54 protein-coding genes and 2 pseudogenes (1 of these 56 running past the window's edge) are annotated in these 55,281 nt (G+C 71.3%); 23 read left to right on the top strand and 33 right to left on the bottom strand.

Going from position 1 to position 55,281, the window contains the following annotated elements; translation table 11 throughout:
• The 5 genes from SSQG_RS24575 to SSQG_RS24555 all read right to left on the bottom strand — a co-directional run.
• Positions 1–748, bottom strand: the 5' portion of a protein-coding gene (locus tag SSQG_RS24575; protein WP_003992543.1) for an ABC transporter permease. It extends 380 nt beyond the left edge of the window; only the first 748 of its 1,128 coding nucleotides appear in the window; it begins with the start codon at positions 746–748; its stop codon lies off the left edge, out of view.
• Positions 748–2,319 carry an ABC transporter ATP-binding protein gene (locus SSQG_RS24570; RefSeq protein WP_003992542.1) on the bottom strand — a complete coding sequence of 524 codons (1,572 nt, stop codon included), beginning with the start codon at positions 2,317–2,319 and terminating at the stop codon, positions 748–750. The genes SSQG_RS24575 and SSQG_RS24570 overlap by 1 nt, the downstream gene beginning before the upstream one ends.
• A 209-nt stretch (positions 2,320–2,528) precedes the next feature.
• On the bottom strand, positions 2,529–3,575 hold the full coding sequence (locus SSQG_RS24565) for a BMP family lipoprotein (protein WP_003992541.1): 1,047 nt from the start codon (positions 3,573–3,575) through the stop codon (positions 2,529–2,531).
• Positions 3,576–3,842: 267 nt separating this feature from the next.
• Positions 3,843–4,889, bottom strand: coding sequence for a BMP family lipoprotein (locus SSQG_RS24560; RefSeq protein WP_039933538.1), 1,047 nt, complete (start codon positions 4,887–4,889; stop codon positions 3,843–3,845).
• 285 nt (positions 4,890–5,174) lie between these two features.
• Positions 5,175–6,407: a M20 family metallopeptidase gene (locus tag SSQG_RS24555; protein ID WP_039933537.1), complete on the bottom strand. Its 1,233-nt coding sequence runs from the start codon at positions 6,405–6,407 to the stop codon at positions 5,175–5,177.
• Positions 6,408–6,705: 298 nt separating this feature from the next.
• On the opposite strand from SSQG_RS24555, the gene SSQG_RS24550 reads away from it, so the two are divergent.
• Positions 6,706–7,392: a class I SAM-dependent DNA methyltransferase gene (locus SSQG_RS24550; protein ID WP_003992538.1), complete on the top strand. Its 687-nt coding sequence runs from the start codon at positions 6,706–6,708 to the stop codon at positions 7,390–7,392.
• A 513-nt stretch (positions 7,393–7,905) separates the two neighbouring features.
• On the opposite strand, the pseudogene SSQG_RS24545 reads toward SSQG_RS24550, so the two are convergent.
• The 4 genes and pseudogenes from SSQG_RS24545 to SSQG_RS24530 form a co-directional block, all read right to left on the bottom strand.
• Positions 7,906–8,964 (bottom strand): annotated as a pseudogene (locus SSQG_RS24545) (hypothetical protein); the annotation flags it as partial.
• A gap of 48 nt (positions 8,965–9,012) precedes the next feature.
• Complete coding sequence (locus tag SSQG_RS24540) at positions 9,013–9,951, bottom strand: N-acetylneuraminate synthase family protein (RefSeq protein WP_039933536.1); 939 nt, start codon at positions 9,949–9,951, stop codon at positions 9,013–9,015.
• Positions 9,952–9,964: 13 nt separating this feature from the next.
• A complete protein-coding gene (locus tag SSQG_RS24535) occupies positions 9,965–11,230 on the bottom strand; it encodes an N-acylneuraminate cytidylyltransferase (protein ID WP_003992535.1) in 1,266 nt (421 codons plus the stop codon).
• Positions 11,231–11,265: 35 nt separating this feature from the next.
• Positions 11,266–12,612, bottom strand: coding sequence for a DUF6716 putative glycosyltransferase (locus SSQG_RS24530; RefSeq protein ID WP_003992534.1), 1,347 nt, complete (start codon positions 12,610–12,612; stop codon positions 11,266–11,268).
• Between the two features lie 198 nt (positions 12,613–12,810).
• Between SSQG_RS24530 and SSQG_RS24525 the strand changes: the two genes are divergently transcribed.
• The 4 genes from SSQG_RS24525 (at position 12,811) to SSQG_RS24510 (ending at position 17,467) form a co-directional block, all read left to right on the top strand.
• Complete coding sequence (locus SSQG_RS24525; protein WP_003992533.1) at positions 12,811–13,797, top strand: glycosyltransferase family 2 protein; 987 nt, start codon at positions 12,811–12,813, stop codon at positions 13,795–13,797.
• Positions 13,797–15,128: an alpha-2,8-polysialyltransferase family protein gene (locus tag SSQG_RS24520; protein ID WP_039933534.1), complete on the top strand. Its 1,332-nt coding sequence runs from the start codon at positions 13,797–13,799 to the stop codon at positions 15,126–15,128. The genes SSQG_RS24525 and SSQG_RS24520 overlap by 1 nt, the downstream gene beginning before the upstream one ends.
• A gap of 199 nt (positions 15,129–15,327) precedes the next feature.
• The gene (locus SSQG_RS24515; protein ID WP_003992531.1) at positions 15,328–16,482 is read left to right on the top strand and encodes an acyltransferase family protein; all 1,155 of its coding nucleotides are present in this window, start codon (positions 15,328–15,330) and stop codon (positions 16,480–16,482) included.
• A 64-nt stretch (positions 16,483–16,546) separates the two neighbouring features.
• Entirely contained in the window at positions 16,547–17,467 is a 921-nt protein-coding gene (locus SSQG_RS24510) for a class I SAM-dependent methyltransferase (protein ID WP_003992530.1), read from the top strand.
• 10 nt (positions 17,468–17,477) lie between these two features.
• On the opposite strand, the gene SSQG_RS24505 is transcribed toward SSQG_RS24510, so the two are convergent.
• Positions 17,478–18,128: a TetR/AcrR family transcriptional regulator gene (locus SSQG_RS24505; RefSeq protein WP_039933533.1), complete on the bottom strand. Its 651-nt coding sequence runs from the start codon at positions 18,126–18,128 to the stop codon at positions 17,478–17,480.
• A 74-nt stretch (positions 18,129–18,202) separates the two neighbouring features.
• Here SSQG_RS24505 and SSQG_RS24500 point away from each other — a divergent pair, with 74 nt between their 5' ends.
• Positions 18,203–19,609 carry an FAD-dependent oxidoreductase gene (locus SSQG_RS24500; RefSeq protein WP_003992528.1) on the top strand — a complete coding sequence of 469 codons (1,407 nt, stop codon included), beginning with the start codon at positions 18,203–18,205 and terminating at the stop codon, positions 19,607–19,609.
• A 173-nt stretch (positions 19,610–19,782) separates the two neighbouring features.
• On the opposite strand, the gene leuE is transcribed toward SSQG_RS24500, so the two are convergent.
• Together leuE and SSQG_RS24490 are read right to left on the bottom strand one after the other, a co-directional pair.
• Positions 19,783–20,433 (bottom strand): leucine efflux protein LeuE, encoded by a 651-nt coding sequence (gene leuE / locus SSQG_RS24495; RefSeq protein WP_003992527.1) that lies wholly within the window; start codon positions 20,431–20,433, stop codon positions 19,783–19,785.
• A gap of 51 nt (positions 20,434–20,484) precedes the next feature.
• Entirely contained in the window at positions 20,485–22,065 is a 1,581-nt protein-coding gene (locus SSQG_RS24490) for an acyl-CoA mutase large subunit family protein (RefSeq protein ID WP_003992526.1), read from the bottom strand.
• Between the two features lie 138 nt (positions 22,066–22,203).
• Here SSQG_RS24490 and SSQG_RS24485 point away from each other — a divergent pair, with 138 nt between their 5' ends.
• Positions 22,204–23,055, top strand: a complete 852-nt coding sequence (locus SSQG_RS24485; protein ID WP_003992525.1) for a L,D-transpeptidase family protein — start codon at positions 22,204–22,206, stop codon at positions 23,053–23,055.
• A 203-nt stretch (positions 23,056–23,258) separates the two neighbouring features.
• On the opposite strand, the gene SSQG_RS38315 is transcribed toward SSQG_RS24485, so the two are convergent.
• The 5 genes from SSQG_RS38315 to SSQG_RS24465 all read right to left on the bottom strand — a co-directional run bounded on the left by SSQG_RS38315 (position 23,259) and on the right by SSQG_RS24465 (position 26,886).
• On the bottom strand, positions 23,259–23,930 hold the full coding sequence (locus SSQG_RS38315) for a hypothetical protein (RefSeq protein WP_052310341.1): 672 nt from the start codon (positions 23,928–23,930) through the stop codon (positions 23,259–23,261).
• Positions 23,869–24,318, bottom strand: coding sequence for a hypothetical protein (locus SSQG_RS38310; protein WP_052310340.1), 450 nt, complete (start codon positions 24,316–24,318; stop codon positions 23,869–23,871). Before SSQG_RS38310 ends, SSQG_RS38315 begins: the two co-directional genes overlap by 62 nt.
• Positions 24,318–24,992: an RNA polymerase sigma factor gene (locus tag SSQG_RS24475; RefSeq protein WP_003992523.1), complete on the bottom strand. Its 675-nt coding sequence runs from the start codon at positions 24,990–24,992 to the stop codon at positions 24,318–24,320. Before SSQG_RS24475 ends, SSQG_RS38310 begins: the two co-directional genes overlap by 1 nt.
• 352 nt (positions 24,993–25,344) lie before the next feature.
• Positions 25,345–26,130 carry a hypothetical protein gene (locus SSQG_RS24470; RefSeq protein ID WP_003992522.1) on the bottom strand — a complete coding sequence of 262 codons (786 nt, stop codon included), beginning with the start codon at positions 26,128–26,130 and terminating at the stop codon, positions 25,345–25,347.
• Between the two features lie 138 nt (positions 26,131–26,268).
• Complete coding sequence (locus tag SSQG_RS24465; protein WP_003992521.1) at positions 26,269–26,886, bottom strand: RNA polymerase sigma factor; 618 nt, start codon at positions 26,884–26,886, stop codon at positions 26,269–26,271.
• Between the two features lie 231 nt (positions 26,887–27,117).
• Here SSQG_RS24465 and SSQG_RS24460 point away from each other — a divergent pair, with 231 nt between their 5' ends.
• Positions 27,118–28,353 (top strand): N-acetylmuramoyl-L-alanine amidase, encoded by a 1,236-nt coding sequence (locus SSQG_RS24460; RefSeq protein ID WP_003992520.1) that lies wholly within the window; start codon positions 27,118–27,120, stop codon positions 28,351–28,353.
• A 2-nt stretch (positions 28,354–28,355) separates the two neighbouring features.
• Here the strand turns inward: SSQG_RS24460 and SSQG_RS24455 are convergent, their stop codons facing one another.
• The 4 genes from SSQG_RS24455 to SSQG_RS24440 form a co-directional block, all read right to left on the bottom strand.
• On the bottom strand, positions 28,356–28,751 hold the full coding sequence (locus SSQG_RS24455; RefSeq protein WP_086025111.1) for a hypothetical protein: 396 nt from the start codon (positions 28,749–28,751) through the stop codon (positions 28,356–28,358).
• Between the two features lie 156 nt (positions 28,752–28,907).
• Entirely contained in the window at positions 28,908–29,462 is a 555-nt protein-coding gene (locus SSQG_RS24450) for a hypothetical protein (RefSeq protein ID WP_003992518.1), read from the bottom strand.
• 108 nt (positions 29,463–29,570) lie between these two features.
• On the bottom strand, positions 29,571–30,077 hold the full coding sequence (locus tag SSQG_RS24445; protein WP_003992517.1) for a hypothetical protein: 507 nt from the start codon (positions 30,075–30,077) through the stop codon (positions 29,571–29,573).
• Between the two features lie 96 nt (positions 30,078–30,173).
• Entirely contained in the window at positions 30,174–31,769 is a 1,596-nt protein-coding gene (locus SSQG_RS24440) for a beta-N-acetylhexosaminidase (RefSeq protein ID WP_039935395.1), read from the bottom strand.
• Between the two features lie 301 nt (positions 31,770–32,070).
• Between SSQG_RS24440 and SSQG_RS24435 the strand changes: the two genes are divergently transcribed.
• From SSQG_RS24435 to SSQG_RS24395, 9 genes are all read left to right on the top strand, one after another.
• Positions 32,071–32,592 carry a 2-oxo-4-hydroxy-4-carboxy-5-ureidoimidazoline decarboxylase gene (locus SSQG_RS24435; RefSeq protein ID WP_003992515.1) on the top strand — a complete coding sequence of 174 codons (522 nt, stop codon included), beginning with the start codon at positions 32,071–32,073 and terminating at the stop codon, positions 32,590–32,592.
• Positions 32,593–32,784: 192 nt separating this feature from the next.
• Entirely contained in the window at positions 32,785–33,165 is a 381-nt protein-coding gene (sdhC, locus tag SSQG_RS24430) for a succinate dehydrogenase, cytochrome b556 subunit (RefSeq protein WP_003992514.1), read from the top strand.
• Positions 33,166–33,170: 5 nt separating this feature from the next.
• Entirely contained in the window at positions 33,171–33,653 is a 483-nt protein-coding gene (locus SSQG_RS24425; RefSeq protein ID WP_003992513.1) for a succinate dehydrogenase hydrophobic membrane anchor subunit, read from the top strand.
• Positions 33,654–33,672: 19 nt separating this feature from the next.
• Positions 33,673–35,427, top strand: a complete 1,755-nt coding sequence (sdhA, locus tag SSQG_RS24420; protein WP_003992512.1) for a succinate dehydrogenase flavoprotein subunit — start codon at positions 33,673–33,675, stop codon at positions 35,425–35,427.
• Complete coding sequence (locus SSQG_RS24415; RefSeq protein WP_003992511.1) at positions 35,427–36,206, top strand: succinate dehydrogenase iron-sulfur subunit; 780 nt, start codon at positions 35,427–35,429, stop codon at positions 36,204–36,206. Before sdhA ends, SSQG_RS24415 begins: the two co-directional genes overlap by 1 nt.
• A 159-nt stretch (positions 36,207–36,365) precedes the next feature.
• On the top strand, positions 36,366–36,953 hold the full coding sequence (locus SSQG_RS24410) for a Uma2 family endonuclease (protein ID WP_039933530.1): 588 nt from the start codon (positions 36,366–36,368) through the stop codon (positions 36,951–36,953).
• 210 nt (positions 36,954–37,163) lie between these two features.
• Entirely contained in the window at positions 37,164–37,571 is a 408-nt protein-coding gene (locus SSQG_RS24405) for a hypothetical protein (RefSeq protein ID WP_003992509.1), read from the top strand.
• Between the two features lie 12 nt (positions 37,572–37,583).
• Positions 37,584–38,078, top strand: a complete 495-nt coding sequence (locus SSQG_RS24400) for a thiol-disulfide oxidoreductase DCC family protein (protein WP_003992508.1) — start codon at positions 37,584–37,586, stop codon at positions 38,076–38,078.
• Between the two features lie 32 nt (positions 38,079–38,110).
• The gene (locus tag SSQG_RS24395) at positions 38,111–38,854 is read left to right on the top strand and encodes a TetR/AcrR family transcriptional regulator (RefSeq protein WP_003992507.1); all 744 of its coding nucleotides are present in this window, start codon (positions 38,111–38,113) and stop codon (positions 38,852–38,854) included.
• A gap of 9 nt (positions 38,855–38,863) precedes the next feature.
• Here SSQG_RS24395 and SSQG_RS24390 read toward each other — a convergent pair.
• The 3 genes and pseudogenes from SSQG_RS24390 to SSQG_RS24380 all read right to left on the bottom strand — a co-directional run.
• Positions 38,864–39,187 (bottom strand): annotated as a pseudogene (locus SSQG_RS24390) (ABC transporter substrate-binding protein); the annotation flags it as partial.
• An 11-nt stretch (positions 39,188–39,198) separates the two neighbouring features.
• Positions 39,199–40,884, bottom strand: coding sequence for a metallophosphoesterase (locus SSQG_RS24385; RefSeq protein WP_039933529.1), 1,686 nt, complete (start codon positions 40,882–40,884; stop codon positions 39,199–39,201).
• Between the two features lie 23 nt (positions 40,885–40,907).
• Positions 40,908–41,147, bottom strand: coding sequence for an SCO4848 family membrane protein (locus SSQG_RS24380; protein ID WP_003992504.1), 240 nt, complete (start codon positions 41,145–41,147; stop codon positions 40,908–40,910).
• Positions 41,148–41,238: 91 nt separating this feature from the next.
• Here SSQG_RS24380 and SSQG_RS24375 point away from each other — a divergent pair, with 91 nt between their 5' ends.
• Positions 41,239–42,549 (top strand): D-alanyl-D-alanine carboxypeptidase family protein, encoded by a 1,311-nt coding sequence (locus SSQG_RS24375; RefSeq protein ID WP_003992503.1) that lies wholly within the window; start codon positions 41,239–41,241, stop codon positions 42,547–42,549.
• On the opposite strand, the gene SSQG_RS24370 is transcribed toward SSQG_RS24375, so the two are convergent.
• The 4 genes from SSQG_RS24370 to SSQG_RS24355 form a co-directional block, all read right to left on the bottom strand.
• The gene (locus SSQG_RS24370) at positions 42,497–43,417 is read right to left on the bottom strand and encodes a YihY/virulence factor BrkB family protein (protein WP_039933528.1); all 921 of its coding nucleotides are present in this window, start codon (positions 43,415–43,417) and stop codon (positions 42,497–42,499) included. The two genes, SSQG_RS24375 and SSQG_RS24370, sit on opposite strands and share 53 nt — an antisense overlap.
• On the bottom strand, positions 43,405–43,809 hold the full coding sequence (locus SSQG_RS24365; protein WP_039935393.1) for a GtrA family protein: 405 nt from the start codon (positions 43,807–43,809) through the stop codon (positions 43,405–43,407). The genes SSQG_RS24370 and SSQG_RS24365 overlap by 13 nt, the downstream gene beginning before the upstream one ends.
• Positions 43,810–43,946: 137 nt before the next feature.
• Complete coding sequence (locus SSQG_RS24360) at positions 43,947–44,891, bottom strand: decaprenyl-phosphate phosphoribosyltransferase (RefSeq protein ID WP_003992500.1); 945 nt, start codon at positions 44,889–44,891, stop codon at positions 43,947–43,949.
• Positions 44,884–45,405: a phosphatase PAP2 family protein gene (locus SSQG_RS24355; RefSeq protein WP_039933527.1), complete on the bottom strand. Its 522-nt coding sequence runs from the start codon at positions 45,403–45,405 to the stop codon at positions 44,884–44,886. The genes SSQG_RS24360 and SSQG_RS24355 overlap by 8 nt, the downstream gene beginning before the upstream one ends.
• A gap of 133 nt (positions 45,406–45,538) precedes the next feature.
• Between SSQG_RS24355 and SSQG_RS24350 the strand changes: the two genes are divergently transcribed.
• Together SSQG_RS24350 and SSQG_RS24345 are read left to right on the top strand one after the other, a co-directional pair.
• The gene (locus tag SSQG_RS24350; RefSeq protein ID WP_003992498.1) at positions 45,539–46,921 is read left to right on the top strand and encodes an FAD-binding oxidoreductase; all 1,383 of its coding nucleotides are present in this window, start codon (positions 45,539–45,541) and stop codon (positions 46,919–46,921) included.
• Positions 46,922–46,940: 19 nt separating this feature from the next.
• Positions 46,941–47,696, top strand: a complete 756-nt coding sequence (locus tag SSQG_RS24345; RefSeq protein WP_003992497.1) for a decaprenylphospho-beta-D-erythro-pentofuranosid-2-ulose 2-reductase — start codon at positions 46,941–46,943, stop codon at positions 47,694–47,696.
• Positions 47,697–47,964: 268 nt separating this feature from the next.
• Here the strand turns inward: SSQG_RS24345 and SSQG_RS24340 are convergent, their stop codons facing one another.
• Positions 47,965–48,543: a 2'-5' RNA ligase family protein gene (locus SSQG_RS24340; RefSeq protein ID WP_003992496.1), complete on the bottom strand. Its 579-nt coding sequence runs from the start codon at positions 48,541–48,543 to the stop codon at positions 47,965–47,967.
• Positions 48,544–48,685: 142 nt separating this feature from the next.
• On the bottom strand, positions 48,686–49,699 hold the full coding sequence (gene trpS / locus SSQG_RS24335; protein WP_003992495.1) for a tryptophan--tRNA ligase: 1,014 nt from the start codon (positions 49,697–49,699) through the stop codon (positions 48,686–48,688).
• Between the two features lie 166 nt (positions 49,700–49,865).
• Here trpS and SSQG_RS24330 point away from each other — a divergent pair, with 166 nt between their 5' ends.
• On the top strand, positions 49,866–50,525 hold the full coding sequence (locus tag SSQG_RS24330; RefSeq protein ID WP_003992494.1) for a hypothetical protein: 660 nt from the start codon (positions 49,866–49,868) through the stop codon (positions 50,523–50,525).
• A gap of 13 nt (positions 50,526–50,538) precedes the next feature.
• Here SSQG_RS24330 and SSQG_RS24325 read toward each other — a convergent pair whose 3' ends face one another.
• The 3 genes from SSQG_RS24325 to SSQG_RS24315 form a co-directional block, all read right to left on the bottom strand.
• Positions 50,539–51,987 carry a glycine hydroxymethyltransferase gene (locus tag SSQG_RS24325; protein WP_003992493.1) on the bottom strand — a complete coding sequence of 483 codons (1,449 nt, stop codon included), beginning with the start codon at positions 51,985–51,987 and terminating at the stop codon, positions 50,539–50,541.
• 268 nt (positions 51,988–52,255) lie between these two features.
• Complete coding sequence (locus SSQG_RS24320) at positions 52,256–53,437, bottom strand: glutathionylspermidine synthase family protein (RefSeq protein WP_003992492.1); 1,182 nt, start codon at positions 53,435–53,437, stop codon at positions 52,256–52,258.
• A 15-nt stretch (positions 53,438–53,452) separates the two neighbouring features.
• Complete coding sequence (locus tag SSQG_RS24315) at positions 53,453–53,806, bottom strand: hypothetical protein (protein ID WP_003992491.1); 354 nt, start codon at positions 53,804–53,806, stop codon at positions 53,453–53,455.
• 341 nt (positions 53,807–54,147) lie between these two features.
• Between SSQG_RS24315 and SSQG_RS24310 the strand changes: the two genes are divergently transcribed.
• Both SSQG_RS24310 and SSQG_RS24305 read left to right on the top strand, forming a co-directional pair.
• Positions 54,148–54,726, top strand: a complete 579-nt coding sequence (locus SSQG_RS24310) for a hypothetical protein (RefSeq protein WP_003992490.1) — start codon at positions 54,148–54,150, stop codon at positions 54,724–54,726.
• 30 nt (positions 54,727–54,756) lie between these two features.
• A partial coding sequence (locus tag SSQG_RS24305) for an anthranilate synthase component II (protein ID WP_003992489.1) occupies positions 54,757–55,281 on the top strand: 525 nt, incomplete at its 3' end.

Below are 55,281 nucleotides of genomic sequence, written 5' to 3'. Positions count from 1 at the left end.
CGGAGAGCAGCATGGCGGTGAGCACCATGCGCTTGGGGTCGACGCCGCTGGCCGCCGCGGCGGTCGTGGAGGCGCCGGAGGCGCGCAGGTCGAAACCGAACCGGGTGCGGTTGAGGACGACCCAGTAGCCGATGCCGAGCAGGACGGCGAGCAGCACCAGGCCGTAGATCTCGCCGGCCGCGCCCATGCTGATGCCGGGGATCCAGCCGGATTCGTGCATCTCGCCGGTGGTGTTGTTGTTGCCGACCTTCACGCCGAAGACGTCCGGCAGCCACAGGTAGGCGATCACGGAGGTGGCGATCGCGTTGAGCATGATCGTGGCGACGACCTCGCTGACGCCGCGGGTGACCTTGAGGACACCGGCGATGCCGGACCAGAAGGCGCCGGTCAGGACGGCGGTCACGAGCAGCAGCGGGATCTGGAGGACGGCCGGCAGGTTCGCGTGGGCGCCGACGACGGCGGCCATCATGGCGGCGAGCTGGTACTGGCCGTCGACACCGATGTTGAACAGGTTCATCCGGAAGCCGATGGCCACCGCGAGTGCCGCGATGTAGTACATCGAGGCCTGGTTGATGACCAGCACCTGGATGTCCGAGAAGCCGATCTGCTCGAACATCACGGTGAACGGCTCGACCGGGTTCTTGCCCGACGCGACCAGCACGATCGCGCTCAGCACGAAGGCCACGGCCAGCGCGATGACCGGTCCGGCCACCGCGAGGAGCACGCGCTCCTTGTCGAACTTCTTCATCAGCGGGCCTCGTCTTCCGGAGACTCGGGGGCGTCGGCCTTCGAGATCTCGGGGGTCTCGTCGTGCTCGAGGTGCCCGGTGGCGGCGCCGGTCATGGCCGAGCCGAGCTCCTCGGGGGTGATGGTGGCCGGGTCGGCGTCCGCGACCAGCCTGCCGTTGTAGATGACGCGCAGGGTGTCGGACAGGCCGATCAGCTCGTCCAGGTCGGCGGAGATCAGCAGCACGGCCAGGCCCTCGCGGCGGGCCTCGCGGATGAGGTCCCAGATGGCGGACTGGGCGCCGACGTCCACGCCCCGGGTGGGGTGGGCGGCGATCAGGAAGCGCGGCTTGTGGCTCATCTCGCGGCCGACGATCAGCTTCTGCTGGTTGCCGCCGGAGAGGGAGGCGGCGGTGACGTCGATGCCGGGGGTGCGCACGTCGTAGGCCTCGACGATGCGGCGGGTGTCCTCCTGGGCCGCCTTCGGGTCCAGCCAGACGCCCTTGGCGAGGGGCTTCTCGGTGACGTGGCCGAGGATGCGGTTCTCCCAGAGGGGGGCCTCCAGGAGGAGGCCGTGGCGGTGCCGGTCCTCGGGGATGTAGCCGATGCCCTGCTCGCGGCGCCTGCGGGTGGGCCAGGCGGTGATCTCCTCGCCGGCGAGGGCGATGGTGCCGGAGTCGGCGTGCTTGAGGCCGATGAGCGCGTCGACCAGTTCGGTCTGGCCGTTGCCCTCGACGCCGGCGATGCCGAGGACCTCGCCCGCGTGGATGGTGAAGCTGATGTCGTCGAGGAGGGCCTTGCCGCCGGGGGCCGCGAGGCGGAGCTTGTCGACGGTGATGACCGGGCGGTCGGTGACCGTGGACTCGGCCGTCTCGGGGGTGGGGAGTTCGCTGCCGACCATCATCTCGGCGAGCTGGCGCGGGGTGGTCTCGGCGGGGACGGCCGTGCCGACGGTGGTGCCGCGGCGGATGACGGTGATCTCGTCGGCGACGGAGAGCACTTCGCCGAGCTTGTGCGAGATGAAGATGACCGACAGGCCCTCGGACTTCAGTTCGCGCAGGTTGGCGAAGAGGGCGTCGACCTCCTGCGGCACGAGCACGGCGGTCGGCTCGTCGAGGATGAGGGTGGTGGCGCCGCGGTAGAGGACCTTGAGGATCTCCACGCGCTGGCGGGCGGCGACGCCGAGCTCCTCGACCAGGAGGTCGGGCTCGACACCGAGGCCGTAGCGGTCGGAGAGCTCCTTTATCTTGCGGCGGGCCTTGGCGCCGATGCCGTACAGCTTCTCGCTGCCGAGCACCACGTTCTCCAGGACCGTGAGGTTGTCGGCGAGCATGAAGTGCTGGTGGACCATGCCGATGCCGCGGACGATGGCGTCGGCCGGCGAGGAGAAGCTCACCTGCTCGCCGTTGACCGCGATGGTGCCCTCGTCCGGCTTCTGCATGCCGTAGAGGATCTTCATCAGGGTCGACTTGCCGGCGCCGTTCTCGCCGACGAGGGCGTGGACGGTGCCCTTGCGGACGCTGAGGTGGATGTCGTGGTTGGCCACGACGCCGGGGAAGCGCTTGGTGATCCCGGCGAGTTCGACGGCGGTCACCGATGTGTCGACCGCCGCTCCGGCCGGAGGGCTGCTGGACGCGTTGATAACGCACTCTCCTGGGGACGGGGGTCGTCTACGCGCGTAGCGCCCCTACGGCATACAAAGGGGTCGGCGCCCCGCGAGAACGGGGCACGAGGAGCGACCTCCCCGTACCCCGCCCCGCGGGCGTAACCCCGGGGTTACCACCTGCTTCAGGCAGTAGCTCGTCAGCTGCTCTTGACCTTGATCTCGCCGCTGATGATCTTCTCCTTGGCCGTCTTGATGGCTTCCTGGAGCTCGGCGTTGTCCGCGAACTTCGGGTTGGAGTTCGACAGGCTCACCTCGCCGGTCTTCAGATCGCCACGAACGATACCGGTCTCCGGCTTACCGTCCTTCACGGACTTCGCCAGGCTGTACACCGCCTTGGCGACGTCCTTCATCGCCGAGGTGAGGATGGAGTCCTTGTACTTGGCGAGGGCTTCCTGCTCGTACTGGTCGGAGTCGACGCCGATCGCCCACACCTTCTTGGCGGCGGCGGCCTCGATCACGCCCTGACCGGACAGACCGGCGGCCGCGTAGACCACGTCGGCCTTCTTCTCGATCTGACCCTCGGCGGCCGTCTTGCCCTTGTCGGGGCTGGCGAAGCCGCCTTCCTCGGCGGTCTGCGTCAGGTACTGGGAGAGGACCTTGACCTTCGGGTCGGTGTCCTTGACGCCCTGCGCGAAGCCCGCCTGGAACTTGTGGATCAGCGGGATGTCCACACCGCCGACGAAGCCGACGACCTTCGACTTGGTGCTCTTGGCGGCGGCGACACCGGCCAGGTAGGAGGCCTGCTCCTCGTTGAAGACCAGGTCGGCCACGTTCTTGGTGTTGATCGTGGCGTCGTCGACGATGCCGAAGGTGGTCTTCGGGAACTTCTCCGCGGCGCCCTTCACTGCGGCGGCGTAGGCGTAGCCGACACCGACGACCGGGTTGTAGCCCTGCTTGGCCAGCGAGACCAGGCGCTGCTCCTTGTCGGCGTCCGTCTCGCCCTCGGTGGGCTCCAGGTCGGCGGTCTTGTAGCCGAACTCCTTCTGCGCCTTCTCCAGACCCGCGTAGGCGGCGTCGTTGAAGGACTGGTCGCCCTTGCCGCCGACGTCGTACGCGATGGCGAGGCCCTTGTTCCCCTTCGATTCGGACGACCCGGAGGTCGAGGTGTTGCCACAGGCGGAGAGGGCGAGGGCCAGGGAAGCGGTCGCTGCGCCTGCGACCGTGATCCGGGAAATCCGGCGCATGTGTGAGTGCTCCTGTCGTACAAGCGCCGGATGGACAGCTGGACAGCTTCGGCGCTGGTTTCGCCGCAGATTAACGCGCGTAGACCTGCCTGAAAACCCCTTCTGTCCACCTTGTTATGCGCCCGTGCCCAAGCCAGTACCGCGTCCCGGCCGGGGCGTTGCCGACCGCGAACGGAGGGTGGCGCTGGGTGATCCGGGCCCGGGAAGCGCGAGACGGGCGGGCACCGTGGGTGCCCGCCCGCCTCACCTGCTGTGCGACCGCTGCCGCTACTCGGTCTTGACCTTGATGGTGCCGTCGGTGATGCCTTCCTTGGCCTTCTTCACGGCGTCCGCGAGGCCCGGAACCTTGGCGTACTCCGGGTTCGACTCGGAGAGGCCGACGCCGTTGACCTTGAGGTCGAAGGTCTGGGTGCCGGTCAGCGGCTTGCCGTCGTGGACCGACTTGGAGAGCGCGTAGACCGCGCCGCCGACGTCCTTGAGGGCGCTGGTGAGGATGGAGTTCTTGTACTTCGCGAGGGCGGCCTGCTTGTACTGGTCGGAGTCGACGCCGATCGCCCAGACCTTCGCCTTGGCGGCGGCCTCGATGACGCCCTGCCCGGACAGGCCGGCGGCCGCGTAGACCACGTCGGCCTTCTTCTCGATCTGGCCCTCGGCAGCGGCCTTGCCCTTGTCGGGGCTGGCGAAGCCGCCCTCCTCGGCCGTCTGCGTCAGGTACTGCGACACGACCTTGACCTTGGGGTCGGTGTCCTGGACGCCCTGCTTGTAGCCGGCCTCGAACTTGTGGATCAGCGGGATGTCCACACCGCCCACGAAGCCGACGACCTTCGACTTGGTGCTCTTGGCGGCGGCGACACCGGCCAGGTACGAAGCCTGCTCCTCGGCGAAGACGAGGGAGGCGACGTTCTTGCTGTCGACCACGAAGTCCACGATGCCGAAGCTGGTCTTCGGGTACTTGGCGGCGACGGCCTTCATCGCCGGGCCGTAGGCGTAGCCGATGCCTATGACAGGGTTGTAACCCTGCTTGGCCAGGGAGGCCAGGCGCTGCTCCTTGTCGGCGTCGGTCTCGCCCTCGGTGGGCTCGATGTCGGCCGTCTTGTAGCCGTACTCGCCCTTGGCCTTCGTCAGCCCGGCGTAGGCGGCGTCGTTGAAGGACTGGTCGCCCTTGCCGCCGACGTCGTACGCGATGGCGACGCCACGGTCGTTCTTGTCGCCGCTGTCGCCACTCTCACCGCTGGTGCTGCCACAGGCCGTGGCGACGAGCCCCAGCGACGCGACCCCCACCGCGACACGGGTCAGTTTGGAAATCCGACGCATCTGAAGTTCCCCATTCTCCAAAGACCCGCAGTGGGTGCTCGGTGCGGCGCACATTAACGCGCGTAGAAACCCCTTGGGAACGGGTCACAGGAGTGCGTTATCCATTCGTGCCGATGGCCGGTTACGCCGGTGTGAACGGCGGGCTCGAACGGGGCCGAAAGGGTGCGGTCGGGGCGCACCGCGCCCCGCTCTCTCGGGGACGGGAGCGGGGCGGGGAAACGAAGTCTTTTCCGGGGGCCGGGGGCCGGGCCTGGCACGCAGTTGGAGCCTGGGCTGGGGGCTGGGCTAGCGGAGGCCGTTGACCAGGGCTGCGGCTGTGAAGAGTTCCACTCCTACCGAGATCGCGGACTCGTCCACGTCGAAGTCGCCCTGGTGGAGGTCGCGGACGTGGAGTTCGCCCGGGGTGCGCACGCCCAGGCGGGCCATGGCGCCGGGGACGTGTTCCAGGTACCAGGAGAAGTCCTCGCCGCCGAGGCTCTGCTCGGTGCCCACCACGGAGTCGACGCCGCGCCGGGCGATCATGGCGTCCCGCAGGAGCTCGGTCACGCCGGGCTCGTTGACGACGGGCGGGACCCCCCGCACGTAGTTGATCTCCGACTTGGCGCGGTAGAGGTTGGCGATCTCGTCGATCGCGCCGACCACGACGTCGGGCGCCTGCCGCCACGCGTCGATGTCGAGGCACCGCACGGTGCCGGAGAGTTCGGCGTGCTGCGGGATCACGTTGGGCGCGTGCCCCGACTCGACGCGGCCCCAGGTGATGGCGAGTCCGCTCCGGCTGTCGAAGCGGCGGCCGACCAGGGCGGGTACGTCGGTGACGACACGGGCGGCCGCGGTGACCAGGTCGGTCGTCAGGTGGGGGCGTGCCGTGTGGCCGCCCGGGCCGTTCAGGGCGATCTCCAGCCGGTCGCAGGCGGAGGTGATGGGCCCCTCGCGGAGTCCGATCTGCCCCGCGTCCACCCGGGGGTCGCAGTGCACGGCGATGATCGCGCCGACCCCTTCCAGCGCCCCGCCCTTGATGGCGTCGGCGGCGCCGCCCGGCAGCACCTCCTCGGCAGGCTGGAAGATCAGCCGGACGGGGCGGGGCAGCAGGCCCTGCTTGTGCAGTTCGGCGAGGACGAGGCCGGCGCCGAGGACGACCGTGGTGTGCACGTCGTGGCCGCAGGCGTGCGCACGGTCGGGCACGGTCGAGCGGTACGGGCAGTCGGCCTTGGTGTCGGGGATGGGCAGGCCGTCGATGTCGGCCCGCAGCGCGAGCATGCTGGGCCCCCCGTCCCACTGCTCACCCGCTACGCCGATGTCACAGACGAGTCCGGTCCCGACGGGGAGGACGCGCGGCTTGAGCCCCACCCTCTCCAGCCGCTCCTTGATCGCGGCTGTGGTGCGGAACTCCTGGTTGCCCAGCTCCGGGTGCATGTGCATGTCGCGTCGGAACGCGATGAGCTCGGCCCGCAGAACGTCGGGCAGCGCACCGGGAAGCACGGCTCCCCCGGGAAGATCGACCTCGGACTCCAGTGACATCAATTGCTTCACCCTCTGAAGGGTAGGGCGCCAGGGCGGCCGGCTGACCCTCGATCAACAAAACTTCAACCCGTTAGGGGAAGAAAATATGGCCGCCGGGCGCATAGCTATCAAATGAGATGGGTAAGCTGCCTGCCTTTTAGGCCGCGCTGGTCACCACACCCCCCAGAGTGTGACATCGGCCACACCTCCGTCATCGCTCCGGTATCCAACCATCCTCCTCCACGGATACCACGCCCCGCGCGGGGAACGCTGGCCCGTTCGCCTGCCGGACGCGCGCCACCGATAGTGTGCGCGGGTGCGCGCAGACTCCCCCGAGTTCCTTCACGCAACCCAGGCCTCGTACGACGCCATCGCCGAGGCCTACGCCGCCGAGTTCCCCGACAGCCTGGCGGGCAGACCTCTGGAGCGGGCCCTCCTCACGGCCTTCGTGGACATGGTCCGGGCCGCCGGGGCGCCGAAGCAGCCCCCGGTCGCCGACCTCGGCAGCGGCCCCGGACACGTGGCGGCGCGGCTGCACGCGTTCGGGCTGCCGGTCTTCGGGGTGGACGTCTCTCCCCGCATGGTGGCCCTGGCCCGCCGGGAGCACCCGGAGCTGCGGTTCCACGTCGGTTCGATGACGGCCCTGGACCTGCCGGACGAGACGCTCGGCGGCATCGTCGCGCTCTACTCGATCATTCATGTGCCGGACGACCAGCTGCCCGCGGTCTTCGCCGAGTTCCACCGTGTGCTGGTGCCGGGCGCGCCCGTGCTGCTGGGCTTCCAGTCCGGTGACGTGGACGGTCATGAACGGCTCACGGAGCGCTTCGGGCAGGAGATCTCTCTCGACTACTACTGGCGCACCCCGGACACCGTCGCGTCCCACTTCACGCGGGCCGGACTGGAGCTGCACGCCTGTGTGCTGCGCGAGGCCGTGGACGGGGAGAAGCGTCCTCGCACCTTCTTGCTGGCCCGCAGGCCGGCGGTGGTCGCCGGACCTGAGTGACATCGAGGGGGCTTCTGCGAGCGTGCGTGCCGGGCGTCGCGGAGCAGGCGGGGAGCTGCTGGACGGGCTCCAGGACCTGAGCCGGAGATTTTCGGGTAGTTCTCGCGAGCTGCCCGGCGTGCCGGAGGCCGGACTCCAGCAGGCCCGGCCGGACCCGGCGGCCGCACGGCATCCGGCTGACGGCCGCCGATCCGACGACAGGGTCTCTGACTCAGGTCACTACCCCGCGGCCACCACGCCCGCGGCACCCGCCGGGCCGGCCATGCTCGCCGAACCGGTCGAACCGGCTGAACCGGTCGACCCTGGCGAACCAGCCGACCTTGGCGAACCAGCCGGTCGTGGCGAACCAGCCGGTCGTGGCGAGCCCGCCGTCCCGGTCGCGCCTGTCGCGCTTGTCGCGCCCGTCGTGCCCGTGATCTTCCCCGGACCCGCCGGGCCATCCGGACCCGCCGGGTCCGCCGGATCCGCCGAAGGGGCCGGATCCGGCGAAGAGGCCGGAGCCACAGGAGGCGCCGAGTCCACCGTCGACAACCGGTGCACGTCCCGCGCCGTCCCCGTGACCCCCGAGAGGAATCCCTGGGCCCGGGGTGAAGCGTGTTCGGTCAGCCATGCCGGGTCGATGTCGCAGACCGCGACGCGGACCTCCGTGCCGGACAGGGCCAGCGGCAGGGTGTGCACGACCGTGGACGGAAAGCTGAGGATCATCCGGCCGATGGGGCCTCGGCGGGCGATCAGTTCGAGGGGGAGTTCGGGGCGGACGATCTCCAGGCCCGTCTCGACCGCGAGGCGGTGCAGCTTCGTCGGGCTCTCGCGGCGGTGTGCGAAGTAGCGGGTGGCGCCGTGGGTCGCGGCCAGGGCGCGGACGGCCTCGAGGTAGCGGTCGTCGTCCACGACACCCGTCTCCACCAGGGACGTACCGACCATGTCGGCGCCTTTGGTGATGCGGGGCGGGCCGAAGCGGGACCGGGTCCAGGCGAAGTCGTTGGCGGTGACGGTGACACCCGCCGGGGTGTCCTGCACCGGCATGGACGAGAAGACCTCGACTCGGCGCTTGCCTCCGGGGGTCAGCCGGCGGCGGGCCGAGGAGGACACGGGCGCGAAGATCAGGTCCCGCGGGCCGGGGCGGCCGCCCTTGCGGTGCCAGCGCACCAGCCGCTCGCCCCGGGCCAGCTGGCCGACGAACTCCATCGTGGCCGTGCCGTCGTCGACGACGACGAGGTCACGGGCGCGTGTGATCGTCAGCAGCAGTTGCACGTAACGGGAGAAGGGGTCCCCCAGCACCACCCGGTGCGCCCTGCGGAGCAGGCCCGTGAGGCCGCCGATGGTCTGGAAGGGCGCCATCGGGCCGCCGCGCGCCTCCTCCCAGCGCACCACGTGCCCCTCGTCGCGGGCCAGGTCGGACATCCGCCGCAGCTGGCCACGCGTCATCGGGTCGACGGGTGACAGCACCACGAGGGTGAGCCCCACGCCGGGCGCTTGCGTGTGCGCCCACTCCAGCACGTTCAGCAGCTGTACCGGACTCTCGACGAACGCGAGAGTGTGGGGGCCGGCGTTCCCGGCGCGGGGGCTCATCGACGTACGACCGTCCCGTCGTAAGGGGGGGTGTGGGGAGGGGTGCTCTCAGACGCCGACCGGCTCGCCCGCCGCGTCGGCGATCTCCGCCTCGGCGACCACACCGGTGACGCGGCGCAGCTTCTTCATCGGGGCCAGCTCGGACTCGTAGACCTTCTTCACGCCGTCGCCGAGGGAGGCCTCGATCGTGCGGATGTCACGGACGAGGCGGGTGAGGCCCTGCGGCTCGACGGAGGCGGCCTGGTCCGAGCCCCACATGGCGCGGTCGAGGGTGATGTGACGCTCGACGAAGGTGGCGCCCAGGGCGACCGCGGCGAGGGTGGTCTGCAGACCCGTCTCGTGACCGGAGTAGCCGATCGGGACGTTCGGGTACTCCTGCTGCAGGGTGTTGATGACGCGCAGGTTGAGCTCCTCGGCCTTGGCCGGGTAGGTCGACGTGGCGTGGCACATCAGGATGTTGTCCGAGCCGAGGACCTCGACCGCGTGGCGGATCTGCTTCGGGGTCGACATGCCGGTGGAGAGGATCACCGCGCGGCCGGTGGAGCGCAGGGAGCGCAGCAGCTCGTCGTCGGTGAGGGAGGCGGAGGCGACCTTGTGGGCGGGGACGTCGAACTTCTCCAGGAAGGCGACGGCCTCGGTGTCCCACGGGGAGGCGAACCAGTCGATGTTCTTCGACTTGCAGTAGTCGTCGATCGCGCGGTACTCGTCCTCACCGAACTCCACGCGGTGGCGGTAGTCGATGTAGGTCATCCGGCCCCAGGGGGTGTCGCGCTCGATGTCCCACTGGTCGCGCGGGGTGCAGATCTCCGGGGTGCGCTTCTGGAACTTGACGGCGTCGCAGCCGGCCTCGGCGGCGGCGTCGATCAGCTTGAAGGCGTTCTCGAGCTCGCCGTTGTGGTTGATGCCGATCTCACCGCAGACGTAGACCGGACGGCCCGGGCCGACCTCGCGCGAACCGAAGGTGCGGATACGGGAGTTGGTGCTCATGGCAGAGATGTCCTTACTTGGTGAGGGAATCGAGAGAGGGGCCGAGGATCCAGCTGGCGATCTCTCGGATCGCGCCGTCGCCACCGGGGACGGTGGTGACCGCGCGTGCGGCGCCGCGCACGACGTCGTGGGCGCTCGCGACCGCCACGGGCCAGCCGACGAGGGCGAAGCACGGGAGGTCATTGACGTCGTTGCCGACGTAGAGCACGCGCTCCGGCGCGATGCCCTGCTCCTCGCACCACTGCTTCAGCGCGAGGTCCTTGCGGTCGATGCCGTGCAGCACCGGGAGCTTGAGCTTCCGGGCCCGGGCGGCGACCACAGGGTTCTGTTCCGTGGACAGGATCAGCATGTTGAGGCCGCTCCTGCGGAGGGCCGCGATGCCGAGTCCGTCCCCGCGGTGCACGGAGACGAACTCCCGTCCGTCGGAGTCGACGAGCACCCGGTCGTCGGTCTGGGTGCCGTCGAAGTCGAGGACGACCGCGTCGATGTCGTCGGCGGTCGGGAGGGCGCCGGGGCGCTCCGCGTCGAAGAGCGGGGCGAGGGCCCGGGCGCGGGCCAGGTCGTGCGGATCGTCGATCTCCAGGACCCGGGCGGGGTCGGTGCGCACGAGTTCCGTGCGGCCGAAGAAGCGGTGCTGGTGCTTGCGGAAGCCGAGCGCGTCCATGCCGTAGACGGCGCCGGTCTCCAGGAAGTCCTGGGGGCGGTCCTGGCGGCGCGGGCGGAAGGACTTGTCGTGGTTGATGCCGTAGCCGCCGCCGACGGCCGCGTCGGACTCCGCGACGCTCCCGGCCGTGACCTCGTCGTCCGCGTCGCGCCACACGAAGCCGTGGAACGGGGCCACGGTCAGCGCGGTGTCGGCGCCGTTCTCCGCGATGGACTCGACGACCCCGTCCACGTCCTCGCGGATGATGAACGGGCTGGTGCACTGCACCAGCAGCACCACGTCCACCTGCGCCCCGTGCAGGGCCTCGTGGGCGTCCATGGCGTGCAGCACCGCGGCCTCGGAGGTCGCCGTGTCCCCGGCGATGGCGGCGGGGCGCAGCACGATCTCCGCGCCGGCCTCGCGGGCGGCGGCGGCGATGGCCTGGTCGTCGGTGGAGACGACGACGTCGGTGACCAGCCGGGAGGCGAGGCACTCACGCACCGCGCGGGACACCAGCGGGACGCCGCCGACGGGCAGGAGGTTCTTCGCGGGCACGCCCTTGGAGCCGCCGCGCGCGGGGATCACCGCGAGCACGCGGCGCACCGAGGCGCCTCGGCCCGCTTCCGGTTGGGACATGGGGACTACTCCTTGAGCAGGGGTCTCGGGGCGGCTCACAGCTCGCCCATCCGCCGGATGACGGGCGCCACGCGCTGCACGCCGTGCCGGTAGGCGCCGCGCGCCGCCCGGCGCACGATCTGCCGGACCGGTCCGGGGTCCTTGTCGGCGGCGGGCGCGCCGGGCAGCGGGGTGCCGTCCGGGCCGAGGTGGTGGCGGGCGAGGATCCCGGGCAGATAGCCGGGGGCGGTGACGGGTGTGTAGTACGGGGCCAGCGGCGGCAGTCCGCCGGGCCGGCCGAGCAGCTTGGCGATGCGCTCGCGCGCCACGTCGAAGGCGGACTCGTACGATCCGTCGGCCACGACGCCCTGTCGCGCGACCCACTCCGTGTCGGGCACGGGCCGGTGTCCGGCGTCGAGCTGGTCCCAGGAGGCGAGGCAGCCGGAGCCGACGAAGTGGTGGTTGCCGAGCGCCTCACGCACGCCGAGGTCGGTCAGGACGACGGTCGGGACGCGGCGGTGCAGCGACTCCAGGGCGGCCGTGGAGCTGACCGTCACCAGCAGGTCGGTGCGGTCGAGGACCTCGCCCATGTTTCCGTACACCAGGCGGAAGTTGGCCGGTGGGTCGAGGCGCTGCACCAGCTTCTGGTACGGCAGTTCCTCGATGTGGGTGGTGTGTTCGCCCGGCTTGGAGCGCAGCTTCAGCAGCACCTCGCGCTCGGGGTGCCGGCGGGCGTGCTGGACCAGCCGGTTCAGCAGGTACGTACGGTCCTTGCGGTTCTCCGGCACGGAGGGCTGGGCGGCGAAGACGACCGTATAAGGGGTGTGTTCGCCTTCGTAGGCCGCGCCGCCGAGGAAGGGCAGGGCCACTTCGGTGACTGACGAGGCGTCGGCGCCCACCCCGTCGTAGACGGCCCGGAAACGGTCCGCGTCCTGGCGGGAGTTGGCGAGGACCAGGTCCGCGCCGTGCCGCAGCAGCAGGCCGTCGGCGAGCTTCTCGTAGACGACACCGACGTAGCCGGTGACCACGACCGGGCGCGAAGTCCGGTTCTCCCAGACCCGCTTCAGGCCGTGCAGCATCGCCTGCACACCGCCGCCGACCAGGGCGAGGACGAGGATGTCGTACGACTCCTCTTCCATGGCGCGCAGGAACTCGACGGCGGTGACCTCCCGCAGCGAGTCGGCGCGCACCCCGACCTCCTCCAGCTGGCGCGGGGTGGGCGTCGCCCGGCCGCGCAGCAGGAATCCGTCGAGGGCAGGTCCCACTTGCGCGTCGTCGCGCGGTCCGGCTTCCATGGACGGACCCGGGGCGATGCGGTGCGCGGTGAGCGCACCCCATTTCCATCGGGTGTCGGAGTCCGCGAGGACGGCGATTCGCGGGCGCTTCGGTGTACTTGCTGGCACGTCGAAGACGCTAGGAAGCAATTCCTAGGTATGGCGGAACCGCGACTCAACGAAAAGTTAACAACACCCCACCGAGAGCCGAACTGGCCAGCCGGAAGGCGGGAAGTACACGGGGTGCACCGTTCTGACACATTGAGTTCACCCAGTGTATGTTCACCAGAAAGTTCCGGAGCCGGACGGGCTCCTAACGTTTTGCGGGTGCCTAAGCTTTCCGTGATCGTGCCGTTCTACAACGTGCAGCAATACGCCCCGGACACCCTCAGAAGCCTTCGGTTGAACGCCGACCGCGATTTCGAGTTCATCCTGGTCGACGACCATTCGAAGGACGAAACCCCGGCCATTCTCGAACGAGCGGCCGAGGACCTTTCGGATGTCGCGCGCGTGCGATACATCCGACACGAGCAGAACGGCGGGCTGGCCACGGCCCGCAACACCGGCCTGGACGCGGCGCAGGGCGAGTACCTGACGTTCCTGGACGGTGACGACTGGCTGGCCCCCGGCTATCTCGCCGAACTGGTGTCCGCCATGGACGAGTTGGGCTGCGACTTCGTCCGCACCGACCATGTGCAGGCGACCGCCCGGGCCCGTTCCGTGAGCCGGGTCCCGGTCGGCCGGCGCTGGGAGGCGTTCAGCCCGCGGGACGCGATCCTGCCCGCCCACCGCTCGACGTCCGTCGACTACGCCTACGCGTGGGCCGGCGCCTACCACCGCCGCCTGCTCGACCAGGGCGTGCTGCACTTCACCGACGGGTTGCGCACGGCCGAGGACCGGCCGTGGATCTGGAAGCTGCACCGCGAGGCGGAGTCGTTCGCCGTGGTGAGCCTGCTGGGTGTGTTCTACCGGCGCGGGGTGGCCTCGTCCCTGACCCAGATCGGCGACGTCCGCCAGCTCGACTTCATTCGCGCTTTCGACCAGGTGATCGAGGAGACGGCCGCGGACCGCGAGGCGGACCGGCTGCTCCCCAAGGCGGTGCGGACGTACTGCGCGATCATCGCCCACCACCTTTCCAACGAAGACAGGTTCGAACCGGCCGTGGCCAGGCAGCTGCGGTCGATGAGCGCGGCGGCCATCAGGCGCATGCCGCAGGACGCGCTCGGAGACGCACTGGAGGCCATGGACATGGACCGCTCGGCCAAGCTGCGGCGGCTGCGGCGCAGGGTCACCACGGCGGGGGCGGCCGCCTGATGCCCGGGACCACACAGATCTTCTGCGCCTCGACGCTGTACGGCGTCGCCACCCTGGCCGCCGCGATCGACTCGGACCTCTTCGAGGAGCCGGACCGCCGGGTGCTGCTGGTGTTCAACAACTCCGCGAACCCGGAGACGACCCCGGCCCTCGACGAGATGCCGGGCTTCGCGCCGCTGCGCGAGCACTTCGACGAGGTGCTGTCCTGGAACGAGGCGATCCGCCCCTTCCACCCCGGTGCCTGGACGCCGCGCTCCGACGACATCCCGCTCTTCGAGCGCTATCTGCGGATGCTGTGGGGCCTCGGCGAGGACCGGGTGAGCCTGGTGCTGGAGTCCATCCAGGTCGCGCCCGCGCTCACGGTGGCCCAGCTGTTCACCGACGCCCCCGTCGACGTCTACGCCGACGGGCTGATGAGCTACGGCCCCACGCGCAACAAGCTCGACCCGCTCGTCGGCACGCGCGTGCGGCGGCTGCTGCACCTCGATCTGGTGCCGGGGCTCACGCCGATGCTGCTGACCGAGTTCGACGTGCCGGCGCACCTGGTGCCGTCGCCCGCGTTCCTGAAGGTGCTGGGCGAGGTCACCGAGACCGTCCCGGAGCTGCCCGACCTGCCCGGTGACGCGGCGCTGCTGCTCGGCCAGTACCTGTCGGCGCTGAACATCCTCTCCCCCGAGGAGGAAGAGGACCTGCACGTGCGGATGATGCGGGGCGCCGTCGCCCGCGGCCACCGCACGGTCGTCTTCAAACCGCACCCGACCGCACCGGCCCGCTACAGCCGCGCCCTGGAGTCCGAGGCCGAGAAGCTCGGCGTGGACCTCACCGTGCTGGACACGCCGGTGCTCGCCGAGGTGCTGTTCGACCGGGCCCGGCCGGCGCTGGTCGTGGGCTGCTTCTCGACCGCGCTGTTCACGGCCTCGGCCTTCTACGACCTGCCCGTGGCGCGCATCGGCACCGACCTGCTGCTGGAGCGGCTGACGCCCTACCAGAACAGCAACCGGATCCCCACCACCCTGGCGGACGCGCTGCTGCCCGACCTGGAAGGCGACGGGGACGGTGACGTCCTGCCGTCCGAACGGCTGTCCGACCTGGTCATCGCCGTCGGGTTCACCATGCAGCCGCAGATCTACCCGGACCTGCGTCCGCGGGCGGAGCGGTTCCTCTCCCGGCACCTCGGTGCGCGCACCCGGCGCTACTTCAAGAAGCGCCGTCTCACCGCGCTCGGACTGCCCGGTGGTATTCCGCAGCGGCTGGCGTTCCTGCCCCGCAACTCCACGGCACGCCGGGTGGTGCGCCGGGCGCGGGCGCTGCGCAAGGCGGTACGGCGCTGAAGCGGGCCCGCCCCGGCGGCGGGCTTCGGCGACATCCGGTGGGCTTCGGCGACATCCAGATGAACCCATGGGGACCGGCAGGCGAAGCCTGTTCCCGTCGAACGTTTTAGCGTCAATCTCCGTCCTAGGGTGACTGCCGGCGCCCTGCCCGCCCACAGGCGGCTCAGGTAGAGGACATACGAGCTACAGAGGTTTCAGCGTGACCGAGACGGTCGTCAGCACCCGCAAGCCCCAGCCCGGTGCCGCCGTGCTGGTCGAACCACCGGGCGCCACGACCGTCCCACGGCGCCGGCAGAGCTCCGGCGGCCGGCTGCGTGCCCTGGACGGGCTGCGGCTGGTGGCCGCGCTGATGGTGGCGGCGTACCACTACGGCGGCCGGGACGGCGAGGTCGCCGAGGCCTGGGGCACCTCGCCCAAGGAGCAGTTCCCGACGCTGCACGAGTACTTCGCCTACGGCTGTCTCGGCGTCCAGGTCTTCTTCGTGATCAGCGGGTTCGTGATCTGCATGAGCGGCTGGGGCCGGCCGCTGAAGTCGTTCTTCGCCTCCCGCGCCTCCCGGCTGCTGCCCGCCTACTGGGCGGCGGTCGTGCTCGTGACGGCCGTGTTCGCGCTGCCGGTGGTCGCCTACGAGGCGGTGTCGCCGAGCGACGCGCTGGTGAACCTGACCATGCTTCAGATGCCGCTGGGCGTGGACCGGGTGCTCGGGGTGTGCTGGACGCTGTGGGCGGAGATCCGCTTCTACGCGCTGTTCGCGCTGTGCGTGGTGCTCCCCGGGGCGAACCGCCGCCGGGTGATCATGTTCTGCGGGATCTGGATGCTGGCCGCGGTGATGGCCGAGAACGCGAACATGCCGCTGCTCGACATCGTGGTGATGCCCGAGTACGCCCCGTTCTTCATCGGCGGCGTCGGCCTCTACCTCGTCCACCTGGACCGGCGGGACGCCTACGGCTGGGGCATCGTCGCCGTGAGCTGGCTGACAGGGCAGCACTTCGCGGTGCAGAGCCTGTGGCACGCGCCCAGCGCGGACGGTTTCTCCTACCGTTCCTCGCTCGGCATCCTCGCCGTCGTGACCTTCGGGTTCGTGGCGGTCGCGGCGATCGCGCTGGGCTGGCTGCGGTGGGCGAACTGGCGCTGGCTGACGGTGGCGGGGGCGCTGACGTATCCGTTCTACCTCGTCCACGAGCACCTCGGCTGGGTGGTGATCCACGCCCTGCACCGGGGTCTGGACCTGCCGTCCGGGGTGACATTCGCCCTGACCGCGGCCTCAATGCTGATGCTTGCGTGGTTGCTGAACCACTATGTGGAGAAGCCGCTGACCCCACGGCTGCGGGCGATGCTGACGAAAGCCCGCTGAGGCTGTTCACGCGACGTTCAACCAACCGTCGGTTCCGGCAACGCTGAGGGAGAAGGCTCGTCCCATGACCAACGCACAAGCCACCGACAAGCACCCCGGCGAGCTCACGGACGTCCCCGGCTGGTTCCCCGCGCTGGACCAGATGCTCTTCACCTGGTTCCTGGAGCGGCAGCGGAGCCAGGGCATCCAGGGCGACCTGCTGGAACTCGGCGTCTACATGGGCAAGAGCGCGATCCTGCTCGGCCACCACCTCCAGACCGGCGAGAAGTTCACGGTCTGCGACCTGTTCGAGGGCGACGCCCCGGACGGCGCCAACCAGGCGGAGTCGCAGAAGTCCTACGCCTCGCTGACCCGCCAGACCTTCGAGCGGAACTACCTCTCCTTCCACGACACCCTGCCGACGGTGATCGCGGCCCCCAGCTCCGTGGTCCCCGAGAAGGTGGCCCCGAACACCTGCCGCTTCATCCACGTGGACGCCTCGCACCTGTACGAGCACGTGCACGGCGACATCGGCGCGGCCCACGACATCCTGCTGCCCGAGGGCATCGTGGTCCTCGACGACTTCCGTTCCGAGCACACGCCGGGTGTCTCGGTCGCCACCTGGGAGGCGGTCCTCAACCGCGGGCTGCGGCCGATCTGCCTCAGCACGCAGAAGCTCTACGGCACCTGGGGCGACCCCGAGCCGCTCCAGGAGGAACTGCTCGACATGCTCCGGCAGCGCTCGGACTGCGGACTGAGCGTGCAGGAGGCGGCGGGGCACCGGCTGGTCCGCGCCCGGTCCAGGGGCATGAAGCCGCCGCCCTTCCCGACCTCCCGGCACTACCTGGCGCCGGCACCGGCGAGCGTCCCGCCCGCCCGTGTCACCGAGTCCCGCGCGGCGCGCCCGGCCCGGCCCGCCCCGTCCCGGGCCCGCCGCCTCGCCAAGGACCTGCTGCCGCCCGTGGTCACCCGGGCCGTACGGCGGGCGCGCACGAAGCACTCCTGACCAAGGGGTGTCATGAGACCCCGTACCGCGCCCCGATCCCCTCGACGACGAGGGCCAGCCCCTCCTCGAAGTGCCGTTCGTAGTCCTCGAAGATCTCCGCGCCCGCCTGGGCCGACAGCGGGAAGTCGGCCATCAGGCGGGCGCGTTCGTGTACGTCGTAGCCCTCGCGGCGCTCGCCGGGCAGGGGCCGCACGCCCTGTTCCTCGGTGACGAAGCCGAGCGTGTACAGGTAGGTCGTGGTGAGCGCGCGGACGGCCTGGGGCAGGGTGAAGCCGGCTGCCGTGAACAGCCGCAGGTTCTCCTCCATCTGCCCGGCGTGCTCGATGCCGGTGAACCGTGAGCCGCTGAACACCTTCGCGCCGTCCCGGTAACCGAGCAGGGCCGCGCGCAGCCCCCGGTTGGCCTTCAGCAGCCGTTCCCGCCAGGTGTCGGCGGGGTCGAGGGCGGCCCCGGCCACCATCCGGCGGTACATCTGCGTCGCCATCTCGTCCAGCAGCGCCTGCTTGTCCTTGAAGTGCCAGTAGAGGGCGGGTGCCTTCACGTCCAGTTCCCGGGCGATGGCGCGCAGGGTCAGGCCGTCGAGGCCCACCTCGTTCAGCAGCCGCAGCGCGGTGTCCGCGACCCGTCGGCGGTCGAGGGGCTCACGTCGTTCCGTACTCACGCTTGACAACTTAACACCGTTAAGGCGACTCTGCTGAACGACGGCGCTTAACAACGTTAAGGAGTGGGTGGCTCATGGACACGGACGTGCTGGTGGTGGGAGCGGGCCCCACCGGGCTGGCGCTCGGCATCGATCTCGCCCGGCGGGGCGTGGCCGCGCTGGTCGTGGAGCGGGCGCAGGCGTTGTTCCCCGGCTCGCGCGGCAAGGGCATCCAGCCGCGCACCATGGAGGTCTTCGACGACCTGGGTGTGCTGGACGCGATCCGCGCGGCGGGCGGCACCTACCCGGTCGGGATGATCTGGCAGGACGGCAGGCGGGCGGGCGAGCACCGGATGTTCGACCCGGCCGAGGCGAGCGAGGACGCGCCGTACACCGAGCCGTGGATGGTGCCGCAATGGCGTACGCAGGAGATCCTGCGGGCGCGTCTGGAGGAGCTGGGAGGCGAGGTGGCCTTCGGCCGGGAGCTCGTCGGCCTGACGCAGGACGCGGACGGGGTCCGCGCTGAGTTCGACTCCGGGGAGCCCCTCACGGCCCGGTACGCCGTGGCGGCGGACGGCGGCCGCTCGACCGTGCGCAGGCTGCTCGGCATCGGCATGACGGGCGAGACCCTCGACCCCCACCCGACGCTCGTGGCGGACGTCCGGATCAGCGGCCTGGACCGGGACAACTGGCACGTCTTCCCGCCGGGCGGGGACGGCGACGGTTTCCTCGCGATCTGCCCGCTGGCCGGCACGGAGGACTTCCAGCTGGTGGCCCGGTTCCCGGACGGGACGGCTCCCGACCTGTCCTTGGAGGGCGTACGGAAAGTCGTCGCCGCCCGCTCGCACCTCGCGCCGGAGGCCGTGACCGAGCTGCGCTGGGCCTCGGACTTCCGCCCCCGGGCGGCCCTGGCGGACCGCTTCCGCTGCGGCCGGGTCTTCCTCGCCGGTGACGCGGCGCACGTGCACTCCCCGGCCGGCGGCCAGGGCCTCAACACCAGCGTCCAGGACGCCTACAACCTGGGCTGGAAGCTGGGCGCGGTGCTGCGCGACGGCGCGGACGCGGCCCTCCTCGACTCCTACGCGGAGGAACGGCGGCCCGTCGCCGCCGACATGCTGGGACTGTCGACCAGCGTGCACCGCGGTGAGACCCGGCGCGGCGAGGCGACCCGCCAGCTCGGCCTCGGCTACCGGGGGTCGTCGCTCACCCAGGAGACCCGGCCCGACCCGGGCCCGCTCCGGGCCGGTGACCGCGCGCCCGACGGCACCGTGGCCGGCGTCCGCCTCTTCGACGCCTTCCGCGGCCCCCACTGGACGCTGCTGGCGCTGGGCGGTGCGCAGGCTCCGGACGACGTCAAGGCGCCGGTCCACGTCGTACGGGGCCCGGCGCCCGGGACGTACGGCCCCGGCCTGTTCCTCGTCCGGCCCGACGGCTACGTCGGCTGGGCGGGCGACTCCCCCGCGGGCCTCCCCGAGTACCTCACCCGCTTCGGCCGGTGCTAGCCCCGCCAGATTCGGCCAGTGCTGGTGCCCCGACAGGCAACGTTCGCCCCGTCAGGCAACGTTCGCCCCGTCGCGACGCCCGGCACGCTCCCCACGCCCAGAGCACGCACCGGACGCCGCTCCTCGACGGGCAAACGGTGCCTGCCGCGGCACCAGCCCGGTGCGGTCCGCGGCTACGCGCCCGCCAGGGACAGCTTCACCGCGAAGCCGAGGAACAGCGCCCCCGCCGCCGAGGTGGCACCCGCCGACAGCCGCTTGCGGCGGCGGAAGGCGGCGGCCAGCCGGGTGCCGCCGAATATCAGCGCGCTCAGGTAGAGCACGCTGGCGAGCTGCGCGAAGGCGCCCAGGACGACGAAGGACACGGCGGGATAGGCGTACCCCGGGTCGACGAACTGCACGAAGAAGGCGACGAAGAACAGGATCGCCTTCGGGTTGAACAGGCTGACGACGAAGGCCCGGCGGAAGGGCCGCTCCTCGGCGGATGCGGGAGCCTCCGCCGCCTCGGCGGACCGCTCGCCCCGGGTGCGCCACATGCCCCAGGCGGCCCGCAGCATGCCTATGGCCAGCCACGTCAGATAGCCGGCACCCGCGTACTTCACGATCCCGAACAGCACGGCGTTCGCCTGCAACAGCGAGGCGACACCGGCCGCGGAGAGCGTCATCAGCACCGTGTCCCCGCACCACACGCCCCCTGCCGCGGTGTACCCGGCACGCACACCACGGCGGGCGGCCACGGACAGCACGTACAGCGAGTTGGGACCGGGCAGCAGGATGATGAGGACGAGGCCCGCCAGGTAGGTGGGCAGATCGATGACACCGAACATGGAAAGGAGTGTCGCACGAGGGTGTGACACTCCCCCCGTCCCGGCCACCGGTCAGAAGACGTCCGACGGAACGTACGCGCCCCAGACCTCGCGCAGTGCGTTGCAGACCTCCCCGACGGTGGCGCGGGCGCGCAGGGCTTCCTTCATGGGGTAGAGGACGTTGTCGTCGCCTTCGGCGGCCTTCTTCAGGGCCGCCAGGGCCGCGTCCACGGCCGGCTGGTCGCGCTCGGCGCGGAGCTTGGCCAGGCGTTCGGCCTGCCGGGCCTCGATGGCCGGGTCGACCCGCAGCGGCTCGTAGGGTTCTTCCTCGTCGAGCTGGAAGCGGTTGACGCCGACCACGACCCGCTGCCCGGAATCGGTCTCCTGGGCGATGCGGTAGGCGTTGCGCTCGATCTCGCCCTTCTGGAAACCCCGCTCGATGGCGGCCACGGCACCGCCGAGCTCCTCGACCTTGGCCATCAGTTCCACGGCCGCGGCCTCGACGTCGTCGGTCATCTTCTCGATGACGTAGGAGCCGGCGAAGGGGTCCACGGTGGCGGTGACGTCCGTCTCGTGGGCCAGGACCTGCTGGGTGCGCAGGGCCAGGCGCGCGCTCTTGTCGGTGGGCAGGGCGATGGCCTCGTCGAAGGAGTTGGTGTGCAGCGACTGCGTGCCGCCCAGCACCGCCGCCAGCCCCTGCACCGCCACGCGGACCAGGTTCACCTCGGGCTGCTGCGCGGTCAGCTGCACCCCGGCCGTCTGCGTGTGGAAACGCAGCATCAGCGACTTGGGATTCCGCGCGCCGAACTCGTCGCGCATTACCCGCGCCCAGATCCGCCGCGCCGCACGGAACTTGGCGACCTCCTCCAGAAGCGTCGTCCGCGCCACGAAGAAGAACGACAGCCGCGGGGCGAAGTCGTCCACGTCCATCCCGGCGGCGACCGCCGTGCGCACGTACTCGATGCCGTCGGCGAGGGTGAAGGCGATCTCCTGCGCGGGGGACGCGCCCGCCTCGGCCATGTGATAGCCCGAGATCGAGATCGTGTTCCACCTCGGGATCTCGGCCCCGCAGTACTTGAAGATGTCCGCGGTCAGCCGCAACGACGGCTTCGGCGGGAAGATGTAGGTGCCGCGGGCGATGTACTCCTTCAGCACGTCGTTCTGGATCGTGCCCGTCAGCTTGTCCGCCGGGACGCCCTGTTCCTCGGCGACCAGCTGGTACAGGAGCAGCAGCAGCGCTGCCGGGGCGTTGATCGTCATCGACGTGGAGACCTGATCCAGCGGGATCCCGCCGAACAGCACCCGCATGTCCTCCACCGAGTCGATCGCCACGCCCACCTTGCCGACCTCGCCGTGCGCGATCGGCGCATCGGAGTCATGGCCCATCTGGGTGGGCAGGTCGAACGCGACCGACAACCCCGTCGTGCCGTGCGCGATCAGCTGCCGGTAACGGGCGTTGGACTCCGCCGCCGTACCAAAGCCCGCGTACTGCCGCATCGTCCACGGCCGCCCCGTGTACATCGACCGGTACACACCCCGGGTGTACGGATACGCCCCCGGCTCCCCCAGCTTCTCCGCCGCATCCCAGCCCTCGAGAACCTCCGGCCCGTAGACCGGCTCGATCGGCAACCCGGACTCCGACTCGTGCGCCATGGCGTGATGCCTCCCCGTGGAAGTGACCTCGCTCACCACCATGCCCCCTGGTTCGCGACGGGTCACGCCCGGGGAGCATCTCAGGTGACATCCGGGCACGCCGGTGAGACGACTGGGGGCCGTGTGCGTACCAGGGGCATGGGGAGAGCAGCGATCGCGGCGGCAGTCGCCGGGGCGGCCGTGCTGGCCGGCTGTACCGTGCAGCCCGCTGACGGAGACGGGAAGCGCCGCTCGCCGGTGCACATCGAGATGCCGGGCGACACACCGGCCCCGGCCGGCGGCCCCGACCGGGGCGGCGGGCCGGGCACCGCTTCCGCACCGCCCACCGACGACAAGCCGAGCGCCGCCCCCGCCCCGGCCCGTGTGCTGTGGTCCCGGGGCGACACCGGCCGTGACGTCCGTGAACTCCAGGCCCGGCTGCGCCAGGTCGCCTGGCTCTTCGACGGGCCCACCGGGACGTACGACGACCGGACGGAGCGGGCGGTCAGCGGCTTCCAGGGCAAGCGCGGACTGCCGCGCACCGGGCGGACCGACACCGTCACCTGGCAGCGCCTGCGGGGGATGACGCGCGAGCCGGGCCGCTGGGATCTGTACCTGATGGGCGGGCAGCCGGCCGACCCGCCGGACGCGCGCTGCATGACCGGCCGGGTGCTGTGCATCGACAAGACGAGCCGGACCCTGCGCTGGATGATCGACGGGCGGACCGTGTCGACGGTGGCGGTGCGCTTCGGCTCGCAGTACACGCCGACCCGGGAAGGTGTCTTCTCGGTCTACTGGAAGTCGCGCGACCACGTGTCCACGCTCTACGACTCGCCCATGCCCTACGCGATGTTCTTCAGCGGCGGCCAGGCCGTGCACTACTCGGCCGACTTCGCGGCCCGGGGCTACGCGGGCGCCTCGCACGGCTGCGTCAACGTACGGGACGAGCGGGCGATCTCGGCGCTGTACGCGCAGGTCCGCAACGGCGACAAGGTCGTCGTGTCCTGGTGAGGGAGGCGGGAGAGAGATTGGGGCGCGGGCGGGACCGGGGGAACGTGTCCCGCCCGCGCTCAGGTGCACGAGCCGTAGGTACGGGGGGAACCCCGGCTCTGTGCGACGGCCGATGACCAGTCGGCTCACTCATTACTGCGCCCGGGCGACCAAAAACGTCACACCCTCGGCCAGAAGATTTCTTCGGAGTGCGAAACCGCAGGTCACAGGGGCTTATCAGACCGCGCGGAGCGGTTGCGGTCCGCGTGGCCGTCGCCGCTGCCCTGCCGCTCGGCCCGCTGCTCGGCCTTCCGCTGGGCCTTGCGCTCGGCCTTGTCCCGCTCGCTGTCCTGCTTGCGGCCCTGGTTCGCGCCCTTGCCCTGGTCGGCGCCCTTGCCCTGGTTCGCGCCCTTGCCGTGGTTCGCGCCCTTGCCCCGGTCGGCGTCGTCGTCACCGCGCCGGGTGGCGGTGCCGTCGGCGCCGGCCAGGACGCCCTTGCAGTACTTCCACACCCGGGGGCCGCCCGCCGCGTCCCGCAGGGCGCGTCGGCGCTCGCCGTTCAGCCCCTTGCCTTCGCGCAGGTCGCGGCAGGCGGCGGCGATCTTCCCACGGCCCTCGCCGGGGCGGTCCGCCTTGTCGCCGGAGCCGGGCTCCGGGGCCGCGTCGTCGCGGTCCCCGGTCCGGCCCGAGCCGTCGGCGCCGCCCGTCGAGGTGCCGCCCGGCGCGTCGTCGGGCGTGGACCCGCCCTGCACGGCGTCGCTCGGGGAGGGCGAGATCAGCGGGCGCTCGGGCGGAGTGACATCGGCCGAGACGGACGAGCCGGGGGCGGGCTCATCACGGCCGAACGGTGCTTTCAGGACTCCGGTTCCGGCCGCGACGGCGACTCCGCCGACCATGCCGTTTTGCCAGCACGGCGGCCAGTGCGAGGCGCGCGGGACGGGCCCAGCGGGGGCGCCGGACGTCACCGGAGCCGCTGCCCCGCGTGGTTCCGATCCGGACCAGCCCGGCGTCGACGATGTCGCGGCCCGTCCGCTCACCGGTGCCCGCACGGGCCCCCTCGGCGTCGCCGCGCTCCGCGCGCGCCGTGCGGAAGGCGGCCATCGCGGCGGCCTCACCGGGGAGTTCCTCGCTGGTCAGCGGTGGTGACGCGGACAGTGCGTCAAGTGTCCTGGCGAGGCGTTCGGCCCGCTCAGGGGCTGCGCCGTCGACAGCTTCGAGTGGCTCTCCGTTCAGCAAGCGCTCCGCCGTTTCGCGGTCCAGCCACCTGTACTGCTCGTCGGCCATCACACATCCTTCTGCGTCCGCGCGACGCTTTGCGTCACACGTGCGGACGTCATGGCACTGCCACGTGGTTCTCTCGGAGGCGGCAGGGCGTCGAGCACTCCGGCCGATTCCGGATCGGCCTCCGGATCGCCGCCGAGCAGTTCCGCGAGCCGCTTCAGGCCCCGGTGCGCCGCCGTCCGGACGGCGCCCGGGCGCTTGCCGAGGGTCTCGGCGGCGGTCTTCGCGTCGAGCCCCACGACCACGCGCAGCACGACCGCCTCGGCCTGGTCCTGCGGCAGCAGGGAGATGAGGGAGAAGGCGCCGTCCGTGGCGAGCGCCTCGATGGCCTCGCCCGCCGTGTCCGACTCGGCGGCCCGGCCGGTCAGTTCGGTCTCGTCGCCGCCGATCGCGGGCCGCCGCCCGCGCATGCGTATGTGGTCCAGCGCGCGGTTGCGGGCGATACGGGCGGCCCAGCCGCGGAAGCGGTCCGCGTCCCCGGTGAACCGTTCCAGATCACGGGCTATCTGAAGCCATGCCTCCGACGTCACGTCCTCGGCGTCGGGTTCGCCGACCAGCGTCCGTACGTATCCGAGCAACCGCGGGTGCACGGTGCGGTACACAGTCCGGAACGCGCTTTCGTCTCCGGCCTGTGCCGCGCGCACCGCGGCGGTCAGCTCCGCGTCGTCCCCCAGCACCGCGCGCCCTTCTGCGCCTACACCGGCGCCGCTTTCGCGGACCGGGTTCTCGCCGTCGTGGTTGCTCAATGAATGGTTGCGGTTTTTCAAGGCCGCTGGTGGTTGCGGTGGTCTTGCCGCCTCCGCTGTTGGCGCGAATGGCACGTTACGACCTGAAACCACTCCCCGTCCATGTCCGCCGGAGATGCAACTAAGCCGTGACACGGCCGGGTGTGACAGAAAACGCACACCGGACGCTGTAGGGAGTACGGACCGCGGCGCGGTCCGTGCCGCGCGACGGCCGGGGCCTCTCCTGTGGGGGGTGGCGGCCTCGGCCGTTGCCAAGGCGGTGTCTCCGGATTCGCCGGATCCCTTACTGAGAACGGCCGTTGGGCCGGGCGGGCGTGCTCTTGTCCTGGCCCTTGTCCGTGCCGTTGTTCTCCCCGGAGCCCTTGTTCCCGGAAGTACCGCTGTTCTCGGAAGCACCGCTGTTCTCGGAACCGCCGCTCTGGGTGGGCTTGGGCTCGGGCGTCGACCGCTCCAGCTGCGCGGCGCAGTACCGCGTGACGTTCCTCTCACCGCCCGCGGCGTCGACGAGACGCTGCCAGGCCGTCGCGTCCATGGCCCGGCCGCGGCCCTCGACCTGCTGGTAGGCGCGGCAGTGGGCCTCGGTGTCCTGGGCGGGAGCCGGGCGGTCGGGGCGGGTGGGGGCGGAGCCGGTGGCGGTGCCGGAAGGGCGGCCGGGGTCGCCGCCGCGGGAAGGCGTCCGGGCCGGGTCGCTCGGGGTGCCGCTCGTGGCGGGCGGGTGCCCGCGGCCGTCGTCCGGGCCGTCCGCCGGGGACCCCGCCGCGCCGATCGCCGCCACGGCGACACCGCCCAGGGTGAGGCTCGCGAACAGCACGCCGAGCGTCGTCCTCAGCGACAGCCCCAGGTACCGCCGCCGCTCCCGGGGCCGCCAGTCGTCCCGGAGCCGGGTGCGCGTCCGGTGGGCCCCGTCGTCCCGGGCGGCGCGGAACGCGGCCACGGCCCGCTGCTCCGCCTCGGCGTCGACACCGTCCCGGATGAGGGAGGCGGCGATGAGCGCCTCGACCTCGGAGTCGAGAAGGGCATGACGGGAGGCGCGGCCGGCAAGCCCGCCGTCGCTCTGCCGCTCACCCATGTGCCTGTCCGTCCCTGCTCGATCCACTCGTCCCACTCGGCCTGTCCGGCCTTACCAGTACGTCCCGTTCGTCCGCCCTGTTCACGGCACCGGGTCCGGACGCCCCTCGCCGGCCCGGCCGGCGAAGCTGACATTTGTTCACGTCGACTCACCCAGCGTCCGGGGCGCGTCATCCGTCACACTCTCCGCCCCGAGCTGCCCGGCGAGACGTTTCAGCCCTCGGTACGCGGCCGTGCGTACCGCGCCCGGCCGCTTGCCCAGGACGCGTGCCGCGGCGGGGCCGTCGAGGCCGACCACCACGCGCAGCAGTACGGCCTCGGCCTGGTCGCGCGGCAACCCGCGGACCAGCTCCAGGGCGTGTTCGGTCGACATGGCCTCCAACGCCTGCTCGTGCGTGCTCTGCGGCCCGGGCAGCTCCAGGACGTCCTGTTCCAGCGCGGACGACCGGGGCCGCACCCGCTGCCGGCGCAGGTGGTCCAGCGCCCGGTGCCGGGCGATGGTCGCCGTCCAGCCCCGGAAACCGGCCCCGTCGCCCTTGAACCGTCCGAGGTCCCGGGCGATCTCCAGCCAGGCGTCGGACGCCACGTCCTCGGCGTCGTCGCCGACGATCCCGCGCAGGTAGCCGAGCAGTGCGGGCTGCACGATCCGGTAGGCGACCGCGAAGGCCGCCTCGTCACCCTGCTGGGCCCGCGCGACGGCCGCGCCCAGTTCCCCGTCGTGCGCCTGCACGCGCCGGGGTTCCGCTCCCTGACCCAAATACCGTCCTCGTCCGTACCGAGTGCGCGCCCTCCTCTGCGACGCCCCCCATGCTCATCAGCGCCGGTTCGCCCGGAAGTGTCACAGCGCGTCAGACGCCCGCCGCCCGCCACCGTTCGGGTCATCCCGAGCCGCCGTCCTCGGGAGCGCGGCCCCGGAGAGGTTTTGTCCAAGTGACGTACCGGGGAGCTCTGCACGCGATGCAACCGCCCGACGAAAGGCGAGCGCCGTATGCCGTCCACCCTCCTGCGCACCGCCGTCGCCACCGCCCTGGCCCTCGGTGCCCTCGGCCTGACCCAGCCCGCCCGGGCCTCCTCCCCGGACGACGACGTGCACACCGTCCGGGTGCCGGACGGTGATCCGCACGAGCGGTCCCTCGCCCCGCGCACCACCGAGCCGTTCAGCATGGTCGGTGTCACCTGGGACGATCCCGACGCCGCCCTGGACGGCACCGTCCATGTGCGCACCCGCTCCCGGGAGAGCGGCGAGTGGAGCGCGTGGCGCGCGCTGGACACCGACGTGCGGACGCCGGAGACCGGCCCCGACCGCGACCGTGCCGGGGTGCGCGGCGGCACCCAGCCGCTGTGGACCGGGCCCGCGGACGGCATCCAGGTGCGCGTGGCGGGCTCCGGGCTGCCCGAGGGGCTGCGCGTCGAGCTGGTCGATCCCGACGGCGGGTCGGACGCCGTGCACACCACGGTCGTCGAGCCGGACGTCCCCGGGCCGGCCGCCGGAGCGCCGTCGGTCGCCCGCCCCGCCGTGACGTCGCGCTCCGCCTGGGGCGCCGACGAGTCCCTGGTGAAGGACCCGCCGACCTACACCAGCGCCACCAAGGCGATGTTCGTCCACCACACGGCGGGCACCAACGACTACAGCTGCTCCGAGTCGGCGTCGGTCGTGCGCGGCGTGTTCCTCTACCACGTGCGCAGCAACGGCTGGAACGACATCGGCTACCACTTCCTCGTCGACAAGTGCGGCAAGATCTTCGAAGGCCGCGCGGGCGGCATCGACCGGCCGGTCCTCGGCGCGCACACCTATGGCTTCAACACGGCGACCAGCAGCGTCTCGGTGCTCGGCGACTACACCAAGGCGACCGTGAACTCCGCCGTTCGCGCGGCGGTCGCCAAGGTCGCGGCCTGGAAGCTCGGCCTGTACGGCATCGACCCGACGGGGACGGTGGTGCTGACGGCCGGGGCCGACAACGGCAAGTACACGTCGGGCCAGAAGGTGACGCTGCATCGCATCTCGGGGCACCGCGACGGCTATCCGACCGACTGCCCCGGGCAGAACCTCTACGCCGCCCTGCCCGAGATCCGCACGCTCGCCGCGGGCGCCGGCACGCTCGCGGCTCCGGTCCCGGAGGCTGCCGGGCCCGGGTTCGAGGGCCTGCCGGAAACAGCCGAGCCGGCCTTCGAGGGCCTGCCTGAACCGGCCGAGCCCGCCTTCGAGGGCCTGTTCGGGCGCTGACGCTACGGCCGGGGCGCGGCGCTCGTCGCGTCCCGGCACAGCAGCCGCAGCGAGCCGTGCCCGGCGTAGCAGCGGCGGGCCTCGTCGATCGGGTCCCAGAGACGTCCGTCGGGGGTGCGGATCCAGTGGTCGCCGCCCGTGGCCCACCACTCGGCCCCGGCCTGACGCGCCATCACCTCACCGGCGTAGGCCCCGAAGCCCCGCAGGACCTCCTGCACGGCGGCGTGCGGCGCCCCTTCCCGCCGTATCCCCTCGATCATCCGGTCGATGCTCCACAGACTCTGGGCCGAGTAGTCGAGGCGCAGCCGTGCTCCCTCGCGCATCGTCGCCACCATGTCCGCCGCCCAACGCAACGGCTTCGCCGCGGCCGAGGGCCTGGTTTCCGCTTGAGTCGTCACACCCCGGAAAGCGCTGCGGAGAAGCGTTTCGTCACCCGGAATCGGCGGCTTCCCCGAAGCGGCGCAGGACCGCCCCACGGCGGCCTCACGACTGTCACAGGACTCTCCCAGGAACGGGGTTTAGGCCGGTCAGGGCCCTCGCCGGCCGCCTGGTCCTCACCCGTGCTGCCGGGTCCGGCGGGAGACGACCGCGCGGAGTACCCGCCGCCCCTCGACCGAGATCTCCAGCGCCCGCCGCAGCCCGGCCTGGCCATGTCCGGCCAGGACCTCCAGGACGGTGATCTGGCGGCGCAGTTCGGCGGCGACGAGCGGCGACATGCCGTCCGTACGGCCCTCGCGGCGCACGTCCACCGACGAGGCGTCGTCCTGGAGGGTGTCGAGGAGGCGGTGGATCTGGAGGGAGGCGACGGAGCAGGCGTCGGCCCACACCCGTACTCCGGCGGCGGACCGCTCGGCGGGAGCGGCCTCGAGCATCCGCTGGGCGAGCACGGCCGCCTCGTCCTCGCCGTCGGCGGTGTCCAGCTTCCCGCGCGCCTGCTCCAGGCCGTCACCCCAGTCGCCGGCCCCGGCGTCGTCGGTGAGGCTCGCCCACAGCGGCCGCAGGATCTCGTCGTCGCCGCCCAGCAGGGGCACACACCGATCCAAACAAGCCAGCCCGCTCGCGGCCAGCCCGCGTTCGTCGGCCTGTGCGATCAACTCCACCAGGCTCATCCACGTCTCCCTCCGCGGGCCTTCTCCGGGGCCCTACAAGGCCGCTTGCAGCCCTCACCCCTCACGGAACCCGCACTTCCCCTTACTGCGTGCGACGGCCCCGGAGTGTCACAGGGGCACCACGCCGAGTCTGTCGAGGAAGCGGAACAAGAGGTTTTCGGCCAGGGGATCGGGGTCTGAAGTGAGTACGTCCACAAGGGCGTCGGCGTTCACTTCGTGCCCGGCCTCGGCGGCCCACCGGACGGCGTGCTCGGCGGCGTCGCGGGGTTCCAGGAAGTAGTCCTCCAGCGTGAGGCCCTCCCGGCCGGCCCCCAGATACCCGGCCATCGCGGTCCGTGCGAGGCAGGTCGTCCACGCCCCGCTCTCCGGCGCCGCGGCCTCCAGCGCCACGCACTCGCTGTTCATGACGTACCCGAAGAGCGCCGGCGCGCCGGTCTCCCGGGCCAGGGCGTTCATGTTCCCGACGTCGCCGTCACGGCTCGGGTACTCCCAGACCTGCCAGCCGCCCGGCGCCGAGGCGCGGCGCGTCATCGCCTCCGCCGCCCCGGCCAGGGCGCCCAGCTCCACCAGCGGCCGTTCCTCCCGGCCCACGACGAAATACCCCCAGTAGCCCATGTTCCGGCTCCCCCCGGCATATTCGATTCGGCTCGCGTCAGAAGACCACCACAGCCGTACGGCGGTTCGCAGCCCTACGGGCCAATTCGAGCGGAGTCAGCCGAGCCTGTCCGCCAGCGCCCGGAACTGCGCCCAGGACAGCCCGGGCGCGCCCGGGTCCCAGAGCTTCTGGACGGTCGCCCGCAACGGCATCCGGATCCCGGCCGCGACCTGGTCCTGCGTCTGCGCGTTCGGCTGGTCGCCCCAGACGGCGAAGGTCCCGCCGAGGATCTGGTCGTCGTAGCGCGCGGGCACCTGCGCGGTGTCGCGCAGCATCCGCGGCGTCCACTGCTCGTAGATCCGCTGTCCGGTCGGATAGACGAAGGTCTGCGGCTCGCCGAGCACGTAGTACAGGAACTCGTCGTTGTAGTTGATGACCTTCCGGCCCGTGCTCAGGTACTCCACCGGCGTCCGGGCGCCGATCTCCTTGCCGGTCCAGTAGGCGACCTGGATGTCCTTGTCGGCCGCGACGGAGGTGTCGCGGAAGAAACCGTCGTTCCACGCGCGCGGGGTGCGCTGGTTGGCGCGGACGGTGGCGGCCCGGTCGTTCAGCCAGCCGGTGGTGAGGTCGGCGACCGTGGCACCGGCGCCGTACTTCTGCTGCGCGGCGGCGGCCAGCTGGGGGAACGAGGCCTCCGGGTCGGAGCGGACCAGCGCCTGGTACTCGTCACCGCCGAGGTGCCAGGGCCGGCCGGGGAAGAGGCCCGCGTACTCGTTCAGCAGGTCGTCGACGATCTCGGCGCTCTCGGCCTTGGAGATGTCGATGGCACCCTGCACCGCCGACCCCTGCGCGGTGCGCAGCTGGAGGTCGGGGTGGGCGTCGATGACCGCGCCGAGGTGCCCGGGCGAGTCGATCTCGGGCACGACGGTGATGTGCCGGCTCTCCGCGAGGTCGACGATCTTCCGCACCTGTGCCTTGGTCAGATGCTCCTGGGAGACGATCTCCGGATGCGAGTCGGACTCGATCCGGAACCCCTGGTCGTCGGAGAAGTGCAGACCGAGCTGGTTGTACTTCAGGTCGCCCAGTTCGCGGATCCGGTCCTCGATCCAGCCGGCCGTGTAGTTCTTGCGCGCGATGTCCAGCATGAAGCCGCGCTGCGGCTTGGCCGGCTCGTCCTTCACCACGCCCTCGGGCGCCGTGCCGCCGTCGTGCACCTCCTGCTTGAGCGTGCGGGTGCCGTAGAAGACGCCCGCCTCGGCGGGCCCGTTGATCTCCACCCGCCCGTCGCGCACGGTCATGACGTACGACTCCGGGTTCGCCTTCTTGTCGCCGTCCAGTGCCAGCCGTACGTCCCCGGCCTGCTGGTCGTTCTTCTCGCCCTGGTACGACAGCCCCAGCTCACCGGCGATGAGCCGCCCTTCGTCGGCCAGCGCCGGGTCGTCCACGACCACCCGGTCGCCGCTCTCGGGGCGCCAGCCCGGGCCGCGCGCGGGGGTGTGGTCGCGCACGGCGGGGATCGTCTGCGGCGCTTTGGACAGGGCGTACGAGCGGCTCGGGCTGGGACTCTCTGACGGCGAGGTGCCCCGCGGGGCGGCCCCGGTCCCGCCCTGGGACGGTCTGGCCTCCGGTTCCGTGGACCCGCCGTCGCCGCCCGAGGCCGCCCAGAGCCCGAAACTCACTCCGGCCACGACCACGACCAGGGCTACGGCCATGGCCACGACCAGCACTGGCCGCTGTTTCACCTGCTTCGCCGAACTCCGGCGCCTGTGCTGACTCACACGGCCAACCTAAGACCCCGTGCCGCGCGGCGCGCGTTTGGCGCGCGTCCACCACAGGTTCCGAAACTCTCTCTCCCGGGTGAAATTCAGGCATCCGTCGGACACGTCGTGGTCGTACTCGATAGCGTGACGTCACAACTCTCACACCATGCCCTGCCGACACACGTGACGCCCACGAGGATCCACGCTGCCCGCGCACCGTCTCCCAGACCTCCCCGGCCGACTCGCCATACCGGTGGAGCACCTCAACGCGGCCTCCGCGGAGGAACTGGAACAAGCTCTCCTCACCTGTCTGCGCAGCCCGCGCTGGTCCCGGCGCGTCGCGGAACACCGCCCGTACCCGGATCTGGCCTCCCTGCTCGCCGCGGCGGACGAGGCGGCCTACGACCTGACCTGGGCCGACCTCACGGAAGCGCTGGCGGAGGAGCCCCTGCCCGCCCTCCCGCCGGACACCTACGCAGCGGCCCACACGGCCCTGAACGCGGCCCACGCCGCCTACGAGGCCCGATTCGGACACGTGTTCGTCATCTGCCTGGACGGCCTCTCCCCGTCCGAGGTGCTGGACCACACCCTCGAGGCCATCCGGTCACGATTGACGAACGATCCGGAAGAGGAGCGGGCGGTGACGGCGGACGAACTCCGGCGCCTCGCGAGGGGACGTCTGCTGGCCGCCCTCAGGGGCGCGGTGCCGCAATCGAGGTGCGGCTACCGCCGCGTGGGCGCGATCGACCACAACGAACCCGCACCCGGCAGATAACGGGAAATCACACCCCAGAAGCCTCAGAGGCTAGCCCGTAAGCATGCCAGTTTGATCACACAGCCAGACCCCCGCTCAGCCCAGCGGCAACGCCTCGCTACGATGCTGGGGGCCGGTGGACCGTACCCGGCCGGGCCCGACCGACACACCAAGCCGGCGCGGCCCCAATCCCCGCTCCCGGAGGAAACTTCCGTGCCGGCTGGAACGCTGTACCGCGGCCGGGAAGGAATGTGGTCCTGGGTGGCTCATCGAGTCACCGGCGTCCTCATCTTCTTCTTCCTGTTCGTTCACGTGCTGGACACCGCTCTCGTCCGTGTGTCCCCTGAGGCCTACGACGACGTCGTGGCCACGTACAAGACGCCGATCGTCGCGCTGCTGGAGTACGGCCTCGTCGCCGCCATCCTCTTCCACGCGCTCAACGGTCTGCGCGTCATCGCCGTCGACTTCTGGATCAAGGGCGCGCGGTACCAGAAGCAGATGCTCTGGACCGTCGTCGCCGTGTGGGTCGTGCTGATGCTCGGGGCGATCTACCCCGTCCTCGGCCACGCCGCTCGTGAACTGTTCGGGAGCTGACGCCAATGTCCACGACTGAGAAGACCGCTGCGGGCGTCGGCCCCGTCGAGGGCGGCGCCGTCTACACCGTCGACAACCCCGCGCCCCTCATCGAGGCCCCGCGCAAGCGGACCAAGAAGACCCCGAAGAGCACCCGCGGCAACTTCGAGATGGCCGCCTGGCTGTTCATGCGCCTGTCCGGCGTCGTGCTGGTCGTCCTGGTCCTCGGCCACCTGCTGATCCAGCTCGTGCTGGACGGCGGCGTCTCCAAGATCGGCTTCGCCTTCGTGGCGGGCCGCTGGGCCTCGCCGTTCTGGCAGGTCTGGGACCTGCTGATGCTGTGGCTCGCGATGCTGCACGGCGCCAACGGCCTGCGCACGGTCATCAACGACTACGCGGAGCGCGCGAACACCCGGCTGTGGCTCAAGGGCCTGCTCTACACCGCCACGGTGTTCACCATCCTGCTGGGCACGCTGGTGATCTTCACCTTCGACCCGAACATCCGCTAGGCACGGGGTTGCGAGAATCATGAAGATCCACAAGTACGACACCGTCATCGTCGGCGCCGGTGGCGCGGGCATGCGCGCGGCCATCGAGTCCACGAAGCGCAGCCGCACGGCCGTCCTGACCAAGCTCTACCCCACCCGCTCCCACACGGGCGCCGCGCAGGGCGGCATGGCCGCCGCGCTGGCGAACGTGGAGGAGGACAACTGGGAGTGGCACACCTTCGACACGGTCAAGGGCGGTGACTACCTGGTCGACCAGGACGCCGCCGAGATCCTGGCGAAGGAGGCCATCGACTCCGTCCTCGACCTGGAGAAGATGGGCCTGCCGTTCAACCGCACGCCGAACGGCACCATCGACCAGCGCCGCTTCGGCGGTCACAGCCGCAACCACGGCGAGGCCCCGGTCCGCCGCTCCTGCTACGCGGCCGACCGCACCGGCCACATGATCCTCCAGACGCTGTACCAGAACTGCGTCAAGGAGGGCGTGGAGTTCTTCAACGAGTTCTACGTCCTGGACCAGCTGCTCACCGAGGTCGACGGCGTCAAGAAGTCGGCGGGCGTCGTGGCGTACGAACTCGCCACCGGCGAGATCCACATCTTCCAGGCGAAGTCCGTGGTCTACGCGTCCGGCGGCTGCGGCAAGTTCTTCAAGGTGACGTCCAACGCGCACACGCTGACCGGTGACGGCCAGGCGGCGGTCTACCGCCGGGGTCTGCCGCTGGAGGACATGGAGTTCTTCCAGTTCCACCCGACCGGCATCTGGCGCATGGGCATCCTGCTGACGGAGGGCGCCCGCGGTGAGGGCGGCATCCTCCGCAACAAGGACGGCGAGCGCTTCATGGAGAAGTACGCGCCGGTCATGAAGGACCTCGCGTCCCGAGACGTGGTCTCCCGCTCCATCTACACGGAGATCCGCGAAGGCCGCGGCTGCGGCCCCGAGGGCGACCACGTCTACCTGGACCTCACGCACCTCCCGCCGGAGCAACTGGACGCGAAGCTCCCGGACATCACGGAGTTCGCCCGTACGTACCTCGGCATCGAGCCCTACACGGACCCGATCCCGATCCAGCCCACCGCGCACTACGCGATGGGCGGCATCCCGACGAACGTCGAGGGTGAGGTCCTGGCGGACAACACCACGGTCGTCCCGGGCCTGTACGCGGCCGGCGAGGTCGCCTGCGTGTCCGTGCACGGCGCGAACCGCCTCGGCACGAACTCCCTGCTGGACATCAACGTGTTCGGCAAGCGCGCCGGTATCGCGGCCGCGGAGTACGCGCAGAAGGCGGAGTTCGTGGAGCTGCCGGAGAACCCGGCGGAGCTCGTGATCGCGCAGGTCGAGCAGCTGCGCGACGCCACGGGCACCGAGCGTGTGACGGTGCTGCGGCGCGAGCTGCAGGAGACCATGGACGCCAACGTCATGGTGTTCCGCACCGAGCAGACGATCAAGACCGCGGTCGAGAAGATCGCGGAGCTGCGTGAGCGGTACAAGAACGTGTCGATCCAGGACAAGGGCAAGCGGTTCAACACGGACCTGCTGGAGGCCATCGAGCTGGGCAACCTGCTCGACCTCGCCGAGGTCATGGCCGTCTCCGCGCTCGCCCGCAAGGAGTCCCGCGGCGGTCACTACCGCGAGGACTACCCGAACCGCGACGACGTCAACTTCATGCGGCACACCATGGCGTACCGCGAGGTCGGCGCCGACGGTTCCGAAACCGTCCGTCTCGACTACAAGCCGGTCGTCCAGACCCGCTACCAGCCGATGGAGCGTAAGTACTGATGGCTACCCCCGTTCTGGACAAGGAAGACGCGGCCGGCCGGCCCGAGCCCGGTTTCGCCGACTCCCCCTACATCACGGTCACCTTCCGCATCCGCCGCTTCAACCCCGAGGTCGCGGCGGAAGCGGTGTGGGAAGACTTCCAGCTGGAGATCGACCCGAAGGAGCGCGTCCTCGACGCCCTCCACAAGATCAAGTGGGAGCTCGACGGCACGCTGACGTTCCGCCGTTCCTGCGCCCACGGCATCTGCGGCTCCGACGCGATGCGGATCAACGGCAAGAACCGTCTTGCCTGCAAGACCCTGATCAAGGACATCAACCCCGAGAAGCCGATCACGGTCGAGGCCATAAAGGGCCTCACGGTCCTGAAGGACCTCGTGGTCGACATGGAGCCGTTCTTCCAGGCGTACCGGGACGTCATGCCCTTCCTCATCACGAAGGACACGAACGAGCCCACGCGCGAGCGTCTGCAGTCCGCCGAGGACCGCGAGCGCTTCGACGACACGACGAAGTGCATCCTCTGCGCGGCCTGCACCACGTCGTGCCCGGTCTTCTGGAACGACGGCCAGTACTTCGGCCCGGCGGCCATCGTCAACGCGCACCGCTTCATCTTCGACTCGCGTGACGAGGCGGGCGAGCAGCGCCTGGAGGTCCTCAACGACCGCGACGGCGTGTGGCGCTGCCGCACGACCTTCAACTGCACGGACGCCTGCCCGCGCGGTATCGAGGTCACGAAGGCGATCGCCGAGGTGAAGCGGGCGCTGATCACGCGCCGCTTCTGAGCCCGGCTTCGGTATGCAGGTGAGGGCCCCGTCTCCAGTGGAGACGGGGCCCTCGCCGTGTGCATGGCCTCGTTCTAGTGAGTTGCACCTGGTCGAGCAGGATGTCGCGCACCGGCCTGGAGAGGATGTCCGCGCCAAGACCACGTGGAGGACTCGCATATGCCGGCGAACCGTTCGCTCACGAAGTGGGCCGACTGGCTCACGGAATGCACCCCAGGCGCTCGCTTCGAGATCATCGACGGCCTGCTGCTGGTGACACCGATCCCCGACGGCCCACATGCCAAAGTCCTCACGGACGTCACGCTGGCGTGTCTGAACGCCGGACTCGACAGCGACGACCCCACGGTCGCCCAGAAGATCGCGGTGTGGCTTCCCACCGGCCCGGAGGACTACGCCATCCCGGACCTCTCGGTCGTCGACGCGGACATCTCGTCCCGTATGGTCGAGAACAACTGCTACGAGCCCTCCTGCTTCCGCATGGTCCTGGAAGTCACCGCGGAAAATCCCCATCTGGATCTCCACGTCAAGGTGGCCGCGTACGCGGCGGCAGGAATCCCGGTCTACGTCATCGTCGACAGGACGCACCAACGACTCCACATCCTCACCGCCCCGGTCCGGGACGGCTACACGATCCACCACGTCCATGTCCCCGGCGAGATCGTCGCCCTCCCCGACTCCCTCGGCGCCAAGGTCACGCTGGACGTCGCAGAGATCCTGAAGGCAGGACAGCCGAAACAGGCCGGGTGACCCGATCCTCGTACGAGGTCCGCATGGATGACATCGCGCTGAGCACGCGGCGCGTGGGCGGCTGCAAGGCCTGAACAGGTCACGCAACTCCCTCCGTATCGGCGGCCCCGGCGTGACCTACACCCCACACCCACGAGTTGAACGTGTTCAAAAGGAGGTCTACAGTCTTCCTCGACAGCGTTTTGAACGTGTTCAAGAAGGGTGGGGGCTATGGACCGCACGGTCATCGCCTACGTCATCTACCTGCTGGTCAGCGTCGCGTTGACCGTCTGGGTGGCCCGCACGCTGAGCCGGAACGGGAGGGTGTTCCTCGCCGACGTGCTGCACGGCAACGAGAAGCTCGCCGATGCCGTGAACCACCTGCTGGTGGTCGGGTTCTACCTCGTCAATCTCGGGTTCGTCGCGCTGTACCTGAGCAGCGACGAGACCATCACCGACACGCGCGGCGTCTTCGAGGCCCTGTCCACCAAGCTCGGCGTCGTCCTGCTGGTGCTCGGCGTGATGCACCTGGCCAATGTGTACGTGCTCAACCGGATCCGGCGGCGGGGCGCGATGGAGCGGGAGCAGGTGCCGCCGGTGCCGCCGCAGGGCTGGGTGGCCCCCCAGCCGCAGGCCTGAGCGGAGGCCCGCATGAACGCCATCGCACCCGTCCGCCGGCTCACCGTCCTGTACGACGCCGAGTGCTCCCTGTGCGCGTTCCTGCGCGACTGGCTCCTGCGGCAGCCCCAGTTGGTGCCGCTGGAGCCGGTCCCGGCCGGCTCGGAGGAGGCCCGGCGGCGCTTCCCCGGCCTCGACCACGGTGCGACCCTCGAGGAGATCACCGTCGTCGGCGACGGCGGGCAGGTCTACCGGGGGCCCGCCGCCTGGGTCGTCACCCTGTGGGCGCTGCGCGAGCACCGGCCGCTCGCCCACCGGCTCAGCACCCCGTCCGGCGCCTGGCTCGCGAGGGGCGCGGTGCTCGCCGCCGCCAAGTGGCGCGGGGCGCAGTGGCACGAGGACCGGCGGGCCGGGGGCCAGTGGGGCGGCCGGGTGTACCGGCGCGCGGACGGGTGGACGTACACCCCGGACGGCGGCTGGACCTACACCATGCCGGGCTGCGCCGACGGCACCTGCGCCCCTCGGTAGCGGCACCGGTACCGGAGATAGGCTCTCTTCCCGTGTCCGCGAAGAACGACGGCCCCGACGGCGCCACCCCCACCAAGTCCGAGCAGACCCGCGCCCTGATCCTGGAGACGGCCATGCGGCTGTTCCAGGAGCACGGCTACGACAAGACGACGATGCGGGCCATCGCCAAGGAGGCCGGGGTCTCCGTCGGCAACGCGTACTACTACTTCGCGGGCAAGGAGCACCTGATCCAGGGCTTCTACGACCGGATCGCCGCCGAGCACCAGGTGGCGGTCCGGGAGGTCCTGGACCGCGAGACCAACCTGGAGGCCCGGCTCGCGGGGGTGCTGCGGGCCTGGCTGGACATCGCCAAGCCGTACCACGAGTTCGCGGTGCAGTTCTTCAAGAACGCCGCCGACCCGGACAGCCCGCTCAGCCCCTTCTCCCCCGAGTCGGAGCATGCGCGCGAGGAGGCCATCAGCGTCCACCGGGAGGTGCTGGCCGGCGCGACGAAGACCAAGGTGCCCGAGGAACTGCGGGACATCCTGCCCGAGTTGATGTGGCTGTCCCAGATGGGGCTCGTCCTGTACTGGGTCTTCGACCGTACCGAGGGACGGGAGCGCAGCTACCGGCTCGCCGAGCGCGGCGCCCGGCTCACCGCGCGCGGTGTCGCCCTGGCCCGCTTCCGGGTGCTGCGGCCGCTCGTGCGCGAGGTGCACGAGCTGTTCACGGACTTCCTGCCCGGGATGACGAACGCGATCCCGGATCCGGCGTCCCCGCGCCGCGCCGGTTCCTGAGACGCGGCGTCAGATCCCGGTGAGGCTCCACAGGCGGAACACGCCCGTGTCGTCCGGCAGGTACTGGCCGCCGCCGACGTCCTCGGTGGTGACGACGTACTCCTTGGCCTGCCACAGCGGCAGCACCGGCACGTCCTGGGCGACGGACTGCCGCACCTGCCGGAAGTCCTGGTCGGCCTCGGTGCGGTCGGCGTAGCGCCGGCTGTCCTTGATGAGCCGGTCGACGTCCTTGCTGCGGTAGCCGGTGTTCATCGCGCCGCCGGTGCCGACGAGCGCGGCGCCGAAGGTGTCCGGGTCGGGGAAGTCGGCGACCCAGCCCACGGCGTACGCGTCGTTCTCACAGGTCAGGCCTGCTTCGACGCCAGCTCGATCACCGTGATGTCCGAGGGTGCGCCCACGCGGGTGGGCGGGCCCCAGGCGCCCGCGCCGCGGGAGACGTAGAGCTGGGTGTCGCCGTAGCGGTCCAGGCCCGCGAGGGTGGGGTTGGCGCCGGAGGCGATGAGGTTGCCGGGCCAGAGCTGGCCGCCGTGGGTGTGGCCGGAGAGCTGGAGGTCGACGCCGTGCTCGACGGCCTCGTGGATCTGCACGGGCTGGTGGGCGAGCAGGACGCACGCGCGTGCGGTGTCCCGGTCGCCGAGTGCCCGGGCGAAGTCGGGGCCCTGGTTCTCCTCCTCGCCCGCCACGTCGTTGACTCCGGCCAGGTCGAAGTACGGCATCTCCCTGCGGGCGTTCTCCAGGGGGTGCAGGCCGAGGCGCCGGACCTCCTCGACCCACTGTTCGGCGCCGGAGAAGTACTCGTGGTTGCCGGTGACGAAATAGGAGCCGTGACGGGCTCTCAACTGGGCGAGCGGTGCCGCCGCCGGGCCCAGGTCCTTCACGCTGCCGTCGACCAGGTCGCCGACGACCGCGATCAGGTCGGGCTGGGTCGCGTTGATCGTGTCGACGACCTTCTGCGCGAAGCCGCGGCCGAGGACCGGGCCGAGGTGAATATCGCTGACCACGGCGATGCGATATCCGTGCGCCGCGCGCGGCAGCTTGGCCAGCGGCACGGTGACCCGCTTCACCTGGGGCCCGCGCAGCACGCCGTAGGTGCCGTACCCGACGGTCCCGACAGCAGCGGCGGCGGCCGCACCGGCGACGACCCGGGAGACGAAGAGGCGGCGGGAAGGGCCGGTCGGGGTGTCGCCGGCGGCTGCTTCGCCGGGCGCCGCGGTGGCGGAGGCCGTCTGCTCGGCCGCCGGCGCCGCAGCGGCGGCCCCTGACGCACCACCGCCGTCCACCTGCGGGTGGGGTGCGGCCACGGACGCGGCCACCGCGCCGGTGGGGTCTGTCTGAGGGGCGGGCGACGTGGGGGCCACGCCGGAGGCCGCCGTCACGCCGCCGCCGTCCGTTGCGGCGGACACGGTCGCCGCCCCGGCGGGGCCTGCCTGCGGGGCAGGCGCGGAGGCCGCTGTCGCGGGGGCGGAGGCGGAGGCGGAGGCGGAGGCTGCAGAGGGTGTGCCGGCACCGTGCCCTGCCTGCCGACCGGCCGCGCTCGCGGACACGGTCGCCGCCCCGGCGGGGCCCGCCTGCGCGGCAGGCGCGGGGGCCGCCGTCACGGTGCCGCCGTCCGTTGGGGCGGTCGCCGTCACCGATGCGGGCGCACCGGCCGCGCCGTCCCCCGGTGAGCCGGGGGACGTCGTGGGTGCGGTCGGCCGCGGCCCCCTCGCCCGCCGTTCCAGGAACCACCGCAGCAGCGGTCGTACGACCTCCCCCGCCACCACCCCCAGCAGCAGGTATATCGACAGGGCCAGCCACAGGAAGCCCGGCCAGGCCAGGACCTGCTGGAGCCAGAAGGGGGCGCCGGAGCGTTCGGCGACCAGGGCCGCGATCGCGAGGACCCAGCCGCCCGCGATCAGGACCGCGCCCGCGCGGCGGGTCAGGCCCGGGCCGCGGGTCGTGTCGCGGAACAGGCGGCGCCACACGTACCAGTTGGCCGTCACGACGACGGCCAGGACCAGAGTTGCGACGAGTACGAAGACGATGGCCACGGTGTCGTGTCTCCCGATTGCCGTTATGACGTCCGGCGCAGTGCGCGCAGACCACGCAACCCGATGGCCCCGATGACCGTCCCCAATACGAAGGACACGACGGCGAGCAGCAGGTGCACCCAGAAGTAGGCCGTGGGACGTCCGTCGTCGAAGGCGAGCCCGCTGCCGTCCTTGACAAGGTTCTTGACGAAAGTGATCCAGATGACCCAGCTCCACACCCCGAAGGCGAGCAGGAACCAGGAGACGGGGCGGCTGAGCTTCATGCACCCAGTATCGCCACCACGTGTCCGGTTCCGTGTCCGGGGTGGGGGCGCAGACGGGACTTCCCCCCGAACGGCATGTACGTTTCCGATCGTGCCCGCTCCGAAGAAGACCACCAGGCGATCCCTGCTGGTCACCTCCGCCGTCCTGTCGTCCCTCGCCCTGGCCTCGCCCGCCGCCGTCGCCGCCCCGAAGCCCTCGGGCAGCCCGTCGGCGAGCCCCTCGGCGAGCCCCTCGGTCACTCCCCCGGCGTCGATGTCGACCATGGGCGGCGCCCGGCTCGGGCGGCCGGGCACACAGGTGAACCTGGCGAGCGGCGTGCCGGTGCTGCCGAAGGACGTGAGCGCCCGCTCCTGGATCGTCGCCGACGCCGAGACCGGTGACGTGCTGGCCGCGCACAACGCGCACTGGCGGCTGGCCCCGGCGAGCACGCTGAAGATGCTGTTCGCGGACACGCTGCTGCCGAAGTTCCCGAGGACCGAGAAGCACAAGGTCGTCCCCTCCGACCTGGCCGGTATCGGCGCGGGCTCCAGCATGGTCGGGATAAAGGAGGACGAGACGTACACCGTCCACGACCTGTGGCTCGGCGTCTTCCTGCGCTCCGGCAACGACGCCGTGCACGTGCTGTCCGCGATGAACCAGGGCGTCGAGAACACCGTCAAGGAGATGAACCAGCACGCCGAGGAGCTCCAGGCCCTCGACACGCATGTCGTCTCCCCGGACGGCTACGACGCCGAGGGCCAGGTGTCGTCGGCGTACGACCTGACGCTGTTCGCCCGCTCGGGGCTGCAGAAGAAGGACTTCCGGGAGTACTGCTCGACGGTCAGCGCGAAGTTCCCGGGCCAGACGAAGAAGGGCAAGAAGGGCAAGACGGTTCGCGAGTCCTTCGAGATCCAGAACACCAACCGGCTGCTGGCCGGCGACGCCGACCTGCCCGTCTACCAGGGCATCGCGGGCGTCAAGAACGGCAACACCACCAACGCGGGCGCCACCTTCACCGGCGTCGCCGAGCGCGACGGCAAGGTGCTGCTGGTGACGGTGATGAACCCGGAGAAGCCCGAGCACAACGAGGTCTACAAGGAGACGGCCCGGCTGTTCGACTGGGGCTTCAAGGCGGCCGGGAAGGTGCAGCCGGTGGGCGAGCTGGTGCCGCCGAGGAGCGCCCGGGCCAGTGAGCCCGGCGCCAACCCGTCCGGCGAGGCCGGCGGCTCCGGGGACGGCGGGAACGGCACGGCCGGGACCGGTTCGAAGCCGGTGGCCAGCGCGGCCGGGGACGGCTCCAGCGGCATCGGGACGGCGCTCGGCATCGCCGGTGGGGTGCTGGTGCTGCTCGCGGGCGGTGCGTTCCTGGTCAACCGCCGTTGGCCGCTTCCGGATCTGGTGCGCCGCCGGACTCGCCCGTGATGACGGGGACTTCGTCCTCCTCCTTGCTCTGCGTCGCCGTCCAGGCGGCGCAGAACAGCACCAGCTTCGAGGTGAAGTTGATCCACAGCAGCAGCGCGACGGGCACGCCGAACGCGCCGTACATGCTCTTCCCGGCCACTCCCTGGAGATAGCCGCTGAGCAGCAGCTTGAGCAGTTCGAAGCCGACCGCCCCGGTGAGCGCCGCCACGAACAGGCGGTGGCGGGTCGGCTCGACGCCGGGCAGCAGCGTCAGGACGTAGAGCAGCAGCAGGAAGTTCGCGAGCACGGCGATCAGGAACGCGGCGATCCGCAGCAGGACCCCGCCCCAGCCGCCCTCGTCGACGCCGAGCTGCCGGATGATCCAGCCGATCATCGCGGAGGCGACGGCGGAGGCGGCGATGGTGACGAGGAGCGCGCCGCCGAGGCCGACCAGGACGCCCGCGTCCTTGACGTAGCGCAGGGCCGGGTTCTCCTCCTCGTCGGGCAGCTCCCACACCGCGCGCAGGCACTCGCGCATCGAACCGGCCCAGCTGATACCGGTGAACAGCAGCAGGGCGCCCGCGATGAGGCCGACGGTGCCGGCGTTGTCCACCAGAGTGCCGATGTCCAGCTGGTCGGAGATGCCGGGCACCTGATCGGCGAGCTTGTCCTGAAGTTTTTCCTGCTGCTCGGTGCTGAGGGTGGCGGCGGCGATGGCGGCGGACACCGTCAGCAGGGGGAACAGCGCGACGAAGCTCGTGAAGGTCATCGCGGCGGCCAGCCGCGTCCACTTCACGCGGTCCAGCCGCTCGTACGAACGCCACGCGTGAGTGATCATCAACCGCGTTATCCACGGCCCGACGACCGGGAGCTTTTTCAGCCAGTCCATGATCCGACTCTGCCCTCCGCCCGGAACACCCATGTACGGGTACCCCAGAACCGCAGGACCGTGGCCAGCGCCATTCCGACAACAGCGCCGGAGACGGTGTCCGCGCGCTGCGAGGTGAGTCCGAGGCCGTAGTGGCTGACGGCGAGGCAGAGCAGTTGGACGGCGGCTCCGGCGAGGTTGACCGCGAAGAACACGGCGTACGGGCGCAGGCCCCGGGCCGGTGCGCTGCGGTAGGTGCCGAGGGCGTTGCCCGCGTAGGCGACCGAGCAGGCGGCCACGAAGGACAGGGTCTTGGCGGTGAGCGGGTCGAGTCCGGCGGGGCCGCGCAGGCAGGTGAACAGGGTCAGGTCGACGGCATAGGCGAGGAGACCGACGGCGGCGAAGCCGGCCAGTTCCCGGCGCCACGGGAGAGCGGTGCGGCCTTCCCGGGCTGTTTGGCCGTCCCGGGCGGTTTGGCTGTTCTGGGCTGTTTGGCTGTTCTGGGCCGTCCGGTCGCCCCGGGCAGTCCGGTCGTCCCGTGCGCGCGTGTTCACCAATTGGCCACCGCCAGGCCGTACATCGCCACCCACACCAGACCGATGAGGGCGAGCGCCCGGTCGCGCAGGACGACGTCCTCGGGTTCGCCGGCCGTGCCGCGGTCGGCGAAGACGGCGTAGCGCAGGACGGCGAGGATGAAGGCGACCATGGACAGCTGCCGCCAGGGCAGCACGCTGGTGTGCGGGACGCCGCCCTCCTCCATGGCCCACAGGCAGTAGCCGAGGACGGCGACGCCGGCGGCGAGCTGCCAGACGAAGCGGAGGTAGCCGGTGGTGTACTCGGTGAGCAACGCGCGTGTGGCGCCCGCCTCTCCGGCCATCTGCACGGCCTCGGAGTAGCGCTTGGCCGAGACCATGAAGAGCGCGCCGAAGCCGGTCGTGATCAGGAACCAGCGTGACAGCGGGATGCCGAGGGCGAGTCCGCCGACCATCGCCCGCATCAGGAATCCGGTCGTGACGACGGCGAGGTCGACGACGAGGACGTGCTTGAGGCTGACGCAGTAGGCCAGTTGCATGCCCACGTACGCCGTCAGCAGCGCGGCGACGGCCGGGGAGCACAGCCAGGCCGCGGCGGCGGGCGCGAGCACGGCGAGGGCGCCTCCGGCGGCGTAGGCGACGGGTACGGGGACCTGTCCGGCGGCGACCGGGCGGTGCCGCTTGGTGGGGTGGGCGCGGTCGGCGTCGGCGTCGCGGGCGTCGTTGACGAGGTAGACGGCGGCGGCGCAGGCGGTGAAGAGGACGAAGACGAGGGCGAGTTGGTGGAGGGCGTGCCGCGAGAAGAGTTCACCGGCGGCGGCCGGGGCGGCGACCACGAGGACGTTCTTGATCCACTGCTTGGGGCGGGCGGTCCTGAGGAGACCGGCCAGGAGACCGCCCCTGCGCGGTGGCGTGGGCCGCTCCTCGGGGGTGCGCTGCCGCAGGAGGGCCGTCTCAGTCATGGTCTGCGCCTCCCCTCATCCAGCGGGCGCCGAGCCGGGCCGTGAGCGCGCCGAGGGCCGCACCGGCCGCGACGTCCGAGGGGTAGTGGACGCCGGCCACCAGCCGTGAGACGCACACCGCGGCGGCGAGCGGCGGGACCGCGCGGGCCCCGAGGGCGCCGAAGGCGACGGCGGCGGCCGCGGCGGAGCTGGCGTGCGAGCTGGGGAAGGAGTGCCGGCCGGCGGTGCGCACCAAGGGCTCGACGTGTGCCGGGCGCGGCCGGCGTACGACCCGTTTCACGCCCATGCTGACGAGGTGTGCCCCGGCGGTGAGGGCGGTGCCGCGCAGCCAGGCGCCGCGTCTCCCGCCGTCCACGGCTGCTCCCGCGAGCCCGGCCGCGAGCCAGAGCGCCGCGTGCTCCCCCGCCCAGGACAGGGCACGCGCGGCGCCGGCCACGCGTGGGTCGGTGCCGCACGCCCTGAGCGCCGAAACGATCCGGTGATCCATGTCGTGCAGGTCGTCGAGGTCATCCATGTGGACTCACTGTTCACGCCCAACCGGCCTGAACTCCTGCAATATTGGGCGACATCCCATTAATCACCCATTTCGGGGAGGGATGCCATGTTCTCTAACTGATCGCTCACACCAGGGCGATACGGTCACGGACATGTCTGCCGACACCGACTCCCTCCCCGACGTCCCGGGCCTGGACCACACCACCGTGACCGGCTGGGGCCGCACCGCCCCGACGGCGGCCCGGCTGATCCGCCCGAGGACGTACGAGGAGGCCGCGGCGGCCGTGCGGGAGTGCGGGGCCCGGGGCGGGATCCCCCGGGGTCTGGGCCGGGCGTACGGGGACGCGGCGCAGAACGCGGGCGGGTCCGTGCTCGACATGACGGGCCTGGACCGCGTCCACGCGATCGACGCCGACGGCGGCATCGTGCTGTGCGACGCGGGGGTCTCCCTGCACCGGCTGATGGAGGTGCTGCTGCCGCTCGGCTGGTTCGTGCCGGTCACCCCCGGCACGCGCTACGTCACCGTCGGCGGGGCGATCGGCGCCGACATCCACGGCAAGAACCACCACGTCTCGGGGTCGTTCTCGCGGCACGTGCTGTCCTTCGAACTGCTCACCGCGGACGGCGAGATCCGCACGGTGGTCCCCGGCACGCCCCTGTTCGAGGCCACCGCGGGCGGTATGGGACTCACCGGGGTGATCCTCACCGCGACGATCCGGCTCCAGCCGGTCGAGACCTCGCTGATGTCGGTCGACACCGAACGGGCGGCGGACCTCGACGACCTGATGGCCCGGCTGTCGGCCACCGACCACCGCTACCGCTACTCGGTGGCCTGGATCGACCTGCTGGCCCGCGGCGCCGCGACCGGCCGTGCGGTCCTCACCCGCGGTGACCACGCGCCCCTGGACGCGCTGCCCGCACGCAGGCGCGACGCCCCGCTCTCCTTCCGCACCTCCCGCCTCCCGGCCGCCCCCGCCCTCCTCCCCGAGGGCCTGCTCAGCCGGACGACCGTGAGCCTCTTCAACGAGCTCTGGTACCGCAAGGCACCCCGGGCGCGGTCCGGCCAACTCCAGCGGATCTCCGCCTTCTTCCACCCCCTGGACGGCGTGCCCCACTGGAACCGCGTCTACGGCCGGGGCGGCTTCGTGCAGTACCAGTTCGTCGTCGGCCACGGCCAGGAGGACGCCCTGCGCCGCGTGGTGCGCCGCATCTCCGAACGCCGCTGCCCGTCCTTCCTGGCCGTCCTCAAGCGCTTCGGGGAGTCCGACCCGGGCTGGCTGTCCTTCCCCGTGCCGGGCTGGACGCTGGCCCTGGACATCCCGGCGGGCCTGCCCGGCCTCGGCACGTTCCTCGACGAACTCGACGGGGAGGTCGCCGCCGCGGGCGGACGCGTCTACCTCGCCAAGGACGCCCGGCTCCGCCCGGAACTGCTCGCGGCGATGTACCCGCGCCTCGACGACTTCCGCGCCCTGCGCGCCGAACTGGACCCGCACGGGGTGTTCGTGTCCGACCTGGCCCGCCGCCTCCACCTCTAGGCAACCTCTAGGAGCTGTCATGAAGGACGCCTTCGGCCTCCCCCAGTCCCTGCTCGTCCTCGGCGGTACGTCGGAGATCGCGCTGGCGACCGCGCGCCGGCTGATCGCCCGCCGCACCCGGACGGTCTGGCTGGCGGGCCGTCCGTCGCCCGCGCTGGAGGAGGCCGCCGGGCAGCTGCGCGGGCTCGGCGCCGATGTGCACACCGTCGCCTTCGACGCGCTCGACCCCGCCTCCCACGAGGCCGTGCTCGGCAAGGTCTTCGCCGAGGGCGACGTCGACATGGTGCTGCTCGCGTTCGGGCTCCTCGGCGACCAGGCACGCGACGAACGCGAGCCGGAGGCGGCGGTGCGGGTCGCGCAGACCAACTACACCGGCGCGGTCTCGGCCGGACTGGTGTGCGCCCGCGCACTCCAGTCCCAGGGGCACGGCTCCCTGGTCGTCATGTCCTCCGTCGCCGGCGAGCGGGCCCGCCGGGCGAACTTCATCTACGGCTCCAGCAAGGCCGGCCTCGACGCCTTCGCGCAGGGCCTGGGCGACGCACTGCACGGCACGGGCGTGCACGTCATGGTCGTACGCCCCGGCTTCGTCCGTACGCGCATGACCGCCGGCCTGCCCGAGGCCCCACTGGCGACGACGCCCGAGGCGGTCGCGACGGCCGTGGAACTGGGCCTGCGCCGCCGCTCGGAGACGGTGTGGGTGCCGGGGGCACTGCGCGTGGTCATGGCGGCCCTGCGGCACCTGCCACGCTCGGTGTGCCGGCGGCTGCCGGTCTGAGGCCGGGTGGGCGCGTGCGTGCGGGCGCGGCTGTCACGCGCGGGTCGGTGCGGTGGGGCTGCCCGTGGGTGGGTGCGGCGTGACGCGCGCGGGTCGGCGCGGCGGGACGCATACAGGCGGCGCGGCTTGGCCCCTGCCGACGGCCGCAGCATGACCCACGCGGGCCGGTACGGCCGACACACGCCGACCGGCACGGCGGAACGCGCGGGCCGGTGTGGCGTGGCGCGTGTGGGGCTTGGCGTATGTGGGTGGGTGGGGGCCGGGGGTGTCAGCGGGTGGGGACCGAGCCGCGTTCCGCGCAGTGGGCCTGGGGCGGGACGACCGAGCCGCCGAAGGGGTACTCGCGGAGCTTGCGCCACACGCCGTCGGCGCCCTGTTCGTAGAGGCCGAAGCCCGTGCAGGGCCACTCGGCCTCGTAGTCGGTGAGTTCCTCGAAGGCGCGGTCCATCGCCGCCTCGTCGATGCCGTGCGCGACGGTGACGTGCGGGTGGTACGGGAACGCCAGTTCGCGTGCGACCGGCCCGGCGGGGTCGCGGACCTGTTCCTGGAGCACGGTGCAGGCCTCCGCGCCGGAGACGACCCGGACGAAGACGACCGGCGACAGGGGCCGGAACGTCCCCGTGCCGGACAGCCGCATCGGGAACGGCCGGCCGGCCGCGGCGACCTCCGTCAGGTGCGCCTCCACGGCGGGCAGGGCGGACGCGTCGATCTCCGTCGGCGGCAGCAGGGTGACGTGCGTGGGGATGCCGTGAGCCGCGGCGTCGCCGAAGCCCGCGCGCAGCTGCTGGAGCTGGCTGCCGTGAGGCTCCGGGACCGCGATCGAGACACCGATCGTTACGGTCCCCACGTCGTCTCCTGTCGTTTCAGTTAGCGGGCCGCTGATACGACCACCCGGATATCGACTGTACGGCCACGACCCGGTTACGGGCAGGCGCAACGGAAGTGATGTACAGCGCTGTCGGGTGGTACGGCTGTGCGCGGGGGCGGGTTCAGTGCTTGGCGGGCAGGAAGCCCACCCTGTCGTACGCCTGGGAGAGGGTCTCCGCGGCGACGGCGCGTGCCTTCTCGGCGCCCTTGGCCAGGATCGAGTCGAGCGTCTCCGGGTCGTCCAGGTACTGCTGGGTGCGCTCCCGGAACGGCGTGACGAAGTCGACCATGATCTCGGCGAGGTCCGTCTTGAGCGCGCCGTAGCCCTTGCCCGCGTACTTCTCCTCCAGCTCGGCGATGCCCTCACCGGTGAGGGTCGAGTAGATGCCGAGGAGGTTGCTGATGCCCGGCTTCTCCGCGGCGTCGAAGCGGATCACGGTGTCGGTGTCCGTGACGGCGCTCTTGACCTTCTTCGCGGTGGTCTTCGGCTCGTCGAGGAGGTTGATGAGGCCCTTCGGCGTGGACGCCGACTTGCTCATCTTGATCGACGGGTCCTGGAGGTCGTAGATCTTCGCCGTCTCCTTGAGGATGTACGGCTTCGGGACGGTGAAGGTCGGGCCGAACCGGCCGTTGAAGCGCTCGGCGAGGTCGCGGGTGAGCTCGACGTGCTGGCGCTGGTCCTCGCCGACCGGGACCTCGTTGGCCTGGTAGAGCAGGATGTCCGCGACCTGGAGGATCGGGTACGTGAACAGGCCGACGGAGGCGCGCTCGGCGCCCTGCTTGGCGGCCTTGTCCTTGAACTGCGTCATGCGGCTCGCCTCGCCGAAGCCGGTGAGGCAGTTCATGACCCAGGCGAGCTGGGCGTGCTCGGGGACGTGGCTCTGGACGAAGAGCGTGCAGCGGTCCGGGTCCAGGCCCGCGGCGAGCAGCTGCGCGGCGGCCAGACGCGTGTTCGCCCGCAGGTCCTTCGGGTCCTGCGGGATGGTGATCGCGTGCAGGTCGACGACCATGTAGAACGCGTCGTGGCTCTCCTGCAGCGCCACCCACTGGCGGACGGCGCCGAGGTAGTTGCCGAGGTGGAACGAGCCGGCGGTGGGCTGGATGCCGGAGAGCACACGGGGTCGGTCAGAGGCCATGTTCACCATTCTCTCAGGTCCCGGGGACCGGTCCGGAACCGGTCGGAAACAGATGGGGTCCCGTTTCTCTCCGGCGGTGTAACAAGGGGTGGGTGCGCGACAGAGGGGCCGGGGCGTGACGGTGTGGCGCGGGCTGCTCGTGGCGGTGATCAGCGCCACGCCGGCCGTGGGTGCGACGGCGATCACCGCCGCGGCGGCCGCCGGGGCGCGGGGGCGGGACGTTCCCGACGTGGCGATGGTGGTCACGGGCGGCTCGGGGCGGGCGAGGGCCGTGCGCTCGGGCGAGCCGGTCTTCGCCCGACTGTGGCAGCTGCTGCAGCCCGAGCACACGGAGACCGAGCGGGTGCCCGAGGCCTGGGGCGAGGGGCGGTTTCCGCCGATCCGGCTCACGGTGGTGTGGCGGCTGTCGGGGGTCGGCGGCCGGCCGAGCACCAACCGGCCGCCGGGAGGTGACGTGGCCGTCGAGCGCCAGGACCAGCTGTTCGTGGCCGAGGACGGCACGCCCTGGGTGCGTTCGGATCCGGCGCCGGCCGTGGAGGACGACGACATCCGCCGGCACCGGGCGCCGCGCTCCGTCTTCCAGCGGCTGGACCTGGCACGGCTGGCCGGCGACAGTGCCACGGCGGGCGGGCCCGGCGGGAGCACTGCCGCGGGTGACCTGTCGGGACCGGTGCGGGGTGATGTCCGGTGGGCGGCCGTGGGGCTGGTGGCCGGGCTCGCGGCCGGCGTCGGCGGCATGCTGCCGGCACGCCGCGTGGCGGCCCGGCGGGAAGCCGGACCGCCACGGGAGGAGCCGCGTCAGGTGCTGATCGACCTGGACGAGTGACGAGCCGTGGGCGTCAGCCCAGGTCGATCTCCGGGTACAGCGGGAAACCGGCCACGAGGTCGGTCGCGCGGCGGGAGATCTCGTCGGCGATCTTCGCGTCGAGGACGTGGGACGCCTTGGAGGGGGCGCCCGACTTGGTCGTGCCCGGCTCCGCCGCGGTGAGGACGCGGTCGATCAGGCCGGCCACCTCGTCCATCTCCGCCGTGCCGAGACCACGGGTGGTCAGGGCCGGGGTGCCGACGCGGATGCCGGAGGTGTACCAGGCGCCGTTCGGGTCGGCGGGGATCGCGTTGCGGTTGGTGACGATGCCCGAGTCGAGCAGGGCGGCCTCGGCCTGGCGGCCGGTGAGGCCGTAGGAGGAGGCGACGTCGATCAGGTTGAGGTGGTTGTCCGTGCCGCCCGTCACCAGCGTCGCGCCGCGGCGCATCAGCCCCTCGGCGAGCGCGCGGGAGTTGTCGACGATGCGCTGGGCGTAGTCGCGGAAGGACTCCTGGCGGGCCTCCGCGAGGGCGACCGCCTTGGCGGCCATGACGTGCGGCAGCGGGCCGCCGAGGACCATCGGGCAGCCGCGGTCGACCTGGTCCTTCAGCGAGTCGTCGCACAGGACCATGCCGCCGCGGGGGCCGCGCAGCGACTTGTGGGTGGTCGTCGTCACGATCTGGGCGTGCGGGACCGGGTCGAAGTCGCCCGTCAGCACCTTGCCCGCGACCAGGCCGGCGAAGTGGGCCATGTCGACCATGAGCGTCGCGCCGACCTCGTCGGCGATCTCGCGCATGATCCGGAAGTTCACCAGGCGGGGGTAGGCCGAGTAGCCCGCGACGATGATCAGCGGCTTGAACTCGCGGGCCTGGGCGCGCAGGGCCTCGTAGTCGATGAGGCCGGTGGCCGGGTCCGTGCCGTAGGAGCGCTGGTCGAACATCTTGCCGGAGATGTTCGGGCGGAAGCCGTGGGTGAGGTGGCCGCCGGCGTCCAGGGACATGCCGAGCATCCGCTGGTTGCCGAAGGCCTGGCGCAGCTCGGCCCAGTCGGCCTCGCTCAGGTCGTTGATCTGGCGGACGCCGGTCTTCTCCAGGAAGGGCACCTCGACGCGGGCGCCGAGGACGGCCCAGAAGGCGACGAGGTTGGCGTCGATGCCGGAGTGCGGCTGGACGTAGGCGTGGCGGGCGCCGAAGAGCTCCTTGGCGTGCTCGGCGGCGAGGGACTCGACGGTGTCGACGTTGCGGCAGCCGGCGTAGAAGCGGCGGCCGATGGTGCCCTCGGCGTACTTGTCGCTGAACCAGTTGCCCATCGTCAGGAGCGTGGCCGGGGAGGCGTAGTTCTCGGAGGCGATCAGCTTGAGCATCTCGCGCTGGTCGGCGACCTCCTGGCCGATGGCGTCCGCCACGCGGGGTTCGACGGCGCGGATGACGTCGAGGGCGGCGCGGTAGGCGGTGGAAGCGGTGGAGAGGGGCTCGGCTGACATGGGTGGGACCTCCGGACGTTGTGTTCAGCGTTCACGGTACGGCCCAGGCGCACGGCACGGTTCCGGTCCCCGGGGTTCAACCGGGTCCGGGGGCCGCTTCCCGATGGTCGGTCCCATCCCAGCACGCCAGTCACGGCCCGGGGGCAGCCTACCGGACCGTGTGTGCGGGCTTCGTTGTGGCTGGTCGCGCCCACGCGGCGGAGCCGCATATCGACACGGCCCCGCGCCCCTGAGGGGCACCCCTGAGGGCGATCCCCCTCAGCCCCTTCTAGAGGATCACGTGGGGGAGGAAGCGGGCGTACTCGTCCGTGATCAGGCCCGAGGACTCTCGGATCCCCAGGCCCGCCGACTCGTTCTCCACCACCCATGCACCGAGGACCACGCGGTTGCCGTCGAAGTCCGGGAGCGGGGCCAGTTGCTGGTAGCAGCACGGTTCGTCGCGGAGGACGGGGGCGGATCCCGGCTCGTGGATCGTGACGCCCGCCCCCTCGCGGCCGAGGAGGGGTTTGGCGACCCAGCCCGTGGCGGGCAGGTCCCGGGGGCCGTCCAGGTAGGCGGGGAGGAGGTTCGGGTGCCCGGGATACAGCTCCCAGAGGATCGCCAGGAGGGCCTTGTTGCTGAGGAGCATCTTCCAGGCAGGTTCTATCCACAGGGTGGAGCCCGTGCCGCCGCCGTTGTCGAGGGTGCCGAGGACGTGGTCCGCGAAGCGGTCGGTGGTGAGCCACTCCCACGGGTAGAGCTTGAAGATGCTGCGGATGAAGCGGAGGCGGTTGTCGACGAAGCGGCCGGAGAGGCGGTCCCAGCCGATCTCCTCCATGGCGATCCAGTCGGTCTCCATGCCCGCCTGCTCGGCCGTCTCCTTCAGGTAGGCGACCGTCATCATGTCCTCACCGAGCTCGTCGGCGGAGGAGTACGCGAAGTACAGGGGGCTGCCGGGCGGGAGGAGGGCGGCCTGTTTCCGCCAGGCGGCTATGAGGCGCTCGTGGAGGGAGTTCCACTGGTCGGCGCCGGGGAAGCGGTCCTCCATCCAGAACCACTGGGGGGACGCGGCCTCCACCAGTGAGGTGGGGGTGTCGGCGTTGTACTCCAGGAGCTTGGCCGGGCCGGTGCCGTCGTAGCGGAGGTCGAAGCGGCCGTAGACGGAGGGGAGTTCGGCGCGGCGGTGCCAGGCCTCGGCGACCGCCCGGGCCACCCGGGTGTCGGTGATGCCGAGGTCCGCGAAACGGTCCTCGGCGACGATGTGCTCGGCCGCCTCCAGGCACATGCGGTGGAGTTCCTCGACCACCTCCTCCAGGGCCTCTATCTCCGGGAGCGTGAAGACGTAGTAGGCGCTTTCGTCCCAGTAGGGGCGCAGGGAGTCGTCGGGGTAGCGGGTGAGGGGGTAGATCAGGCCCTGTTCCTCGACGGTCGGCTGCCAGTCGGGGCGGGGGTCGATGGTGCGGCGTTCCATCTGCGTGCGTCCCGGTCAGCCGCCGCCGCTGCCGGAGCCCGAGCAGCCGAAACCGCCCCGGTCGACGGCCTCGCTGCGGCTGAAGGTGCCGTTGTCGGCGTAGCCGGCGCTGACGTCGGCGTCGTAGTACCAGTCGGCGTCCGTGCCCTTGGTCTTGCCGGTCTTCTTGCGGCTCTTGCCGGAGGAGGAGCTGCCCGACGCGCAGTTCTTGTCGGCGACGATCTTGTAGCCGTTGATGTAGTCGTAGCTGTCGCGGTCCACACAGCGGCGGTCCGGGTCGGAGCCGCACGCGGACAGGGCCGCCGCGAGGACCCCCATGCCGCCCAGCACCACCGTGCTGGAGCGCAGTCGTCGCCGTGTTTCCGCCATGTCCGTGTCTCCCCGTGTGTCCCCGTCGTGTACTGCCGAGCCGTCAGCCTAGAGAGGGGTGTGAGCGGACGCGCACGGCCCCCCGCCCGGGCCCCCTCCCCTGCTGTCGTTTTGTGATCTTTGGAATGGTGTGCGCCCTTGGTGCCGCGGTCTGGTGCTCGGGGAGGCGCGCCGGCGTTGTCGCGGTTCGGCAAGGCGCCGGTGGGGGCGGAGGACGGCGCGGTCGCGCCGTAGTGATCGGAAGTGCTTTCCCAGCTGCCGAAAGTCTTCACCTTCCGGACAGTCGGAAAATTGTTTGTTTAATCTTGAACGCGCAGGGAGCGCTTTCCGTAAGGGATGGCGTGGCCAGTAATCCCGTCACGGTCACCGTGGCCTATCGCGTGATGCCGGGCCGTGCGGCCGACTTCCACTCCTGGGGGTGGGCCATGCTGGGCGCGACCGCGCGGCAGCCGGGGTTTCTGGGGGGTGGGGTGCTTGTCGACGGAGAGGCGGAGTGGCATGTCGTCTATCGCTTCGCCGGCGAGGGTCCGGCTCTGGCCTGGGAGCAATCGCCCTCCCGGGCACAGTGGGACGCCCGGTTGGAGGGCGTCGCCCGGGAGGCGGAGCGCAGGCGGGTGCCGGGCGCCCGGGCCTGGTTCGACGCGCAGACGCTGACCCCCAAGCCGCCGGCTCCGCCGTCGAAATGGAAACTGTGGTTCGTGAATATGAGCGCGGTTTTTCCGCCGGTGCTCCTGTTCAATCTCACGGTGCTTCCCTATCTGGGCGACCTCAACGCCCTGCTTCGCACGCTCCTGTTGTGTCTGTGTGTGACAGCCCTTGTCACCTGGATTCTCATGCCTCGGCTCCAGCGTTTCTTCCGGAAATGGCTGTACCCGTCGCTCCAGGCGCTGCGCGGGCGGCACAAACGCCGGGCCATCTAGGCCCGCGAACGAACAGAGGGAGGTGGGCGGGTGAAGACCCTGCTCATCGACAATTACGACTCGTACACGTACAACCTGTTCCAGCTGCTCGCCGAGGTGAACGGCGAGGAGCCGGTCGTGGTCCGCAACGACACCCCCGCCGGCGAACTGCCGGACCTCCGGGGCTTCGACAACCTCGTGGTGTCCCCCGGCCCCGGGCACCCGGCCGACGCCCGTGACTTCGGCATCGGGACCAGGCTGCTCGCGTCCTCCCCCGTGCCTGTGCTCGGCGTGTGTCTCGGCCATCAGGGCATCGCGCTCGGGGAGCGTGGGCTGGTGGAGCCCGCTCCGGAGCCGCGCCACGGGCATCTGTCCACGATCCGGCACGACGGGCAGGACCTGTTCCACGGCCTGCCGCAGCACTTCACCGCCGTCCGCTACCACTCGCTGTCCGTGCGCGAGCCGCTGCCGGAGACGCTTCAGGCCACGGCCTGGGCGGAGGACGGTGTCCTGATGGGACTCAGGCACCGCAGCCGGCCGTTGTGGGGCGTGCAGTTCCATCCGGAGTCCGTCCTC

This window comes from Streptomyces viridochromogenes DSM 40736, assembly GCF_000158955.1.
In the GTDB taxonomy this organism is placed as follows: Bacteria; Actinomycetota; Actinomycetes; order Streptomycetales; family Streptomycetaceae; genus Streptomyces; species Streptomyces venetus.
Note: the sequence above shows the minus strand (reverse complement) of the source record. Positions and strands in the feature narration are given on the sequence as shown.

What these genes read in the sequence shown, in the direction of transcription:
- SSQG_RS24565 (WP_003992541.1), bottom strand. Translation starts at nt 3,575, where the DNA reads ATGCGCCGGATTTCCCGGATCACGGTCGCAGGCGCAGCGACCGCTTCC.
- SSQG_RS24560 (WP_039933538.1), bottom strand. Translation starts at nt 4,889, where the DNA reads ATGCGTCGGATTTCCAAACTGACCCGTGTCGCGGTGGGGGTCGCGTCG.
- SSQG_RS24555 (WP_039933537.1), bottom strand. Translation starts at nt 6,407, where the DNA reads ATGTCACTGGAGTCCGAGGTCGATCTTCCCGGGGGAGCCGTGCTTCCC.
- SSQG_RS24540 (WP_039933536.1), bottom strand. Translation starts at nt 9,951, where the DNA reads ATGAGCACCAACTCCCGTATCCGCACCTTCGGTTCGCGCGAGGTCGGC.
- SSQG_RS24535 (WP_003992535.1), bottom strand. Translation starts at nt 11,230, where the DNA reads ATGTCCCAACCGGAAGCGGGCCGAGGCGCCTCGGTGCGCCGCGTGCTC.
- SSQG_RS24520 (WP_039933534.1), top strand. Translation starts at nt 13,797, where the DNA reads ATGCCCGGGACCACACAGATCTTCTGCGCCTCGACGCTGTACGGCGTC.
- SSQG_RS24510 (WP_003992530.1), top strand. Translation starts at nt 16,547, where the DNA reads ATGACCAACGCACAAGCCACCGACAAGCACCCCGGCGAGCTCACGGAC.
- SSQG_RS24500 (WP_003992528.1), top strand. Translation starts at nt 18,203, where the DNA reads ATGGACACGGACGTGCTGGTGGTGGGAGCGGGCCCCACCGGGCTGGCG.
- leuE (WP_003992527.1), bottom strand. Translation starts at nt 20,433, where the DNA reads ATGTTCGGTGTCATCGATCTGCCCACCTACCTGGCGGGCCTCGTCCTC.
- SSQG_RS24490 (WP_003992526.1), bottom strand. Translation starts at nt 22,065, where the DNA reads ATGGCGCACGAGTCGGAGTCCGGGTTGCCGATCGAGCCGGTCTACGGG.
- SSQG_RS24485 (WP_003992525.1), top strand. Translation starts at nt 22,204, where the DNA reads ATGGGGAGAGCAGCGATCGCGGCGGCAGTCGCCGGGGCGGCCGTGCTG.
- SSQG_RS38315 (WP_052310341.1), bottom strand. Translation starts at nt 23,930, where the DNA reads ATGGTCGGCGGAGTCGCCGTCGCGGCCGGAACCGGAGTCCTGAAAGCA.
- SSQG_RS38310 (WP_052310340.1), bottom strand. Translation starts at nt 24,318, where the DNA reads ATGGCCGACGAGCAGTACAGGTGGCTGGACCGCGAAACGGCGGAGCGC.
- SSQG_RS24470 (WP_003992522.1), bottom strand. Translation starts at nt 26,130, where the DNA reads ATGGGTGAGCGGCAGAGCGACGGCGGGCTTGCCGGCCGCGCCTCCCGT.
- SSQG_RS24460 (WP_003992520.1), top strand. Translation starts at nt 27,118, where the DNA reads ATGCCGTCCACCCTCCTGCGCACCGCCGTCGCCACCGCCCTGGCCCTC.
- SSQG_RS24450 (WP_003992518.1), bottom strand. Translation starts at nt 29,462, where the DNA reads ATGAGCCTGGTGGAGTTGATCGCACAGGCCGACGAACGCGGGCTGGCC.
- SSQG_RS24445 (WP_003992517.1), bottom strand. Translation starts at nt 30,077, where the DNA reads ATGGGCTACTGGGGGTATTTCGTCGTGGGCCGGGAGGAACGGCCGCTG.
- SSQG_RS24440 (WP_039935395.1), bottom strand. Translation starts at nt 31,769, where the DNA reads ATGGCCGTAGCCCTGGTCGTGGTCGTGGCCGGAGTGAGTTTCGGGCTC.
- SSQG_RS24425 (WP_003992513.1), top strand. Translation starts at nt 33,171, where the DNA reads ATGTCCACGACTGAGAAGACCGCTGCGGGCGTCGGCCCCGTCGAGGGC.
- sdhA (WP_003992512.1), top strand. Translation starts at nt 33,673, where the DNA reads ATGAAGATCCACAAGTACGACACCGTCATCGTCGGCGCCGGTGGCGCG.
- SSQG_RS24415 (WP_003992511.1), top strand. Translation starts at nt 35,427, where the DNA reads ATGGCTACCCCCGTTCTGGACAAGGAAGACGCGGCCGGCCGGCCCGAG.
- SSQG_RS24410 (WP_039933530.1), top strand. Translation starts at nt 36,366, where the DNA reads ATGCCGGCGAACCGTTCGCTCACGAAGTGGGCCGACTGGCTCACGGAA.
- SSQG_RS24405 (WP_003992509.1), top strand. Translation starts at nt 37,164, where the DNA reads ATGGACCGCACGGTCATCGCCTACGTCATCTACCTGCTGGTCAGCGTC.
- SSQG_RS24400 (WP_003992508.1), top strand. Translation starts at nt 37,584, where the DNA reads ATGAACGCCATCGCACCCGTCCGCCGGCTCACCGTCCTGTACGACGCC.
- SSQG_RS24380 (WP_003992504.1), bottom strand. Translation starts at nt 41,147, where the DNA reads ATGAAGCTCAGCCGCCCCGTCTCCTGGTTCCTGCTCGCCTTCGGGGTG.
- SSQG_RS24370 (WP_039933528.1), bottom strand. Translation starts at nt 43,417, where the DNA reads ATGGACTGGCTGAAAAAGCTCCCGGTCGTCGGGCCGTGGATAACGCGG.
- SSQG_RS24360 (WP_003992500.1), bottom strand. Translation starts at nt 44,891, where the DNA reads ATGACTGAGACGGCCCTCCTGCGGCAGCGCACCCCCGAGGAGCGGCCC.
- SSQG_RS24355 (WP_039933527.1), bottom strand. Translation starts at nt 45,405, where the DNA reads ATGGATGACCTCGACGACCTGCACGACATGGATCACCGGATCGTTTCG.
- SSQG_RS24350 (WP_003992498.1), top strand. Translation starts at nt 45,539, where the DNA reads ATGTCTGCCGACACCGACTCCCTCCCCGACGTCCCGGGCCTGGACCAC.
- SSQG_RS24345 (WP_003992497.1), top strand. Translation starts at nt 46,941, where the DNA reads ATGAAGGACGCCTTCGGCCTCCCCCAGTCCCTGCTCGTCCTCGGCGGT.
- trpS (WP_003992495.1), bottom strand. Translation starts at nt 49,699, where the DNA reads ATGGCCTCTGACCGACCCCGTGTGCTCTCCGGCATCCAGCCCACCGCC.
- SSQG_RS24325 (WP_003992493.1), bottom strand. Translation starts at nt 51,987, where the DNA reads ATGTCAGCCGAGCCCCTCTCCACCGCTTCCACCGCCTACCGCGCCGCC.
- SSQG_RS24320 (WP_003992492.1), bottom strand. Translation starts at nt 53,437, where the DNA reads ATGGAACGCCGCACCATCGACCCCCGCCCCGACTGGCAGCCGACCGTC.
- SSQG_RS24315 (WP_003992491.1), bottom strand. Translation starts at nt 53,806, where the DNA reads ATGGCGGAAACACGGCGACGACTGCGCTCCAGCACGGTGGTGCTGGGC.